This window comes from Aeromonas simiae (genome assembly GCF_000820125.1).
In the GTDB taxonomy this organism is placed as follows: Bacteria; Pseudomonadota; Gammaproteobacteria; order Enterobacterales; family Aeromonadaceae; genus Aeromonas; species Aeromonas simiae.
In genome coordinates this window covers 2833-59764 of record NZ_CDBY01000085.1, presented here as the reverse complement: position 1 = coordinate 59764, position 56932 = coordinate 2833, and the positions used below count along the sequence as shown (strand labels likewise).

Sequence of the window (56932 nt, the reverse complement as noted above, 5' to 3'; positions counted from 1 at the left end):
TCAACCGGGTGGAGACGACCGAGCCCACCAGAGCCCCGAGCAGGCCGGTCAGCGCCGCCTTGACGGTTGAGCCCCCATCGCCAAGCTGCAAGGTCGCCATAAAGGTGACCACGATGAGCCCCATGCCAAACGCGGTACCGAAGTTGGTGAGCGATACCAGTTGCCAGGGAGTGAAGCCGCGACGAAAGCGGTGGTCTTTGGCCAGGCTGATGACGGCCGGATTGTCGGAGAAGAAGGTCATGAGAGCGGCCAGCGCGGTGCGGCCCGGCAGACGAAACACCGGCCTCATCAGCGGCGCCAGCAGCACCTCCAGCAGGCGGATGACGCCAAACTCGCTGAGCAGCTGGCTGAGCGCCCCGGAGAGCACGGTGATCCCCATGATGAAGAGCACGGTGTTGAGCAGCAGCTGATGGGCGGTATTGAACAGGGTATTGACCATGGCCGACAACCCCATGTGACTGCCCAGGTACCCGAACAGGGAACCCAGAACCAGCAACATCAGCAAGGGTTCACACCAGAGCAATACAGTGGCCAATGAGGGACGGCGCGAAAGGGTTTGATGATCCATGTTATTCCTGTCATCTGAGGAGTACGACCGGATATAACAGATAATGCGGTATTAAATACGACCTGGGGCCGCCATCACCACAACTTATTCCGCCCGCTCGCACGTAGCAAAGGGGGCGGATTATAACAGGCTGGCGACAGCCATAGAATTGTGGTCAGCCTAGATCCCACCGCGAAGAGCGTCTCAGGGATAGGTGATCGTCACCCGCTTCACATTAGCCTGTGCCAGCGTCTCGGTCTTAATCTGAGCCTGCCACAGGGTGTTATCACCGCGCTCCAGCTGACGCCACGCTATGCTGCGCGGCTGTAGCTCATGATCGCGCCAGCAAAGCATGGAGAGCGACGTTTCATCATGCTGCACCGCACAGGGCGCCTCGATGATGGCGCCACGAAAGTGGATCTCCCCCCCATCCGCCGCCACAACAGAACCACATAATCCACTCAGTCCGACGAGAAATACAACGACACGTTTCATATAACCACCTCCATCTTGACACACCAAAATGGTTGCCATGACTTCCTTTCACTGGCGAACCGGCGCGGTATGCCACTCCTGTGTGTCATTCCTTTCCTCTGCGCTTCAGAGGGGCCGGGTCTACTGCTCACTACTTGATTCCAGCTTAAGTGAGAGTCACTGAACCCAAGCCTTATATCGACGGTAAGTGGTTAAAATGAAGGCTAATTTCTATTTTTCAGACAAAAAAATAAGCCCGGTCTTACGACCGGGCTTATTGAAGATGGCTCCTCCGACTGGACTCGAACCAGTGACATACGGATTAACAGTCCGCCGTTCTACCGACTGAACTACGGAGGAATTGTAAGTGGTGCCCAGAGACGGAATCGAACCGCCGACACGGGGATTTTCAATCCCCTGCTCTACCGACTGAGCTATCTGGGCAAATGGTGCCGGCTACCGGAATCGAACTGGTGACCTACTGATTACAAGTCAGTTGCTCTACCTACTGAGCTAAGCCGGCACACTTCAAACCATTGTGCATGAACAAATTTTTATTTCATGGCACCAAAATGTGGTGCCCAGAGACGGAATCGAACCGCCGACACGGGGATTTTCAATCCCCTGCTCTACCGACTGAGCTATCTGGGCGTGGGCGCTATTAAACGGATTTTGACTCGGCGGGTCAACGGGAAAATTCAGTTTTCATCTCGTTCGTCTTTTTTTTATCCACCGGGCAGCGTTTTGCTAACTCAAGCTTTACTCTTCCGGCTCTGTCTCACGCTTACAGCGCCACACCTTGGGCTCTTCACCGCGCATCAGGCGCGCCATGTTCTCATGGTGACGGATCAGGATGAGGCAGGAGAGCAGCGACACCGGCAGGGTATATTCGGGCTTGAGCAGGTAGGTAAAAACAGGGGTCAGCAGCACGGTGATGATAGAGGCCAGCGAGGAGTAGCCGCTCACCAGCAGCACCACAAACCAGGTGACCATCACCAGCCCGCCCATGGTGAAGCCGATGGGGAGCATGGTGCCAAGAGCGGTGGCCACCCCCTTGCCCCCCCGGAAACGGAAGAAAACCGGGTACATGTGGCCCAGGCAGGCAGCGACGCCGATAAAACCGAGAAACACCGGCTTGATGTCAAAAAACCAGGCCAGGTAGACCGGGATCAAGCCTTTGAGGATATCGAGGATCAACACGGCGGCGGCGGCACCTTTGCCACCCAGGCGCATCACATTGGTGGCCCCCGGATTGTGGGAGCCGAACTCGCGCGGATCCGGCAACCCCGCCGCCCTGGAGATCAGTACGGCGCTGGAGAGGGAACCTCCCAGATAAGCCAGAACAATCATCAAAAAGGTGAGGGCGGTCATCTTGGTCGTTCTTACCGTGCCATGAATGGAGTATGATGCGGGCGTTTGCGGTGCGGCTCACGCCGTTATCGCCTCCGGCAGAAGGTCTGCCAGTGCCTGCATCCCGTTGCTCGCAACAATACGTCAAGATTAAAGAAGAAGTAGTGCTATGGACAAGGTGTTTATTCGCGGTTTGGAGGTTTTGTCCACCATTGGGGTGTACGAGTGGGAAAAGGGGATCCGCCGCAAGCTGCTGCTGGATCTGGAACTCGGTTTCGACAACCGCCCCGCGGCCGCTACCGATGACATTCATCTGGCACTGGATTATGCCACCCTCTCCGAGAAGATCGCCCAGCACGTGAGCAACACGGTCGTCGAGCTGGTCGAGACTATGGCCGAACAGGTCGCCACCCTGGCCCTGAGCGATACGCGGGTACAGTGGGTCAAGGTGACCCTGACCAAACCGGGCGCCGTGCCCAACTCGGCCGGCGTCGGCGTCGAGATCCTGCGCCACCGCACACCGAACCCGGCCCAGCAGTAATGGCCCGCATCTACATCAGCCTCGGCTCCAATGTCGAGCGCGACCACCATATCCGTGCCGGGCTGGACAGCCTCTATCGCCTGTTTGGCAACCTCACCGTCTCCCGGGTGTTTGAAAGCGAGGCGGTCGGCTTCATCGGCCGCCCCTTCTACAACCTGGTCGCGGCTGCCGAAACCGAGCTCCCCCTCGGCCAACTGGCCCAGGCCCTGCGCGAGCTGGAATTTGCCCACGGCCGCGCACTGGATGCCAAGAAGTTCGCCCCGCGCACCCTGGATCTCGACCTGCTGCTCTATGACGACACCGTCTGCGAGCAGCCGGTCAGCCTGCCACGCGGCGAGATCCTCACCAACGCCTTCGTGCTCTGGCCCCTGGCCGAGCTGGCCCCCGATCTGCGCCACCCCCTCGATGGCCGCACCTATGCCGAGCTGTGGGCCGCCTACGACAAAGGGGCGCAGCAGCTCTGCCCCATTGTGTTCAACTGGCAACCCTGATCGGCAAAACGGGAGGCTAAGCCTCCCGTTTTTATTGCTGAGCGCGCGTGCCGCAACGCCGCCACTACGGCGCTGACGCATCGCGACGCGGGGTCGGCTCACACTCCTCCTGACCCAGCTGGGCGAAGATCAGGGCGGCCAGCATCGACATCACCCCCACCGCCACATAGGTGATGTGGAAGGTCGGCAACCAGGTCTCCTGCTCGCCATGGAACAGATTGAGCAGGCTGGCTGCGATGGCGATCCCCATGCTCATGGCCAGTTGCATCACCACCGAGAGCAGGCTGTTGCCGCCACTGGCCTGCTCCGGCCCCAGATCCTTGAGGGTCAGGGTGTTCATCGCCGAGAACTGCAACGAGTTGAACGCGCCGAACAGCCCCAACCAGCAGAGCAGAGCCCAATAGGGCAGCCCAGCATCGATGAAGGCAAAACCGCTCATCATCCCCCCCAACAGCAGGGTATTGCCGATCAGGATGCGACGATAACCGAGCATGGGGATCAACCGGTTGACCAGCGTCTTGGTCAACATGGCTCCGAGCACGGTGGGGATCATGGTCATGCCCGCCACGCTCGGTGAAAACCCCAGCCCCAGTTGCAGAAACAGGGGGGTGAGAAACGGCATGGCCCCGCTGCCGAGGCGGGCAAACAGGTTGCCGAGGATGCCGATGGCAAAGGTGGAGGAGTGAAACAGCGAGAGGGAGAAGAGCGGCCGGGTGGCGCGCGCCGCATAGAGCCAGTAGCCGGCCATGGCCGCCAGCCCCGCCAGCAACATCAGCAGCGAGATACCGACCGAGAAGCTGCGCTCCCCCATCCCTTGCAAACCGAGGGAGGCCAGCACCAACCCCAGGCTGAACAGGGCAAATCCCTTCCAGTCAAAACCGCTGGTCGGCTGGTAGAGATCCGGCATGAAGCGCCCGCACACCAGCAGCCCCAGCAGTCCCACCGGCAGGTTGATGAGAAACACCCAGTGCCAGGAGGCCACTTCCACCAGCCAACCACCGAGGGCCGGGCCGATGAGCGGCCCCACCAGCCCCGGTATGGTGACAAATGACATGGCGCGCAGCAGCTCGCGCCCCTGAAAGATGCGCAGCACGGCGAGCCGGCCAACCGGCACCAGCAAGGCACCGCCGATCCCTTGCAGCACCCGGGCCGTCACCAGCAGCGGCAGGCTCGGTGCTGCGGCACACGCCAGCGAGCCCAGGGTGAACAACAGGATCGCCAGCAGATAGATGCGGCGGGTGCCAAAGCGATCGGCCAGCCAGCCCGACGCCGGAATGAGCAGCGCCACCGTCAGCACGTAGGCGATGATCACCGACTGCATGCGCAGCGGGCTCTCGCCGAGCGAGGCCGCCATCGCCGGCAGGGCGGTGTTGAGAATGGTGGCGTCCAGTGCCTGCATGAAAAAACCCACGGCAGCCAGCCAGGGCAAAAGCTTGCGCTCGAAAGGAGTCAGCATGGACACCTCCTGAATTTACATGTCGGGATGACCCAGCGTAGCCCGCAGCCGCTCTTCCAACGTGGGCTCGGGGGATGAAAGGGTCTGCAAGAACAGGGTTTCAATGGCCGCGCGATCGCTGCCACGCACGATAAACACCAGCCGCGACTGGGCCCGCCCTTCCGGCCAATCCCCCAGCGTCTGCAACGGATAGAGCTGGCCGTGTACCCCGTGGATCACCACAGGCTGGCTCTCCCCCTCCAGCTGCAAGATCCCCTTGAGGCGCAGCATGGCGTCGCCGAAGCGCGCCTGCACCGCGTCGATGGCGGCCAGCAACCGGCCCGCCTTGAGCGGCTCACCGAGACGCAGGGAGAAGCTCTCGACATCGGCGTGTTGGAAGGCCGGAACGCCGGCCGCCCCCACCGGCGTCTTGTGCGGCTGTGGACGCAGCGGCGAGGCCAGCCCCTGCCGGGGGGCCTCGCTGCGCAGCCAGGCGAGCAGCTGGCGCACATCGCGCCCGGCCTCGGCATTGTAGGCGCCGAGGCTCTCCAGCTCGCTGGCCGGCAGCGCCCCGTTGACCACCCGACGGATCGGGGCCGCCGGATTGAGGCCTTGCAACCGCGCCTCGACCGCCTGCAAGGTCGGCTCGTCGACCAGATCCCCCTTGCTCACCACCAGCAGATCGGCCAGCACCACCTGTTTTACCGCCTCATACTGGGCCGCCAGCTGCGCCTCGATATGGCCGGCATCGACCACGGTGACGGTGCCATCGAAGCGGTAGCGCTGGGCGATGAACCCCTCCTCGCGCAGGGTGAACAGCACAGGCGCCGGGTCGGCCAGCCCTGTGGTCTCGATGATGAGGCGCTTGAAGGGTTTGATCTTCTTTTGCACCGCCTTCATGAAGAGCCCTTGCAGGGCATCGACCAGCGAGCCCTGCACCGAGCAGCAGATGCAGCCCGAGTCGAGCAGCACCACCTGCTCGTCGATCTGCTGCACCAGGTGGTGATCCAGCCCCACCGAGCCGAACTCGTTGATGAGCACGGCGCACTCGCCCAGCTCCGGCTGCTTCACCCAGTGGTTGAGCAGGGTGGTCTTGCCGCTGCCGAGAAAACCGGTCAGCAGGGTCACGGGAATACGCGGGTCGTTCTGATCGGTCAGCATCAGGGGGTCTCCTCGCCCAGTTGGAACAGGTCGCGGGTCCAGCGATTTAGGAAGCGCCCATGGGGATCAAGCGCGCGGCGCAAGGCCAGGAAGTCGTGCCAGCGCGGCAGCTGACGCGGGAAGTCATACAGATCGGTCGCCAGGTGCTTGCCAAAATGGGGCAGGCCGCCGAGCGGGGCGAGCAGGCGCTGCAACTCGCGCATCTGCTCGAGGGAGCCGCCGACAAACGAGCCGTCCGCCGCCAGATAGACCAAAAAGCCGATCCAGCAGACGGCGCGGCCATGGGCCGGGCTCAGCCAGGCCGTGGAGGGGCCGCAGCAGCGCAGAATGAAGGGATAGTGCAGCACACCGGGGTTGGCCTGCTGCCACTGCTCGAGCAGGGCCAGCGCCTCGTTCATCCGCTCCAGCGGCACCGCCACCTCGCAGTTGATCTGGGGGGCGGGGATCCCCTTGCAGAGGATCTGGTAGACATTGCCCACCAGATCCGAGGCGTCCTTGAAGCGGCGCACCGTCTCGAAGTGCTCGCCGGCCTGCTGCTCGTCCTTGGTGTCGCGGGCCATCTTGCTGAGGGTGTGCTCTATGGTGGCGTTCATCCGCTCGTCGCGCTCGGCCGAGAGCTCGAGCACGGCGTCACCGTTGGCATGATAGCGCGCTGTCTCCTCCTGAGAGGCAGGGTCGACCACCCACAGGTGACACTCGCCGGTCCAGGCGAACCACCAGCTCTTGACGAAGGCGTGCTCGCGGTTGACCCGCTCGTTGTGCTCGCGCAGCCAGGCGTAGTCGGTAGTGAACTTGGTGCAGCGCATGATGCGGTTGGGCACGGTGGCAAGGCGCACCTCGAGCAGGATGCCAAGGCAGCCCAGCCCCATCACGAAGGCGCCGAAGCGGGGATCGTCGCGCTCCAGCCCGATCACCTCGCCGCTGGCCAGCATCACCCGCAGCCCCAGCACCGCCTCGCACAGGGAGGATTGCCCCAGTCCCTGGCCATGGGTGCCGGTGCTGAGCGCCCCGCCCAGGGTCTGAATGCCGATGACGCCGGGCGACGCCGGCAGCATCCGCCCCATGGCGACCAGATCGGCATAGAGGGTGTCGACCTGGGTGCCGGCGCGGTAGGTCACGCTCTGCCCGTCGCAGGCGACCCGGCCGGTGAGGTGGCACAAGTCCACCAGCAAGGCGGCGGGGTCTTGGTAGACGCTGTGAATGGGTTCGTAGGAGAGGGAAGAGCCGATGAGGCGCAGCCGACGTCCGGGCTCTTGCTGCAACAGCTGCTGCAATTCATGCTCGCTGCGGGGCCGGAACACCTGTTCGAGGCGGGCCAGCGGATTGGTGCCGGACCAGTTGAGCAGCACCTGGCTCTCGCCCAGCGCCTTGATACTGTGAAATGCCTGGAAGTGGACCGTCATCCCCTCTCCTCGCCAGAGTCAAAACCGGAGGTCGATTCTACCGGAAAGCCCCCACTGCGGCATGTAAAACCACCTTATCAGAGCATACTTATCCGCATCCTGTGCAAGCGGGCCTGGGCCCCTGCCGCACGAACGAGGTCGTGACGGGCGCAGGCCGCGCCCCCACGGCGTGGCACCGCGTCATCGGCAGGGTTAACCCAAAAGAGCCCTGCATAGGCCCCCTCGCCACCTCGGTGTGCGCTGACGCGTCACTTGGCCTTTACAAATCAATGTGTTAATAACTCTATGCCCCATATTAAGGAGAAGCTTATGCTCGAATGGCTGGATATCGCCCAATGGAAACAGGCCATGCTGCACGGCGTGGAGCTGCTGCAATTTGTCCTCGAACTCATCTCGGTTGCCTGCGTCGCCGTCGGGGTGATCCAGACCGCCCGGCTGGTGCTGCGCGAGCGGGACACCTCGCCCGGTTTTTCCCGCATCCGCCTCTGCTTTGGCAGCTGGCTCATCCTGGCGCTCGAGTTCCAGCTGGCCGCCGACATCCTGGCCACCACCATAGCGCCCAGCCAGGAGGAGCTGATCCGGCTGGCGGTGATCGCCATCATCCGCACCTTCCTCAACTACTTTCTGGCCAAGGAGCTGGAAGGGCAGCGCGAGCAGCCGCTCCCAGGGTCCTGATCACTCGCCAGGGCCTGACAGGGTTGCTAGAGTGGGCCCTCCTCCCTCCTGCTGGAGTCCTTCATGAGCATCCCTTACTCCCTGCTCGATCTGGTTCCCGTCGCCCAAGGCTCGAGTCCGGCCGAGGCGTTTCGCCACTCGCTGGATCTGGCGCAGCATGCCGAAGCGCTCGGCTACACCCGCTACTGGCTGGCCGAACACCACAACATGCCCGGCATAGCCAGCGCCGCCACCGCGGTGCTGCTGTGCCACCTCGGTCACGCCACCTCGCGCATCCGGCTCGGCGCCGGCGGTGTCATGCTGCCCAACCACGCGCCACTGGTGGTGGCCGAGCAGTTTGGTACCCTCGCCTCTCTGTTTGGCGATCGCATCGATCTCGGCCTTGGCCGTGCCCCTGGCACCGATCAGACCACCATGCGCGCCCTGCGTCGCCACAAGGAGCAGGGGGTCGACAGCTTTCCACAGGACGTGGCCGAGCTCATCGGTTACTTCGGCACGCAGCCCGGCCCGGTGCAGGCGGTGCCGGGACGCGGCCTCGAGGTGCCGGTCTGGCTGCTCGGCTCCAGCCTCTATGGCGCCCAGCTGGCCGCCGCCATGGGGTTGCCGTTCGGCTTTGCCTCCCACTTCGCGCCGGCCATGCTGCTGCAAGCGCTGGAGCTATACCGCAGCCAGTACCGCCCCTCGGCGCGCTGGCCAAAACCCCATGCCCTGGTGTGCATCAACCTGATCGCGGCCGACGACAGCAGCACGGCGCACCACCTCTTCACCACGTTGCAACAGCAATTCCTGCGTCTGCTACGCGGCGAGGCCGGGGAGCTACCTCATCCGGTCGCCGAGCTGGAAGGCTATGGTGCCCATGAGCTGCTGGCGATGGAGCGCACCCTCTCCCGCTCCCTGGTCGGCAATCCTGAGCAGATCCGCCACGGCATCCAGGCGCTGCTGGCCGAGACCCAGGCCGACGAGCTGATGTTCAACGGCCCCATCACCGATCACTGCGCTCGCAAACGCTCGTTTTCCATCGCCGCCGAGGTGATGCAGAGCCTGTAACGGGAGCAGACTCACGTCAGGGTCGGTCCATGACCGGCTTTTTTATTTCGATTAAAAAATACTTTCCACCCAAAACAACAACCCACTCCTTACTCCCTTCTATAAAATAAAAAAACCAGCAAAAACAACGCAAACAGGCAAAACAAAACCCCTTCGCCGTGCAATTAATTTTGAAAACCACACAAAAAATAGTTAGAGTAGAAAGCAATGTCCGTCAGGGCATCCCTCTTCATTACCCAAAAGGAACCGAATGACAGCAAAATTGGAAACCCGACATCTCTACAAAATTTTCGGTAAGGAGGACCCCTCCGCCGCCTTTGCCCTGCTTGAACAGGGCGCCGATCGCCAGACCATCCAGGCCCGTACCGGGCTCACTCTCGGAGTACAAGAGGTCAACCTCAGCATCGAGGAGGGGGAGATCTTCGTCATCATGGGCCTCTCCGGCTCCGGGAAATCCACCCTGGTGCGCCTGCTCAACCGCTTAATTGAGCCGACCCGTGGCGAGGTGCTGATCGATGGCAAGAACATCACGGCAATGTCAGATGCGGCATTGAGACAGGTGCGCAGAAGCAAGATCAGCATGGTCTTTCAGTCTTTCGCCCTGATGCCGCATCTGACAGTGCTGGACAACGCGGCCTTCGGCCTCGCGCTGGCCGGCGTTTCTGCACAGGAGCGTCACGCCGCCGCCCGCCGGGCTCTGGCCCAGGTCGGGCTGGCCAACTGGGTCGATAGCTACCCCGACGCCCTCTCCGGCGGCATGAAGCAGCGGGTCGGCCTGGCCCGCGCCCTGGCCAGCGATCCCGATATCCTGCTGATGGACGAGGCCTTTTCGGCGCTCGATCCCCTGATCCGCACCGAGATGCAGGATGAGCTGATCCGCCTGCAAGGGGAGCAGCGCCGCACCATCGTCTTCATCTCTCACGATCTGGACGAGGCGATGCGCATCGGCGATCGCATCGCCATCATGCAAGATGGCAAGGTGCTGCAAGTGGGCACGCCGGACGAGATCCTGAGCCAGCCTGCCAACGACTATGTGCGCACCTTCTTTCGCGGGGTCGATCCGGCCCACGTCTTCTGTGCCCGCGATATCGCCAGCCGGCGCCAGTTGCCGCTGCTGCGCAAGGGCAACGACGGCCCGGCCAACGCATTGCGCCAGTTGCGCGAGCAGGAGCGGGAGTTTGGTTACGTGGTCGAGCGCAATCGCCGCTTCGTCGGGGTCGTCTCGGTCGATTCACTGTGTGATGCGGTACGTGAGAAACGGGGGCTGGAGCAGGCACTGCTCGGCGATGTGCAGCCGATCCCGGCTGACACCCCGCTCGGGGAGCTGATAGGCCAGGTGGCCCAATCCCCGTGCCAGATGCCGGTGGTGGAGCAAGATGGCACCTATGTGGGCCTCATCTCCAAATCCACCCTGCTCAACACCCTCGACAGGAGTAGCCCATCATGCTGAGAACACTGACCCTGCTGACCCTGATCGTGGGGCTGGCACTGACCCTCTTTCCCCCTTATGTCACGGCGGCGGATGCGCCTTTGGCTGCCACTCAGCACAGCGAGGACCCGTGGGGCAGCGCCCCCGAGGCGACCCCTGCCGCCGAGTGGACCCAGCAGATCGCCGCGCCGGAGCCTGCGAAACCGCTGGATCTGCTGCACCCCTTCGAGCAGGCCCGCCTGCCGCTGGATCGCTGGGCCGAGCAGAGCATCGCCGCCCTGGTCGAGCATGGTCGCCCGCTGTTCATGCTGGTCAGAGCGCCGGTTGAGGCGATCCTCGGCGGCATGATCAAGGGATTACAGGCCATCCCCGCCACCCTGATGATTGCAGCGCTCGGCCTGCTGGCCTGGCAGTGGGTGAGTGGCCCCATGGCCATCGGCACCCTGGCCGCCCTGACCGGGATCGGCCTCATCGGTGCCTGGTCCGACGCCATGGTGACCCTGGCCCTGGTGCTCACCTCGCTCTTTTTCTGCCTGCTCATCGGGCTGCCGCTCGGCATCCTGCTGGCCAGAAGCGAGCGCGCCGGCCGCTGGGTACAGCCCCTGCTCGACGCGATGCAGACCACGCCGGCCTTCGTCTACCTGATCCCTATCGTGATGCTGTTTGGCATCGGCAACGTGCCGGGTGTGGTGGTGACCATCATCTTCGCCCTGCCGCCCCTGGTGCGCCTGACCATGCTCGGCATCCGCCAGGTGCCGGCCGACCTGGTCGAAGCGGCCCACTCGTTTGGCGCCAACCCGCGCCAACTGCTGTTCAAGGTGCAACTGCCGCTCGCCATGCCCACCCTCATGGCCGGGGTCAATCAGTGCCTGATGCTGTCGCTCTCCATGGTGGTGATCGCCTCGATGATCGCCGTCGGCGGACTGGGTCAGCAGGTGCTGCGCGGCATAGGCCGGCTGGATATGGGGATGGCCGCCATCGGCGGGGTCGGCATCGTGCTGCTGGCCATCGTGCTCGATCGCCTCACCCAGGCGCTGGGGCGCAACCCGCGCCAGCAAGGGAGCTGGCGCAGCCGTGGCCCGGCCGCCCTGCTGCGCCGACTGAGCCAGACAGCCCACCCCGCCCGACACCAAGGAGTAGAAGCATGAAGAAGATAACCGCGAGCCTGCTGCTGGGCTCCCTGCTGCTGGCCGGCCACGCACTGGCCGACGAGACCTTGCCTGGAGCCGGCGTTAAGGTACAACCCATTCAAAGCTCGCTGCCGGAGGAGAGCTTTCAGACCCAGCTGGTGAGCAAACTGCTGACGCGACTCGGCTATGAGGTCGCCGAGGCCAAGGAGGTGGATTACAACGTGGGCTACACCACGGTCGCCGCCGGTGATGGCAGCTTCCTCGCCTACAACTGGTCACCGCTGCACGACGACAAGTATGAGAAAGCCGGCGGCGATCGGCGCTTCTACCGTCAGGGTACCTATGTGAGCGGGGCCGCCCAGGGCTATCTCATCGACAAGCGCACCGCCGAGCGCTACGGCATTCACAACCTGGCACAGCTCAAGGACCCCAAGATCGCCGCCCTGTTTGACAGCGACGGGGATGGGCTGGCGGATCTGGCCGGCTGCAACCCCGGCTGGGGCTGTGAGCGCATGATCAACCACCAGCTAGATGCCTTTGGCCTGACCCAGACGGTGCACCACAACCAGGGCAACTACGCGGCCATTATCGCCGATACCCTGACCCGTTATCGCAGTGGCAAACCGGTGCTCTACTACACCTGGACCCCCTACTGGGTCAGCGCCGAGATGGTGCCAGGCCGTGACGTGGTGTGGCTGGAGGTGCCCTTCTCGGCACAACCGGACGACGCCGCCATCGATACCCGCCTGCCCAATGGCAAGAACTACGGTTTCCAGGTCAACCAGATGCACATTGTCGCCAACAAAGCCTTTGCCAAGGCCAACCCGGCCGCGGCCGCCCTGTTCGCCCAGATGCAGTTACCTCTGGCCGACATCAACGCTCAGAACGCCCTGATGCGGCAAGGTCAGAGCGCACCGGCTGACGTGGCGCGCCACGCCGATGCCTGGCTGGCTGCCCACCAGGCCTTAGTCGAGCAGTGGCTGAGCCGGGCACGCGACGCAGCGCGCCCATGACGCAAGCAGAATAACAAGAGGAGGCGATAAGCCTCCTCTTGTTATTCTGCAAAGTGCCAGCAATCCCGACCCGCCGCCTTACTACGATAAAGCGCCTCATCGGCCCGCTCGAACTGCTGGCTATCTCCCAGACCATTCATGGCCACCCCCATGCTCAAGGAGACCCGGCACTCCCCCTCTCGCCAGCGCTGGGCCTGGATCTCCTGTTGCAACTTGGCAAGTTGCTCCTCTATTTGCTGGCGGCCTGACAACAGCAAGGCGGCAAACTCATCGCCACCGATACGGTAAACATGGGGAAAGCCCAGCTTTCGCTCCAGCGCATCGCCGATCCGGCGCAGCACCATATCGCCAAACTGATGGCCGAAGCTGTCGTTGATCTGTTTGAAATGATCCACATCGATGAGCACCATGGTGAACGGCTCATTGCGCTTGGCTAGCTTGAACCTGTCCTCATCGAAAGCGCGCCGGTTGAAGATGCCGGTCAGCGCGTCGATCCGCAGTGCCCGCTTGTGCTCCTGATAGCTGATCTCCAGCTGCTCCAAGGTGCCTAGACTCTTGCTGACGAACCAATTCTCGCGATGGGCATGCTCACCACGTCGCTCTCCCAAGCTGCACAACCGCTCCTGCACCAAACCGATCTCCATCTTGAAGATCCGCAGCAAGGAGCGCAGCCGCAATCCCACCACTAAGAGCAGCAGCAATGCCGGCAATAGCACCAGGGCGAGCACTTCAATCAAGACTTGGCGAAACAGGTGGGGGGGTAAATAGATGCCGAGTTCCCAGTCGACATAGGGGAGCCGGTGTGTCAGCGCCACACCGTGATAAAGCCAGCTCAGGGTCTCTTCACAGTCAATTTCCTGGCCGGTCAGGTTTTGTAACCACTCGGGATGCACGGCGGCAATCATGCGGTTACGCCGCGTGTCCGTCAGGTAGAGACTCCCCACCTGACTCCCCAGCGCCCGCTCCAGCGACTGCTGCACCCCGTCCAGCGGCAGATCCGCCATCAACAAGCCAATCGGGTGGCCATCCGGGGCATCGATCCTTCTCACCAGGGTCAGCACCCTGCGGTCAGTACCATATTGGGTGTATGGCCCGACCCATCCTTGCTGTTTTCCCTCATCCTCCAACAACCCGAACCAAGGACGCTGCTCCGGCTCAAAACCCAGGGGAGGCACCCATTGGGGATAACTCTCTAAACGACCGGAACCGAGGTGGTAGAAATAGAGGAAGTGCTCGTCCATCTTGATGCGATGGGCGGCCCTCCAGCTTGAAGTGATGGCCGATCCGCCGCTGGCCAGGAGCTCCTTGTCTAAGGAGTTACCCAGCACTTCCAGTTGGCGCTCGTTTTCATGGACCAGCTTATACAGGTACGTTGCATCCAGTGTCTGCAACATCTGCCTGAAACCGTCCAGTTTGACCTGCACATTATTGCGATAGTTAATCAGGGTCATGCCGAGACTGACCAAGGGGATCACCACGGCCAAGACCATGAATATTTTTGTCAATAAATAGTGCAAACTAGGACGTTTTTTTTCATGCATCCCCAAGCCTCCTTCCCTAAGGAGGGCTACATTAATCACAAAAACCTTAATAAGGCATTAATGCGCATACATTTGCTAAAAAAAAACCAAGATGCGACAAAACCTGTCGCAAATTAGTGCGGCAGTGAAATATTCTCATTCCCCACTCAATTCGCCTTCAATTGCAGACGAGATCGGTAAGCTTCTGTTTTCAAAGAGGTGTCGGCATACTGTCGTGAACCTGTCGTCACCCTTTCCCCACGCTGGTGATTACTCTTGCCCCTGTCATCTGACCCAAGGAGCCTCGAATGATTGTCAGGAAATTGAGATTGCAGCGCGGCTGGTCGCAAGATCAGCTCGCGACCCTGAGCGGCCTGAGCGTACGCACAGTGCAACGCATCGAGCGAGGCCAGGCGCCAGGGCTCGAGTCCCTCAAAGCCCTGGCGGCCGTCTTCGAGATTGAACTCAGCCAACTGCAGGGGAACACCATGCTATCGACATCGGAACAGGGGAACACGACAGGCGTCAGCCGTGAAGAGCGGGAGGCGATGGAGTATGTCCAGGCGCTGCGGGGTTTCTATGGCCATCTCATCACCTATGTGGTGGTGATTGCCGCCCTCTTTGTCATCAATCTGCTCAGCAGCCCGCACTATATCTGGGCCGTCTGGCCCATGTTGGGCTGGGGGATCGGGGTGGCGGTGCACGCCTTCAACCTGTTCCGGTTGCCACGCCTGTTTGGCCCCCAATGGGAGCGCAACCAGATTGAAAAGCGGCTCGGCCGCAAGCTGTGATGAAAAAAGGGGCCTCATGGCCCCTTTTGTGACTCAGCGTCCCGCGCCATCCGGCTCCCCACCCTCTTCGTGTAGGCCACACTCGCGCTTGAGGCCGAAGAAGCGGGTCTGCTCCTCACTCATGCCCGGCTCCCACTTGGCGGTGGTGTGCACGTCGCCGACCGAGAGATAGCCCTGCTCCCACAGCGGGTGGTAGGGCAGATCGAACTCCTTGAGGTAGTAGTGCACCTCCTTGTTGCTCCAGTCGATCACCGGCAGGAACTTGAAGCGGCCACGCTGAATGGCCAGCACCGGTAGCCCCTGACGGCTGCCCGACTGCTCCCGGCGCAGGCCGGAGAACCAGGTGCGGGTACCGAGATCATCCAAGGCTCGCGCCATCGGCTCGACCTTATTGAGCTGGTTGTAGCGGGTGATCCCCTCCACCCCCTGCTCCCACAGCTTGCCAAAGCGCGCCTCCTGCCAGGCGGGGCTGAGCTCGGCACGGTAGATCTTCAAATTGAGGGCGAGGCGCTCGGTCAGCTCGTCGATGAAGCGATAGGTTTCCGGGAACAGGTAACCGGTATCGGTGAGCACCACAGGAATATCGGGGCGCTCGCGACTCACCAGGTGCAGCATCAGGGCGGCCTGGATGCCAAAGCTCGACGACAGGAGATGGCCCCCCGGCAGGTTGGCCAGCGCCCAGCGCACCCGCTCGGGGGCGCTCATCTGCTCCAGCTCCCGGTTGTGGGGAGCCAGGGCCTCAATCTGCTCATCCCGAGTCAGGGTGAGCAGGTGGTCGAGATCGAGTGTCATGTATCTCTCCTGCCTCAAGCGGCGTAGAAATCGACGGCCGAGTTGACGACCGGGGCGACGATGCCGGCGCGGATCACGAAATCCCCGAAGCCTTCACCCGGCGCCCGCTCACCGGCCCAGCGGCCGATGAGGCCATCGAGTTCGGCCAGGATCTGCGCCTCGGTGATGTTCTCCCGGAACATGCGCGGGATGCGCGTCCCCTCGAGATTCCCCCCCAGATGCAGGTTGTAGCGACCCGGCGCCTTGCCCACCAGCCCCACTTCCGCCAGCATGGCGCGGCCGCAGCCGTTGGGGCAGCCGGTCACCCGGAAGATGATGGCGTCCTCGGCCAGAGCATGCTTGGCCAGCAACCCCTCGATCTCGCTGACAAAGGCCGGCAGCATGCGCTCGGCCTCAGCCATCGCCAGCGGGCAGGTGGGCAGGGAAACACACGCCATCGACTGCTTGCGCTGCTCGCTCACCCCATCGTCGATGAGGCCATACTGGCGCGCCAGCGCCTCGATGCGGGCCTTCTCGCTGGCCGGAACGCCGGCAATGATCAGGTTCTGGTTGGCGGTGAGGCGAAAATCCCCCTGATGAACCTTGGCGATCTCGCGCATCCCGCTCTTGAGCGGCTTGCCCGGGAAGTCGAGCAGGCGGCCGTTCTCGATAAACAGGGTGAGGTGGTGCTTGCCATCCACCCCTTCCACCCAGCCGAAGCGATCGCCGCGGCTGGTGAACGCATAGGGGCGCACCTCGCCAAATTGAATTCCGGCGCGGCGCTCCACCTCGGCCTTGAAGGCCTCGACGCCAACACGCTCGAGCGTGTACTTGGTCTTGGCATTCTTGCGATTGACCCGGTTGCCCCAGTCGCGCTGGGTGGTCACCACGGCCGCCGCCACCTCCAGCACGTGGGAGAGCGGGATGAAACCAAAGTCGCTCGCCTTGCGCGGGTAGGTGCTGGTGTCGCCGTGGGTCATGGCGAGCCCGCCGCCCACCAGCACGTTGAAGCCGACCAGCTTGCCGTGATCGCTAATCGCCACGAAGTTCAGATCGTTGGCGTGAATGTCCACGTCGTTGTGGGGCGGGATCACGACCGTGGTCTTGAATTTACGCGGCAGGTAGGTCGAGCCCAGGATCGGCTCCTCATCCTGCCCCTGCTTCTCGCCATCGAGCCAGATCTCCACGTAGGCGCGGGTCTTGGGCAGCAGGTGCTCGGAGATTTTCTTGGCCCACTCGTAGGCCTCCTGATGCAGCTCTGACTCCACCGGGTTGCTGGTGCACAGCACGTTGCGGTTCACGTCGCCGGCGGTGGCGATGCTGTCGATGCCGGTGCTGTTGAGCAACTGATGCATCCCTTTAATGTCGCGCTTGAGCACCCCGTGAAACTGGAAGGTCTGCCGGGTGGTGAGGCGGATGCTGCCATAGAGGGAGCTCTGCTCGGCGAACTGATCGATCACCAGCCACTGGGCCGGGGTGATGATCCCCCCCGGCAGACGGGCGCGCAGCATGACGTTGTGCAGCGGCTCCAGTTTCTGGGCGGCGCGCTCGGGACGGATGTCGCGGTCATCCTGCTGGTACATGCCGTGAAAGCGGATCAGCTGGAAGTTGTCGCCGTTGAAGCCGCCAGTCAGGGGATCTTGCAGATCCTGCGCTATGGTGCCGCGCAGGAAGTGGCTCTCGCGCTTGAGGCGCTCGTTGTCGGAGAGCGGCCCTTCCACCGGGCCGGGAACGGTTTGCTTGCTCATCAGTAGACATCCCTTTGATAACGTTTGGCACGACGCAGTTCGCTCAAATACTCTTCTGCTTCCTCACGGCTCTTGTGACCGTGCTTGGCAATCACTTCCAGCAGGGCCTCCTGCACATCCTTGGCCATCTTGTTGGCATCGCCGCAGACGTAGAAGTGAGCGCCTGCTTCCAGCCACTGATAGAGCTCCTGGCCCGCCTCGCGCAGCCGATCCTGCACGTAGATCTTCTCGGCCTGATCGCGGCTGAAGGCCAGTGAGATCTGGCTGAGCAGCCCGCTCTTCACATAACGCTGCCACTCCACCTGATAGAGGAAGTCCTGCGTGAAGTGGGGATTACCGAAAAAGAGCCAATTCTTGCCCTGTGCCCCTTGGGCCTCCCGCTCCTGCATAAAGGCGCGAAACGGAGCGATGCCGGTGCCCGGCCCCACCATGATGATCGGGGTGTCGGGGTTGGCCGGCAGGCGGAAGTTGTCATTGTGCTCGACGAACACCCGCACCTCGGCCCCCTCCTCCAATCGGTCGGCTAGGTAGGAGGAGGCCGCGCCAGAGCGCAGCGTGCCATCTTCCTGCGGGTAGCGCACCACGCCGACGGTGAGGTGTACCTCGTCCTCCACCTCGCTCTGGGCGGAGGCGATGGAGTAGAGGCGTGGAGTAAGCGGGCGCAGCAGCCCCAGCAGCTGCTCGGCGCTAAGCGGTGTCGGGAAGCGTTTGAGCACATCCACCACCTGGGCGCTGGCCACCAGGGCGTTGACCTGGGCCTTGTCGCCCGCCAGATCCTTGAGCGCCGCGTTGCCCGATATGTCAGCAAGCCCTGTGATAAAGCCGCCGTGCAGCCGGGTCAGCTCGACGTGGCGGGTCAGTGCGGCGCGCAAGGTGCCGTGGGCCGTGGTTTCGTCACCGGAAAGCGCGGCCAGGGCCAGCACTTCATCCACCAGCGCCGGATCGTTGTCAAACCAGACCCCGAGGGCGTCGCCCGGCTGATAGCGAAGGCCAGACGCTTCCAGGCTGATCTCGATGTGGCGGATATCCTTGGTGGAATCCCGGCCGGTGACCTTCTGATTCACCGACAGCCGTGCCGGGAAGGGGTTCTCCTTACTGTACTGGCTGTGGCCGACCGCCTGGGCGACACTGCCCGCCACGCTGGCAGGGGCCGTACCCCCCAGGGTTGCCGCCAGTGAAGTGAGCGCCTGCTCGCCCCAGCTTGCGGCTGCCGCCTGATAATCCACGTCGAGCAGGGCACTCTCCACCACTCGCTCCCCGCCGGCCTTGGCGAGGAAGGTGTCGAAGTCTTTGGCCGTCTGGCAGAAGAATTCATAGGAGCTATCCCCCAGCCCGAGCACGGCGAACTTGAGGCCGTCGAGCTTACCGAGCTTGCCCTTTTTCAGCTGCTCGTGCAGATCCACCGCGCTCTCGGGCGGCTCGCCCTCGCCATAGGTGCTCACCACCACCAGCAGGTGGCTCTCCTTCTTGAGCTGCTTGGGCTTGTAGTCGGACATGGCGGTCACGCTGACCGGGAGCCCCTTGTCGGCCGCCAGCTTGCGCAAGCTGTCGGCGACGCCTTTCGCGTTACCGGTCTGGGAGCCGTAGAGGATGGTCAGGGAGCCTGACACGGCCGCCGGGGCCACCGCAGCGGGGGCGACGCCGCCCTGAGAGAGGCCGTAGAGGTAGCCACTGACCCAGGCCAGCTGCTGGACGTTGAGGCCGGAGAGCACCTGGGAGAGCTGCTGCTGCTGCTCATCCGACAGGGGAGAGATACCCTTCAAAGACATAGCTCACTTCTTCCATGGACAGGTTTTTGGGCAGCCTACCCCTGGCTATGAATAACAACAAAGAATAAAAAAGCATTCTTTAGATCTGAAAATGGATATCGGCGGGCCCGCCGCAGGGCAGCCGAGCCAGCGGCTTTCTGCTATGGTAGGGCCCTCAATCACCCCAGTGAGGATTTGCCGTGTTGGAGCAGTACGACGCCCTGATTTTCGATCTCGATGGCACCCTGGTGGACTCCATGCCCCTGCATCTGAATGCCTGGGAGCAGACCGCCGCCGAATTTGGTCTCCCCTTCGATCGCGCCCGCCTCAATGCCATGGGCGGCATTCCGACCCGCAAAATCGTCGCCCTGCTGGCCGCCGAGCACGGCCTCGACATTGATCTGGACGCCTTTACCCGCCGCAAGGTGGCGCTCTATGTGGCCAATATCGATCAGGTGCAGGTCTATCCCCAGATGTGGGAGCTGGTCAAGAGCCAGCACGGCAAGCGCCCCATGGGGGTTGGCACCGGCTCGTCACGCCAGCACGCCGAGCAGATCCTGCGCCAGACGGGTCTGGCCGACTACATGGGGGCCCTGGTGAGCGCCGATGACGTGGAGCACCACAAGCCCAATCCCGACACCTTTCTCCAGGTGGCCGAGCAGCTTGGCGCCAACCCGGCGCGCTGCCTGGTGTTCGAAGATACCGAGATAGGTCTGCAAGCCGGCCGCGCCGCCGGCATGGCCACCGTGCTGGCCTGCCAGGGTGAGCTGCAATTTCCGGCTTAAGCCGCCTTATCGACAAAAAAAAAGAGCGGCCGCGCCGCTCCTTTTCACTCCACCGACTCGCCGGCCCCTGCCCGGTTCTCGTCGGCCGGCGGCTCGCCCCGCCCCTCTGGCTTGGCAAACCCCTTGCTCGCCATGCAGCTGTCAAAGTCCTCACCGCCCGGTCTGCCGCTCTCCTTGCAGGCGTTGAAGGCCGCCTTCATCTCGGCCGAGATTTGGGGCAGCTCGTCCGGTGGCGTGGGGCGCGCCGCCTCAGCGGCAACCGCCCCAAAGGCGCAGAGGGAGATGAGCAGGGGCAATGCAATCTTCATGATGCGACTCCTCGCAAAGAGTGAATGGTTCTGAATCCTGGTGCACTTTGTCTGGGCCATCTGGGTGGCGTCGCCATGGTAGCGAAAGGCGCGCAGCGGCACCGTCAAGGAGGCGTAAAGATTGTGGCGTGAACGAGCAAAGAGGGGCGCCCCGCGACGGGGCACCCGGCATTACATGGCGTTGGTGGATTCGAAAATCTTGTCGGCCGAGGCTTCGACAAAGCCCGGATAGAGGGTGCCGTCGGCCTGTGGGTAGCGCAGGGCGAACTCGTAGAAACAGCTCGGGATGCGCTTCACCCCGTCGCTAAAGGCCACCTCGGCCTTGTCGGCCATGGTAGAGGACTGCTCCAGCATCACCTGGGGGTCCCCCTTCACCTCGCCACCGACCGTGTTAAGCACGAAGTCCGCCTGCTTCAGGGCGGCATTGACCGCCTGGATGGTGTCAAAACCGTGCAGCCGATTGATGCTGACGGTGAAGTGGTTAGCACGGTAGCCCCAGGCCGCCAGCCAGGCGGCATACTCGCTCTCGGCAAGCAGGGTCTGGTAGTCGCCATGGGAGATAAGCCAGGGGGCGCCGGTGTAGAGAAACACCGGGGAGTCGGTCAGGTGATCCGGCATCTGCGCCACCAGGGAGTGAATGATGGCCTGCGCCTGGGGCGACAGCTCCTCCACCTTCAGCTCGCTGATAAATACCTTGGGGGCGTCCGGATCGCGGTGTTCGAAGTGCTTGGCATAGAGCTTCTTGGCCTTGAACACATACTGCCCCTTCTCCTCATAGCCCAGCGCCCGGAAGTGGGCGGCCAGCTTCTCCAGCCCCACCTTGGGTAGGTTGAAGGTGCGAAACGCCACGTGATCATTGACGATGGGCTCACCGCCACCGAGCAGGGCGTGTACCTGGTGGGCGCTCGGTGTCACCTTGATGTAGCTCTCCCACAGATGGCCGAACAGGCTCTCGATATCCTTTTGCATCTCTCTCTTCCTTTGCTTGCGGGGTACCAACCGGGGCGCCGGCTTGGGGCGCCCCTGATCATCTTCAGAAATGCAGGCCGGGGGACAGCTGATCCGGCAAGGTGGCCCTGCCGTCCTCGACCGAGGCGACCGGATAGGCGCAGTAATCCGCCGCATAGTAGGCGCTGGCGCGGTGGTTGCCCGACGCGCCGATGCCGCCAAACGGGGCGGCGCTGGAGGCCCCGGTGATCGGCTTGTTCCAGTTGACGATGCCAGCCCGGATGCGCTTGAAAAAGTGCTGCCAGTCCGCCTCGCTATCCCCCAGCAACCCGGCCGAGAGGCCAAAGCTGGTGGCGTTGCCCATATCGATGGCGGCATCGAAATCGGAGTAACGGATCACTTGAAGCAGCGGGCCGAAATACTCCTCATCCGGCAGGGCCGCCACCGCGGTTACGTCGATGAGGCCGGGGGAGACGAAGCCGGTGCCCGCTTCCAGGTGCTTGAGTTCGAGCAGGGGCACGCCACCCAGGTGCTTGAGATGCTGCTGGGCCGCCACCATGCCAAGCGCCGCCTTCTCGCTGATCATGGCGCCCATGAAGGGCTGCGCCTCATCATCGTAATGACCGACCTTGATCTGGGCGACCACCTCCAGCAGCCGCTTGAGCAGGGCATCGCCCCGCGCCCCCTCCTCGATGAACAGACGGCGCGAGCAGGTGCAGCGCTGGCCCGAGGTGACAAAGGCTGACTGCACGATGGCGTGCACGGCGCCGTCGATGTCGCTCACCCCCTTGACGATGAGCGGGTTGTTGCCGCCCATCTCGAGAGCCAGGATCTTGCCCGGCTGGCCGGCATACTGCTGGTGCAGCAGGTGGCCGGTGCGCGACGAGCCGGTGAAGAACAGCCCGTCGATGCCGGGGTGGCCGGCCAGCGCCTTGACGGTGTCGACCTCCCCCTGCACCAGGTTGATGACGCCGGCCGGCAGGCCGGCCTCCTGCCAGATCTTGAGGGTCGCCTCGGCCACCAGCGGGGTCAGCTCGGAGGGCTTGAACACGACCGTGTTGCCGGCGATCAAGGCCGGCACTATGTGGCCGTTGGGCAGATGGCCGGGGAAGTTGTAGGGGCCGAACACCGCCACCACCCCGTGGGGCTTGTGGCGGACAAAGGCCCTGGCGCCCGGCATGGGGTTTTCGACGGTGCCGGTGCGCTCGTCGTGAGCGCGGATGGAGATGGCCACCTTGCCCTGCATGGCCGCCACCTCGGTGCGGGTCTCCCACAGGGGCTTGCCGGTCTCGCTGGCGATGGTCATGGCCAGCGCCTCCTTGTGCTCACCGAGCAGCTCGGCGAAACGGGTGGCAATCGCCACCCGCTCCGCGATCGGACGATCGGCCCAGTGGTAGAAGGCGGCGCGCGCCGCCTTGACCGCAGCGTCCACCTGGGCGGCACTGGCGGCCTGACCGCGCCAGATCACCCGATTCTTGGCCGGATCGACCGAGACGAATTCTGTTCCTTCACCGGCCAGCCACTGGCCATCGATCAACTGTACGTTCATTCCATGTCTCCTGAGGGAAGGCAGGGCCTGCGGCCCCGCCCATCGCGGTCACTCGAGCTCAACGGCCCGCACCGTGTCACCATCTTGCACCTTGAGGGCGGCGGCCATCTTGGCCGGTAGGATCGCCTCATGGGTCTCAGGGTTGACGCCGATGGTGCCGTAACAGGCGCGGTACTGGCCGAAACGGGTATTGCAGATGAGGAAGGGATGCCCACCGATGGGATCGCCCACCTGAACCGTCAGCCGCCGGCTGCGGCGCACGCTGCGGATATTGTGCAGCTCGCACTCGACGGCGGGGCCGGCGTCAAAGATGTCGACGTAGCCGCGATTCACGAATCCCTCGTCGTGCAGCATCTTGATGGCGGGCCGGGTCTTCTCGTGGGTCTTGCCGATGACGGCGCGCGCCGCGTCGGAGAGCAGGTTCACGTAGATGGGGTACTTGGGCATCAGCTCGGCGATGAAGCGCTTCTTGCCGATCCCGGTCAAATAATCCACGGTCGGAAAGTCGAGGGAGAAGAAGTGGGTCTGCAACCACTCGTAGAAAGGGCTGTGGCCGTTCTGATCCGAGACGCCGCGCATCTCGGCAAAAATGGTGTTATCAAACAGCTCGGGGTGCTCGGCCAGGAACAGGAAACGGTGCTTGGAGAGCAGCCGACCGTTGAGCCCCTCGCGGGCGCACTCGCGTAGAAACAGGGTGCAGATCTCGGTGCTCCCCGTGTAGTCGTTGGAGAGGGTCAGGGTCTCGACCACGTTATAGATGCCGAGCTTGGGCGAGGAGTGCACCACCTTGCCGATGTGATAGTTGTAAAAGGGTTGAGAGAGGCCGACCGCCGCGTCGATGGCGCTGGTGCCCACCATCTCTCCGGTCTCGAGATCCTCGGCGACGAAGAAGTAGAGGCAATCGCCCTTGCCGGCGGGCTTATCGGAAAAAGTCTGGGTGGAGGCGTCTATCTTGCGCTGTAGCAGCTCGTCGTTGACCGGTAACGAGGTCATGCCGGTGCCGGATTCAATGGCGCAGGTTTTGAGTCCTGCGAAGTCGCGCTGCTCGATGGGACGAATAACCAACATGAATGACAACTCCCTTGATTGACGACAGGCGGGGCTCCCGGCTCCTGCCAGGAGTGGCTCCCCGCCTCAATTCAGGATCAGGCGCCGACGACCTGGGCTACCGCTTTCTCGAAACGGGCCAACCCTTCACGGATATCCTCTTCGGGCACGATCAGCGAAGGCGCAAAGCGCACCACGCTGGCCCCCGCCACCAGAACCAGCAAGCCTTGATCGATGGAGGCCAGCAGGAAGTCGCGGGAGCGGCCCTTGAAGTCTTCGTTGAGCACGGCGCCGAGCAACAACCCCTTGCCACGCACCTCGCTAAAGCAGTGATACTTGGCGTTGATCGCCTCCAGCCCCTGCCGTATCAGTTGCTCACGCTGCTTGACGCCAGCCAGCACCTGGGGGGTGTTGATGATGTCGAGCACCGCCTCGGCCACGGCGCAGGCGAGCGGGTTGCCGCCATAGGTGGAGCCATGGGTTCCCACCTTGAAGTGGGCGGCGATGGCGGTGGTGGTCAGCATGGCACCGATCGGGAAGCCGCCCCCGAGCGCCTTGGCGCTGGTGAGGATGTCAGGGGTGACCCCGAGCCCCATGTAGGCAAACAACTCACCGGTACGCCCCATGCCGGACTGCACCTCGTCAAACACCAGCAGCGCCTTGTGTTTGTCACACAGGGCACGAACCCCCTTGGCGAACTCGTCGGTCGGGCTGATGATGCCCCCCTCCCCTTGCAGCGGCTCCATCACCACGGCACAGGTGTTGTCGGAGATCACCGCCTCAAGCGCGGCCAGATCGTTATAGGGCACATGGGTAATGTCGCCCGGCTTGGGGCCGAAACCGTCGGAGTAACACGCCTGCCCCCCCACGCTGACGGTGAAGAAGGTGCGACCGTGGAACGCCTGGGTGAAGGCAATGATCTGGGTCTTGTGGGCACCGTAGGTGTCGATGGCGTAGCGACGGGCCAGTTTGAGGGCCGCCTCGTTGGCTTCGGCGCCGGAGTTGCAGAAGTAGATCTTCTCGGCGAAGGTGGCGGCCACCAGCTTCTTGGCCAGGCGCAGCGCCGGCTCGTTGGTCATCACGTTGGAGAGGTGCCACAGCTGCTCGCCCTGAGTCTTGAGGGCTTCCACCAGCTTGGGATGGCAATGGCCGAGGCCGCTGACGGCGATACCGGCGGCGAAATCCACATATTCGCGGCCTTCCTGATCCCAGACACGTGAGCCTGCGCCACGCACCGGGATGATCTTGGCCGGTGCATAGTTGGGAACCATCACTTCATCAAACACTTCACGTGTCACCTGCACTGACATAGCGTTCTCCTTGACGTTGGCAAACAGAATAATTGTTCGCCAAAAAGTTAAATCCGTGTAAACACGACGGAATTATCACAAAAAAAAAGTAAAATGTCTGCAACCTAACGGGTTAGGGCACACAATGTTCGATACGCCCTGACAAAATAGGCACCCCCATTGCATAACGGAGCATGCCATCTTGGCAAGGGTCAATTTGGCTGGTGTGATGAGTGAATAAAACGTCAGGAGAAGAAATTTCGTTTTGGTGCCGGATTTGCGGCATAGATCACGGAAATGACCTATCTGGACAGGAAATTTGCCAACAATTCATGCCCCTGCTGGCTGAGTATACTTTCCGGATGGAACTGAACCCCTTCGACATCGAGCTCTCGGTGACGCAGCCCCATGATCTCGTCAAAACGGCCCTGCTCGTCGACGCTCCAGGCCGTGACCTCCAGGCAGTCGGGCAGTGAATCCCGCTCCACCACCAGCGAGTGATAGCGGGTGACCGTCAGCGGATCGGCCAGGCCACGGAAGACACCGCCACCGTTGTGGCGAATCGCCGAGGTTTTGCCATGCATTACCTGACGCGCCCGCACCACCTTGGCACCAAATACCTGGGCCAGCGACTGGTGACCCAGGCATACCCCGAGGATCGGCAACCGCCCGGCCAAGTGCGCGATGGCGGCGAGCGAGATGCCGGCCTCATTAGGAGTACATGGGCCAGGGGAGATCACCAGATGATCCGGCCCCATGGCCTCGATCTCAGCCAGGGTGATGGCATCATTGCGGCGCACCACCACCTCGGCACCGAGGGCACCGAAGTACTGCACCAGATTCCAGGTAAAGGAGTCGTAGTTATCGATGAGCAACAACATGAAAGGAAATCACCTGATGACAATATGACGAGGAAGCGCAAGCGCCATTGTGGTCAGACCATATAAACCGAGACTGGCGCAACGAGGCGGGAATTCTCGCCTAATCGCTTTCTGCTGCGCCATCGTGTGTCGACTTGAGGTGTATATTCGATTCGTGAACAACGGCTGAATGCCATCATTCCTATACCCAGACCTCACAGTGAGCGGACACAAGGAATACGCATTAATCCATTCGAATAATCACAGTTATGATGTTAATCAATAGGGTTGTCTAACGACTAGCCACCATTAAAAAATAATTCCTCATATGAGAGTTTCATATTTATTATGACTCAAAAGCGACGCTCTCATATTAGGTAAAGACCCCCAGCGCCCCATACCAAGGCAGTAGGGCGTGGATAAAGTAACCGGTAACGATTCAGCGATCCAGCAGACGCCCTTGCTCTAATTCGCGCTCACGCTGACATTCAGCCAAGTAGATAGCTGCGGCTACACTGGCTGTGTTGTGGTGGCGATCGATAGCATTGGATACCATCAGTTGCAACGTATTGAGATTCTTGGCTCTGCGAAACTTACGCAACCAGTGTCCCTTATCTTCCAGCTCTTGGACTGGCACATCAATTTGAACTGTCATATTACTCAGTCAGTGAATAAAAATAATTAAATATGTAATGAAAGTACTCAGGACAGTGCACTTAAATACTGGGGGAGATATAAAAACATAAAAAGAAAGCCGGCTATCTACCCGGCTATCTTCGACTACACCTTCCCGGTATGTCAGGCTCGAGGAACGAAGCCGATCACATCATATACCTTGGTCAGGGTTTTTTCAGCCCTTTCACGCGCCTTTTGTGCCCCGTTGGCGAGGATGGAGAGCAGCAGCGGCTCGTCCTGACGCAATTCATGGAAACGTGCCTGCATCGGCTCGAGCAGGGCCACCACCGCATCGGCACACTCGCCTTTGAGATGGCCATACATCTTGCCGTCAAAGTGCTCGACCAGCTCAGGGATGGAGCGACCGGTGGCACCGGACATCAAGGTCAGCAGGTTCGACACCCCTGGCTTGTTCTCCACATCGAAGCGCACCACGGGTGGGTTATCGGAGTCGGTCACCGCACGCTTGATCTTCTTGGCAATCTGCTTGGGATCTTCCAGCAGGCCGATGAAGTTGGCCTCGTTGTCATCAGACTTGGACATCTTCTTGGTCGGCTCTTGCAGGCTCATCACCCGCGCCCCTTCGGTCGGGATGAAGGGCTCGGGCATGGTGAAGACATCGCCATACAGGTTGTTGAACCGGTACGCCACATCGCGGGTCAGCTCCAGATGCTGTTTCTGGTCATTGCCGACCGGCACCTGATTGGCCTGATAGAGCAGGATGTCGGCCGCCATCAGCACCGGATAGCCAAACAGGCCGACGTTGACGTTGTTCTCGTAGCGGGCCGACTTGTCCTTGAACTGGGTCATGCGCGACAGCTCGCCCATCTGGGTGTAGCAGTTGAGGATCCAGCCCAGCTCGGCATGCTGCGGCACATGGGACTGAATGAAAACCGTGCTCTTCTCGGGATCGACGCCGACCGCCAGATAGAGGGCGGCGGCATCCAGGCAGGCCTTGCGCAGCGCCTGCGGATCCTGGCGCACAGTGACGGCGTGCAGATCGACGATGCAGTAGAGGCAGTCATAGTCATCCTGCATGTTGACCCACTGGCGCAGGGCGCCCATGTAGTTGCCGATGGTCAGCTGGCCCGAGGGCTGGGCGCCGCTCAGTACGATTGGTTTAGCCATAGTGAATGCGTTCCTGTATCAGCCCGGCAGAAGGGTATCCAGCCCGGCGAAGTGTTCAAAGACCCAGTCAGGGTCAGAGTCCGCGATGGGACGTCCGTAGTTATAGCCATAGGTGAGCCCCACCACCTTCATGCCGGCCGCCTTGGCTGCCAGCACGTCATTCTCGGAGTCCCCCACCATCAAGGTGCGCTCGGTCGCCCCCTGCAACTCATGGCAGGCATGCAGCAGCGGGGCCGGGTGGGGCTTTTTCTCGGGCAGGCAGTTGCCACCGAGCCAGAGGGAAAAGTGGCGGGCGATACCGAGGGCTTCCAGAATCGGTGCCACGAAGGCACTCGGCTTGTTGGTCACCACGGCGAGGCGGTAACCGGCAGCGTCGAGGCGGGCCAGCGTCGAGGCAACGCCATCATACATACCCAACCCTTCCAGCAGACAAGCCTGGTAGTGGCGACCAAACGCGGCGCGGGCGGTGGCAAATTGCTCCTCTGTTGCCCCCGCATTGGCCAGGGCACGCTGCACCAGCTTGTCGGCTCCGTTGCCAACCCAGGTGCGCACCAAGCCTTCCGGCACCTCGGCAAAGCCACATTCGACCAGCATACGGTTGACGGCCAGCGCCAGCTGCGGGGCGCTGTCGATCAAGGTGCCGTCCAGATCGAACAGCACCAGATCAAACGGGCGCTCAGCGGCGGACATGAGCCAGCTCCGCGCGCATCTGATCGATCACCGCCTTGTAGTCCGGCTTGCCGAAGATGGCGGAGCCCGCCACAAACATGTCGGCGCCGGCCTCGGCGATCTCGCGGATGTTGTCGACCTTGACGCCGCCATCGATCTCGAGACGGATGTCACGGCCACTCTCGTCGATCAGACGGCGCACTTGGCGCAGCTTGTCGAGGGTGCCGGGAATGAAGCTCTGACCGCCAAAGCCCGGGTTGACCGACATCAGCAGGATCACGTCCAGCTTGTCCATCACGTACTCGAGGCAATGGAGCGGGGTCGCCGGATTCAGCACCAGGCCGGCCTGGCAGCCCTGCTCCTTGATGAGACCGAGAGTACGGTCAACGTGCTCGGAGGCTTCCGGGTGGAAGGTGATGAGGGAGGCTCCGGCCTTGGCAAAGTCGGGGACGATGCGATCGACCGGCTTGACCATGAGGTGGACATCGATGGGCGCCTCAATGCCGTAGCTGCGCAGTGCCTGGCACACCATGGGGCCAATGGTCAGGTTGGGGACGTAGTGGTTATCCATCACGTCGAAATGGACCACGTCGGCACCGGCAGAGAGCACCTTGGCCACATCCTCACCCAGACGGGCGAAGTCGGCAGAGAGGATTGAGGGGGCAATCAGAAAATCGTTCATCGGCGTCATCCATTGGCAGCTAGGCAAAAAAGCGGCGCAATTTTACCGCAAACCCGCTGGCGAAACGAGGCCGAATCACAAGACCGGGATCACGTCCGCCTGTGGTTCTTCAGGGTACCAGCCCTGCTCTGGCGAAATGCCGGGAGGATAGAGCGCCAGTAGCTCGGCCACCTTGTTGCGTCCGTTGCCGTTGCGGCTGATGGTGCGCTTGACCTGCACCTCATCGAGACGGGCCCCACGATAGAGCTCACGGGTCAGCTCAATGTCATGGTTGCTGATGAGCACGGGAACCCCCTTCTCGGCCGCCGTGTGACGAGCCAGACGAGCCAGCACCGCCTGATCATCCAGGGTGAAGCCACCGGCCGCGTAGCTGGTGAAGCTGGCCGTGGTGGAGAGCGGCGCATAGGGAGGATCGCAGTAGATGACCCAGTCCGACTCGGCACGCCCCATGGCATCGGCATAGCTCTCGCAGATGAAGGTGGCTTTCTGGGATTTCTCGGCAAACAGCCACAGCTCTTTCTCGGGAAAGTAGGGCTTTTTGTAAGAGCCGAAGGGCACGTTGAAGCCCCCCTTCTTGTTGTAACGGCACAGGCCGTTGAAGCCATGCCGGTTCAGATAGAGAAACAACTGGGCACGCTCGAAACTGTCGCGCGTGGCATTGAACTGGGTTCGCAACCGGTAGTAGGCCGCCTTGTTGTTGAACTCAGGATCAAACCAGCGGCGCGCCTCCGCGATCAGGTGATCTGGCGTCAGCTTGAGGTGGTTGTAGAAACCGATGAGATCCGGGTTGATGTCGTTGAGAACGTACTCGTCGAAGTCGGTGTTGAGAAACACCGAGCCGGCGCCGACAAACGGCTCGAGTAACACGCGCCCCTCGGGCAGACGTTCGGCGATCGCTTCGACCAAGGAGAACTTGCCTCCGGCCCATTTCAGGAAGGCGCGTGTTTTTTTCATGGAGATCCGATGCGTGGAGTGAGGCCAGAAAGGGGGCGAAGTTTACCCCCTTTTCCGGGCTATTTCTTCAATTCTTTCTTCACCTGGGCGAATGACTTCGGCCACGGTTGCTCCTTGAGCAGTGCCGGCGGCAACGTGCGGATGGCCGCTCGCGCCTGCTCCAGCGAGGCGTGATCCCCTTGCAGCACCACATACCATGGGCTGCCGCGGAACTGGGTCTGGTAAACCCAGACCTTGCCGCCCAGCTGATGGGCAGAAACAAACGCCTCTACCGCCTTCATGTTGCTGGCCCCCATCAGCTGCACACTGAAATGGCGGCTGCTTTTCTGGTTGAGGGTGCTCGCCGGCGTCAGCGCAACCCGAGTGGTCGCAGTCGGCGCGGCAACCGCAGTGGCCGCCGGCTTGTTGGCCTTCACCACCGGCTTGGGGGCCTCTTGGACAGCAGGCTTGCTCTCGCTGTGAACTGCGGGCGGCGTCACCGTCTGCTTGCTCGGCACCACCGCCTGCTCGACCTCGGCCGGCAGCGCGCCACTGACCGGACGCGTTTTCATCAGCTGTTGCACCACCTCGTCACCGATGACGACGCGGCGCCCTTCATAGTTCTGGCTCTGCGCCGTGATGGTGTCACCTTCGACCTGGTTCGGCAGCGCCGGCTGCTCACTCTTCCACTCACCGGCAGGAGCGGCGGCAGAGCCTCCCTCAGGAGTCGCCTGACCTTCAGCTTGCGCCGGAGTCTCGGGAACAGGAGGTGGCAGAGTGCCGGCAGGCTGCTCTACTTTGGGCTCAACCGGCTCGTCGGTGCTCATGATGCCGGGGACCAGGTAGGTGAGCGCCAGTAAACCAAGGGCAACAGCGGCCAGTACGATGGCGGCCTTGCGAATAGGAAAGGGTTCTGGGCGTTTACGCGGGCGTCTGTCAGTCATCAGATCCTCCAAAGACGTCATGATGGTTCCGGGATGACCGCCGGCGCGGGCTAGGATCTCCGTCACCTTCTCCTTGGTCAGCAGCAGGGAAGGTACCTTGAGCTGATTACCCTTTTCGTAGAGAAATATTTTCTGTTCGGGGGCGCTCAGAGGCGCCACTTCCAGTTCCAGGGCCGGTATGGTGCGCCCCTTGAGCCGGGTGATCTGCTGCCGGCACCAAGTGTCTCGCCCCGTCACCACAATGGCAAGGCGATGCGGTACCGCCAACGCATCATTGGTCAGCATCAATGCCCACAGCTCCCCCAGCAACTCTTGCGGCAGGAGGTCGATGTTATCGAGCAGGATCACGCAGTGCTGCGTCGTTCCCTGCATCATGCGCAGGAAGCTGTCGGCAAGGGCATCGGCCGGATTGAAAAGCGGGGTGGGCACAACCTGCCGTAGCAAGACCTCACGAACCTGCTCCATCTTCATGGAGGGGTTCGCAACGAGGGTGATGAGGCGCAGCGACTCAGGCAACTGCTCATGCAGTCGCTCGAGCAAGGTGGAGCGGCCGGAACCTGCGCGCCCACAGAGGAGAACAAAGGGATTATTAAATTCAATCAGATGCTGCAACCGCTCCACCAGCTGACGCTGGCTCGGCAGCTGTAGCTGCTTATGGTCAGCCACGGGCACCTTCGATCACTTGCATCAACTGCTCCTCTGTTACGCTAGAGACGACCTCGGCACGGCCAAGACCTGCGGGCAGTACCAGCCGCAAACGCCCCTCCAGCACCTTTTTGTCACGACGCATGTGATGGATGAACTCATTAAACCCCATCTCCTGCGGCGCATGTACCGGCAGGTGTGCGGCCAGCAACAGACGGCGCACCTGTTCACGCTCGGGCGCCGTCATCATGCCACACAGCACAGCGGTATCCGCGGCCAGCATGGTGCCGGCAGCCACGGCTTCACCGTGCAACCAGTTGCCATACCCCATCTCGGCTTCAATGGCATGGCCAAAGGTATGGCCCAGATTGAGCAGGGCGCGAACCCCGGACTCGGTCTCATCTTCGGCCACGACTTCGGCCTTGATAGCACAGCAACGCAGGATAGCCTGGGTCAGGGCTGCGCCATCCAGACTCTGCAACCGGGCCATATTCTGCTCCAGCCAAGAGAAGAAATCGCGATCCCAGATGATGCCATATTTGATCACCTCGGCCATGCCTGCGGCAAATTCACGCTCAGGCAAGGTGGCGAGGCAGTGAGTATCGATAATGACAGCCTTGGGCTGATAGAAGGCGCCAATCATGTTCTTGCCAAGCGGATGATTGACGGCCGTTTTGCCTCCCACGGAGGAGTCGACCTGGGAGAGCAGAGTGGTTGGCACCTGGATGAAGGGCACACCGCGCTGATAACAGGCAGCCGCAAACCCCACCAGATCACCGATGACCCCGCCCCCTAACGCGATCAACGTGGTATCGCGACCATGATTGCCCTCCAGCAGGGCCGCCATGACACGTTCAAAGGTGGCGAGGCTCTTGTGAGCCTCGCCATCGGGCAGAATCAGGGTATCCACACGGTAGTCGCCAAGCTGGGCCAGCACCGTCTCCAGATAGAGAGGGGCCACGGTCTCGTTAGTCACGACCATGACTCGCTTACCCTTGATGACCTGACGATAGAGTTCCGGCTGCGTCAGCAGGCCGGCACCTATTGATATGGGGTAGGAACGCTCACCCAGTTCAACGACCAACCTTTCCATGGTATATCCCCGATTACATGCCTATCAGTTTGACGATTTGGTTAGCAACGATCTTGGCGCTTTGTTCGTCGGTTTGCACCACAAAGTCAGCCACCTCTTCATAGAGAGGGTTACGTTCCTCGGCCAGACGCTCGAGCACCTCACGCGGGGGCTCTTCGGTTTGCAGCAGAGGCCGCCGCTTATCGCGCTGGGTTCGTGCCAGTTGCTTCTCGATGGGGGTCTCGAGATAGACAACGATACCGCGCGCAGAGAGACGATTACGCGTCTCACGGCTCTTGATGGCACCGCCACCCGTCGCCATCACTATGCCCTGTAACTCGGAGAGCTCGCCAATCACGCGCTCTTCGCGTACTCGAAAACCCTCTTCGCCTTCTACATCAAACACCCAGCTGATATCGGCACCACTGCGGCGCTCGATCTCCTGATCAGAGTCGTAAAACTCCATGTGCAGCTGTTCAGCCAGATGTCTGCCGATGGTGCTCTTGCCCGCACCCATGGGCCCTACCAGGAAGATATTGCGTTTCTCAGCCATGTTTTTTCGTTAGTTATTACACACTGTAAGACCCCGGAAAACAGTGCTCCGGGATACCGATGAACCTCATCTTGCGATGGATCAGACGCGGGATTATCTCAGGTGAGCGGGGGACTGGCAACCGGACAACCTAACGCCCCGTCTGCGTTGGGGCGTTAGGTTATAAGTCATTCGTATTCAGGTAGCAAAGGAATTAAAGATTATCGGCCACGATTCTCGGGGTCACGAAGATGAGCAGCTCGCGCTTTTTGTTTTCGCTGACGGTCTTCTTGAACAGAATACCGAGCCCAGGAATATCCCCCAACAGGGGCACTTTGCTGATGTCATTTTTGATAGTCTGCTGATAGATCCCCCCCAGCACCAATGTCTCGCCGTTGTCCACCAGCACCTGGGTCGTGATCGACTGGGCATTGATGGATACCGCGTCCCCCGTTCCCGTCGGCACCGTTTCCCCCTTGGTATCCTGTGTCACGGTCAGATCGAGGATCACCCGGTTATCGGGGGTGATTTGCGGCGTGACCTTGAGGCTCAGCACGGCTTTCTTGAACGTCACCGACGTTGCCCCGCTGGAGGAGGACTCCACGTAAGGGATCTCGGTTCCCTGCTCAATCAGGGCCGGTTTCTGGTTGGCGGTGGTGACCCGCGGGCTGGCGATGATCTCAGCCTTGCTCTCCTTTTCCAGTGCGGAGAGTTCCAGATCGAGCAGGGTACCATCGGCAAGCCTGGCCACCTGGAAGGCAATCGTGCCCGCCGCGTTGGCCACGGGCAGGTTTACGTTGAGGCGGTCATCTGCACCGGGTCGGGTAATAGTGCTGCCGCCATCGTTGTTGCCGGAACCATCGTTACCTTCAATCGAGCCAGAGGTGCTGTTGCCATGACCGTCGTTCTTGGTGACCCCCCAACGAACCCCAAGCTGCTCATCAAAACCGTCATCAATGGTCACCATCCGAGCCTCTATCACAACTTGCTTAACCGGAATGTCGAGCATGTCGAGCATGCGCCGCACATTGGCCAGCACTTCAGCCGTATCCTTGATGACCATGATATTGGTGCGTTCATCCACGCTCACCGCCCCCCGATTCGACAGCAACTTGGTCTTCTCGGACGAGAGTAGTGCCGCCACCTCGCTGGCCTTGGCGTAGTTCACCTGTAAGTATTCAGTTTCAAGCGGAGCCAGATCAGCCACCTGAGTACGATTTTCCAATTGCTGCTTCTCACGAGCCGCGATCTCTTCAGCCGGAGCAACCAGCAGGATATTGTTGTCGAGCCGCTTATCGAGCCCCTTAACCTTGAGGATCACATCCAGTGCCTGCTCCCATGGCACCCCATCCAGGCGTAGTGTGATATTGCCGTTAACGGTATCCGTGGTCACCAGATTGAAATTATTGAAATCGGCGATCAGTTGCAGCACTGTCCTCACAGGGATATTTTGAAAATTCAATGAGATAGGCTTACCACCATACTTCGTGGCCACTTGCGTGGTAGGAAGCTTCTTGTCGACCTGAATAATGAAGAGGTTCTCGGCCTGATCGTAGCGATAGTCAAAAGCCCCGTTAATGCTCAGCTCAAAGCGCGTATCCTTCCCCTGACGAAATGCCTCTATCCGAGTCACCGGTGTCGCAAAATCGGCGACCTCCATAATATTCAGCCACTCGTCCGGTAACTGGGTACCAAAAAACTTCGCGATCACCTTCTGCCCCTGGGCACTGATGTCCATGGCCGAGGCGCTATTTTCAAGCCGCACCAGAAACTCACCCCGGCCATCCTTGCCGCGACGAAAATCCAAATTACGTACCGCATTGAAAAATCCCTGAGCCTCGCTAGCCGCCGTCGTACGCGAGGGATGGCTGGACATGGCGTCAACAGATGGCATGGCCGCGCGCGCAGGCAGTGGCTTAGCCAAAGGGGCCGTAGCCACACGTGGGGAAGCCGCGGGCACGGGCTGCACAGGGTCCGCGCTCCCCATGGAGATACGCACCAGTGACCCCTGCTGGCTCACCTGATAGGGCATTAATTCGTCCATTCCTATCTCTATATCCAGCCCTGCGCCTTGGTTTTCCACCCGAACGTCGCTGATCCCTTGCTGCCGTATTGGCAAGGGATTGTCTTTTAATGTGCCAACAGCACCGGGAATATGCAGCCGCAGCCTATCCGGCTGGTAGCTCAGTCGATCAGTGATACCGGAAACCGGCTCGCTGAAGGAGAGTTCTAATTCAATACGCCCCGAGATCTGCGGATTGACGCGCACCTCCTGCAAGGAGGCCTGCGCCCATACACCTTGACTGGACAGGGCCAGCCATACCATCCCCATCCGGAATAACCCCACTGTCCATTTCATATCGGTCCCTGCTTATGGTTCTATTTGGTGTTAGTCATTGCCAATCGGGTATCACGCGTTACCCAACATCCCTTTCCATCCGGGATGGTTTCGAGTAATTCGATGGCATCCTTGCCAATGCGTACGACTTTCCCATGGTTAAGCCCCATGAAGCGGTTCAGGCCAACCTTGATGACTTGGCCATCCGGCGTGCCCACCAATGCCCACAATTGCCCCTGTTTGGCGAGGGTGCCGGCCATGGTGAGGTGTTCCAGACCATACAGCTCCAGCTTTTCTTTCTCCCTTGGGGGCAAGGGCCGACACTCAGGCTTGAGCACCACCAGAGCGCTTCCCTGCTCGGGTTTGGGTTGAATGAAGGGGCTTCTCTGCTGGGTGGCTTGGTAGGCAAGGGGGATGAAGGGGCTGACTTCGGGCAATGGCGCAATCGGCTGGGCAGGGCGAGCTCTAACCTCGGTAATGTAATCGTCAATATCACTATGCGGGTTGCAGCCGGCAAGGCCTAGCGACATGGCGATAAACAAGCTGGCACCTCTCATGATTTTTTCCCTACCGGTGCTTTCGTCCCGGCATCACCGTTGTAGCGATACGTCTTGGCTCGCATGCTCATGGCAATTTGCTCCCCACCCGGCTCCCCTTTCAATTGAAAGGTATCGAGAATGACAATGCGGGGTAGACCCGCCAGGCCCGCCGCAAACTGACCCAGTTGGTGATAACTGCCCTCAACTTCAATACGCATGGGTAATTCGGTAGAGAACTCATGAGCCACCTCGGGCTCCCAATTAATACGATTGAGCTGCAACCCGTTATCGGTCGCAATGAAGCTGATGTCATCCAACATGCCCGCCACTTCGTTGGTGTTGGGCAGCTGCTTCAGTTGCGCCTCCACCAGTTTCTCCAGTTCAGCCATCTGCACCCGGTAAGCCGGAAGGCTGGCCGCCAGCATCGCTTTTCCTTCAAACTGAGCCCTGAGCGTCTCCTCTTCCCGCTGCACCGTGCGCAGCATCTCTATGGATGACGCGATGACGTAGTAATAAAAAGCCCCCCCCAACAACGCACACAACACGCCGACCAAGAGCATCTTCGCCAAGCGCGGCCAACTTCCGATTGACCCCAGATCAAGTTCATTGAGCTCCTGCCATGTCATGACTTCTTCTCTCCTTTATCAGGGCCATGCTTGCCAAGCACCTGAAACATAAGCGAAAATTGACTGAGTGCTATCGGGGTCTGCTCTGCGGAAAAAATGGTGCTAATCCGTGATAATCCCAACCATCCCGACCCATCGATGCTGCGCATCATGCTGGCCACCCGGCCATACGCTTCGGTCTTGCCGGTCACATCGACCGTGGCGCCTTGCAGCTGCAAGCTACTGAGATAAACCCCGTTCGGCACGATATCCGGCAGGGCATTGAAGAAACGCACCGGCAAGTTGCGCCGTTCCTGCAGATCCGCAATCAGTTGCATGCGAGCAAGCAGGGCTTGGCGACGCGCCTTTAACTTGGCGACTTCGCCCAATTGAACATCCAGCAGCGCGATCTCAGTCTGCAACCGCTGGTTTCGTGCCTTTTGACTATCCACTATCTCCATCACCAGCCAATTAGCGGCCAAGCCCAATAGCACCGTCGCCACCAAACACCCCGCCAACAGCACCCCAAACTGCTTTTTCTGCCTCTGGTTACGCGCTTCCCGCCAGGGCAGCAGATTTATATTTGACATGGTGTAAAGCTCCGCAGAGCCAACCCCAATGCCGTCATGTAACGAGCTCCATGCTCATCAATCGCAAGCTTGGGATGTCGAAACAGGGCAATGGGATCAGGATGGATGACCTCCAGGTTCAGTTCATCGGCTAACTGCATTGGCAACCCAGAGAGCACGCTGCCTCCGCCGGTCAGCACAAGACCGGAGAGTTCTCTGAAGTTGGAGGCGCTGCAAAACAATTGGATGTTGCGTTTAACCTGTTGGATGAGACTCACCACATAGCCGGGAACCACCTCTTCGGCAAAGGTGTGTGGCAAGGAGTGGGAGCACTTGGCCAGCTCAGCCTCCTCCTGGCTCATGGTGTAGAAGCTAGCAACCGCCTGGGTCAGCTGATCACCACCAAAATTTTGCCAGCGAGAGTGGATCACCTCTCCACGAACCAGCACGGCAAATGTCAAAGAGCCTGAACCGATATCGACAATCCCCGTGGCGTGAGTGCTATCGGCCAGCTCCGGGCAGCAGGCCAGAACCCCTCGCCCCAAGGCATGAACACCGACATCCATCACTTTGGCTGTCCAGCCGGCTTCCGCCAATGCACTCACCCGACCCGAGATGCTTTCCGTGCGTGCCGCGCTGAGCAAGACATCCTGCCGCTCCGGATCACTTGGATTAGGTCCTAACGACTCATAGTCGAGACTGATTTCATCGAGTGGGAAGGGGATCAACTGCTCCGCCTCAAGCATGACCTGTTCGTGCAGGTCAGCCTCGGAAAGGGAAGCATCCAGAGAGAGCACCTTGGTGATGACATGAGAGCCGGTGACAGAGACCGACGCATAGTCACTGGAGGGGAGCGAACGTTTGAGCGCCTTTAGCGCATGAACCACCCGCTCAATATCCTGTAACTGATAATCGACAAACACCCCCTTTGGGGTTGCCACATTGGCTAACGCATCGATAAAAAATTTGCCTTCCCGCCCCGTCAGGCTGACCGCTTTGATGGTATGGGAGCCGAAATCGACCCCCACCAGCGGCAGCAGGGCTCCTTCCCTGAAGAGTCCCAGCATAAAGATCCACATCCATATGATTGAGTTATGTGTTTATTGATTCTTCAATCGATTTGCTGACTTAAGAATTAGCACAGCGTTTGGAGGGCAGTACAAAAATCTCCATCCGTCCTCTCTTCTCACGCTCGTTGTGCCAAACCGGGTAACAGGGAAAAGCTCGAACTCAACTAGGCAAAACGGCTATACTCTGCGCCCGTTGGCCAAATTTAAGACGATCGGTAGTAACTCCATGTTGAAATGGCTTGTGCGCCTGATGTTTGTCGGGTTGATCTGTGCTGCGCTGGGCGCCGCCGGACTGCTCGGTATCTACTTCTATATCAAACCCCAGTTGCCTGACGTCAGCTCCCTCAAAGACGTCAAGCTGGCAACCCCGATGCGGGTTTACAGCCGCGATGGTGAACTGATCTCCCAGTACGGTGAAGTGCGCCGTATCCCCCTGAAGATGGCCGAAATTCCCCATCAGATGGTAGATGCCGTGCTGGCCACCGAAGATGCCCGGTTCTATGAACATCCCGGGATCGACCCCATCGGCATTTTGCGGGCGGCACTGGCCGTGGCCGCGTCGGGACACGCCAGCCAGGGGGCGAGTACCATCACCCAGCAGGTGGCTCGTAACTTCTTCCTCTCCAACGAGAAAACCATTGTCCGCAAGGTCAAGGAGATCTTCCTGGCTTGGCGCATCGAGCAGAACCTGACCAAGGATGAGATCCTCGAGCTCTACCTCAATAAGATCCCGCTCGGCTATCGCGCCTACGGCGTCGGTGCCGCCGCTCAGGTCTACTTCGGCAAGAATGTCAGCGAGCTGACCCTCGACGAGATCGCCATCATCGCCGGCCTGCCCAAGGCCCCCTCCATGCTCAACCCGATCCGCTCCCCCCAGCGCGCCTTCGACCGTCGTAATGTGGTGCTCGGCCGCATGCTGGAGACCGGCAAGATCACGCAAGCTCAGTTTGACGAGTTTTCCAAGAAGCCGGTGGTGGCCCGCTACCACGGTGCCGAGCTGACCCTCTACGCCCCTTACCTGGGGGAGATGGTGCGCCAGAAGATGGTGGATCTCTACGGAGAAGACGCCTATACCATGGGGCTGCACGTCTACACCACGGTTGACTCAAAGCGCCAGAAGGCTGCCCGTGATGCGCTGCTCAAGGGGCTCATCGACTACGACATGCGCCACGGCTATCGCGGTACCGAGAAGCAGCTCTGGCAACGCGGCGAGAAGGCGTGGGAATACCCGCAAATTGTCGAATACCTGGCCAAGCAGCCGAGCTACAACCCCCTCATCCCGGCCGTGGTGACCGAAGTGGCCGACCGCTCCGCCCAAGTCATTCTCAAAGATGGCAAGCAGGGGGAGCTGGACTGGAATGCCATCAAGTGGGCCCGCCCCTTCATCACCGACTCACGCATGGGCCCCGCCCCGCGTGGCGCTCGTGACGTGCTGAAAGTCGGCACCCAAGTCTGGGTTCGCCCGGAAGGGGAACGCCTGATGCTAGGCCAAATTCCCGATGCCAACGCGGCCCTGGTGGCGCTCAACCCATTCGATGGCGCCGTCGAGGGGCTGGTCGGCGGCTTTAGCTTCGAGCTGTCTAAATTCAACCGGGTAGAACAGGCTCGCCGCCAGATCGGCTCCAACATCAAGCCGTTCCTCTATGCCACGGCACTGGAGCAGGGCTATACCCTGGCCTCGCTCATCAACGATGCGCCGATCAACCAGTGGGATCCCTCATCCGGCAAGGCATGGCAGCCGAAGAACTCACCCGCCGTCTACGAAGGCCCCCTCCCGCTGCGGCTGGGGCTCGCCAAGTCCAAAAACGTCATGTCGGTACGTCTGCTGCGTGCCATCGGGATTGGCACCTTCGTCAATGGCCTGGAACGTTTCGGCTTTCCGCGCAACCAGATTGCTCCCTATGAGCCGCTGGCGCTGGGCGCCGCCGAATTCACGCCTATCGAAGTCGTCAGAGGCTATGCCGCCTTTGCCAATGGGGGCCGTCTGGTGACGCCCTATTTCATCGGCAAGGTCGTGGATAACACGGGCAATGTCTTGTTCGAAAATACACCGATGGTCGCCTGCGCCCTGGAGTGCGGCCCATCCTCCGCCACCTATGCGGCCAGCGCCTCGGATGCCACGCAAAGCGATGAAGCGCCCGCAGCCACTCAATGTGCGTCGACGCAGAGCACGACCTGTGCACCTCAGGCCATCAGCCCGGAGAGTGCCTTCCTGATCGCCGATACCCTCAAGACCGCGATCTGGGGGGGCAATGGCTGGCGTGGCACCGGCTGGCGAGCCGCTGCCGAGCTCAAACGCCATGACATCGCGGGCAAGACAGGTACCACCAACGAGGCTCGTGACCTCTGGTTCTCTGGCTTTACCCCGGATCTGGTGGCCACCGCCTGGATTGGCTTTGATAACCACCAGCGCTCCCTCGGGGCCGGTGCGTTCGGCGCCAACACGGCGCAGCCTATCTGGATCGACTTCATGAAGGTGGCATTGCAAGGATTGCCCGAGCGGGCAACCCCGAAGCCGAGCAGCATCATCTCGGCTCAGGTCGACAATAACACCGGCCTGCTCAGCTATGGTGGCGGTGGCAGCAGCCACAGCGAGTACTTCAAGCAGGGCACCGAGCCGACCCGCTATGCGGCGCCGGTGGGGGGCAACGATCCCTTCAGCGGAGGAAGCGACGGAGGCGGAGAGAGCATCTCCACCGACGATCTGTTCTAAAAAAACTGGCGGGTTATCCCGCCAGTTTTTTTTCCATCAGCGCCCGGATCCGCTCGGCCAGCTCGTTGAAGCAGGGGCGCCGCACCGAGTGACGGCGATAGAGCAGCGAGATGGTTCGGCCCGGTGCCGGCTCCACCACAGGGCGATAACTGACCCCCCCCTCCTCCGGCCCCGGCACCGCCAGCTGCGGGATCAGGGTCATGCCGTTACCGGCCGCCACCATGTTGCGCAGGGTCTCGAGACTGGTGCCCTTAAAGCGCTGATCCTCCCCCACCCCGGCCGCGAAGCAAAAGCCCAGCGCCTGCTCACGCAAACAGTGACCATCCGCCAGCATCAGCAGCCGCTTGCCCTTGAGATGATGAAACGGTACCTGGGCCACATTCGCCTCTGGGTGCCAAGAGGGCACCGCCAGCCACATGGGCTCCTGATAGAGCGGCAACGAGCCGAACCCCTCCATCCCCTCCAGCTCGGCCAGGATCAGGCAGTCCAGTTCCCCCTCATCGAGCTTCTTGAGTAGCACCTGTGTCTGCTCCTCGTAGAGGTAAAACTCGAGCTTAGGAAAGTGAGCACGCAGATCCTGGATGATGTGGGGCAACAGATAGGGGCCAACAGTCGGGATGAGGCCGATGTGGATCTCCCCCGACATGGGCTCGGCAAAACTCTGGCCAATGACCTTGAGCTCGCGCACCTCCTTGAGTACCCGGCGCGCCTGCTGGGCCATGGCCTCTCCGGCCGGTGTGAAGAGCACCTTACGCGAGGTGCGCTCGATGAGGATCACCCCCAGCTCGTCCTCCAGCTTGCGCAACTGGCCACTCAGGGTCGGCTGGCTGACAAAGCAGCGCTCGGCCGCCTTGCGAAAGTGTTTCTCCTCCTCCAGCGCCACCAGATATTCGAGATCGCGCAGATTCATGGGCTCGGCTCCTCTTTACTGCGGGAATGGCAGGATGCCGGATCGACACGATCGGCTCAAGCCACTGAATGAGAACAAAAAAGCCCCGGCGAACCGGGGCTTTGGCTGATCTCCCTAGACGGGAAGAGCAGAGATTACTTCTGCGGACGCAGGGCCGGGAACAGGATCACGTCGCGAATGGTGTGGCTGTTGGTAAACAGCATCACCAGACGGTCGATACCGATCCCCTGACCGGCGGTCGGCGGCAGACCATGTTCCAGCGCGGTCACGAAGTCGGCGTCATAGAACATGGCTTCGTCATCGCCTGCGGCCTTCTGGTCAACCTGGGCCTGGAAGCGCTCGGCCTGATCTTCGGCATCGTTGAGCTCAGAGAAGCCGTTGGCCAGCTCGCGGCCGCCGATGAAGAACTCGAAGCGGTCGGTCACATCCGGGTTCTGGTCGTTGCGACGGGCCAGCGGAGAGACGGCCGCCGGGTACTCGGTGATGAAGGTCGGTTGCAGCAGCATGTGCTCCACGGTCTCTTCGAAGATCGCGGTGATCACGTGGCCCAGCTCCCAGCTCTTCATCAGCTCGATCTTCAGGCCCTTGGCAACGGCGGTGGCCTTCTCCAGGGTCGCCAGATCGTCACGGGTCACATCCGGGTTGTACTTGAGGATGGAGTCCACCATGGAGAGGCGCTGGAACGGCTGACCGAAATCGATGGTCAGACCCTCTTCGCCCTCTTTGGCGTAACGGATCTTGGTGTCGCCCAGGATGTCCTGCGCCAAGGTGCGCAGCATCTCTTCGGTGAGATCCATCAGATCGATGTAGTCGGCGTAGGCCATGTAGAACTCGAGCATGGTGAACTCGGGGTTATGGCGAACGGAGATGCCTTCGTTACGGAAGTTACGGTTGATCTCATAGACACGCTCAAAACCACCGACCACCAGACGCTTCAGATAGAGCTCAGGGGCGATACGCAGGTACATGTCGATGTCCAGCGCATTGTGGTGGGTGATGAAGGGGCGAGCAGAGGCGCCACCCGGGATGACCTGCATCATGGGGGTTTCCACTTCCATGAAGCGCTTGTCGTTCAGGAACTTACGGATACCAGCCACCACCTTAGTGCGGGTCACGAAGGTCTTGCGGGACTCTTCGTTGGCGATCAGATCCAGGTAACGCTGACGGCAGCGGGCTTCCTGGTCAGTCAGCCCCTTGTGCTTCTCGGGCAGCGGACGCAGGGCCTTGGTCAGCAGGCGGATGGTGGAGACATGCACCGAGAGTTCACCGGTCTTGGTCTTGAACACGGTCCCTTCAACACCGACGATGTCACCCAGATCCCACTTCTTGAACTGCTCGTTGTAGAAGCCTTCCGGCAGGTCGTCACGGGTCACGTAGACCTGGATCTTGCCAGCCATGTCCTGCAGGGTGGCAAACGCCGCCTTGCCCATGATACGGCGAGTCATGATACGACCAGCGATGCTCACCCGTTTACCCAGGGCAGCCAGCTCCTCCTCCGATTTATCGCCAAACTCGGCGTGCAGGTCGCCGGAGAGGCTGTCACGACGGAAGTCGTTGGGGAAGGGATTGCCCTGCGCACGCAGGGCGGCCAGCTTGGAGCGACGCTCTGCCATCTCGTTATTGAGTTCTTGGCCGAGTTCTACTTCCGGAGTCATGGTTTGTTCAGACATGGTGATTCCTGCTTACTTCGTTTTACAGGCCTGATTTCAGGCTGGCTTCGATAAACTTGTCCAGATCCCCGTCGAGCACCGATTGAGTGTTGCGGGTTTCGATACCGGTGCGCAGATCCTTGATACGCGCATCATCGAGCACGTAGGAGCGGATCTGGCTGCCCCAGCCGATGTCAGACTTGGAGTCTTCCAGGGCTTGCTTCTCGGCATTCTGCTTTTGAAGCTCAAACTCATAGAGCTTGGCCTTCAGCTGCTTCATGCACTGATCCTTGTTCTTATGCTGGGAACGGTCGTTCTGGCACTGTACCACGATGTTGGTCGGGATGTGGGTAATACGCACCGCAGATTCGGTCCGGTTAACGTGCTGACCACCGGCGCCGGAGGCGCGGTAAACGTCGATACGCAGATCGGCCGGGTTGATCTCGATATCGATATCGTCGTCGACTTCTGGGTAGACGAACACAGAGCAGAACGAGGTGTGGCGGCGACCGCCTGAGTCGAACGGCGACTTACGTACCAGACGGTGCACACCGGTCTCGGTACGCAGCCAGCCATAGGCATACTCACCGCTGAACTTGATGGTGGCAGACTTGATACCGGCCACTTCCCCCTCGGAGCACTCGATAAGCTCAGGCTTAAAGCCGTGATCCTCACCCCAGCGCAGGTACATGCGCAGCACCATGTTGGCCCAGTCCTGGGCTTCGGTACCACCGGAGCCGGACTGAATGTCCAGATAGCTGTCGGAGGCATCGTTGGGGCCGGAGAACATGCGACGAAACTCCAGCTCGGCCAGCTTGGTCTCAAGCTGGTCGGCCTCCGCCACCGCCTCGTTGAAGGTCTCTTCGTCCTCACCCTCGACGGCCAGCTCGACCAGCATGGAGACATCGTCCGCCCCCTGGGTCAGGGCATCGATGGTCTCGACCACGGTCTCTAAGCTGACGCGCTCTTTACCCAGCGCCTGTGCACGCTCGGGCTCATTCCAAACATCCGGCTGCTCCAGCTCGGCATTAACCTCTTCTAGACGCTCTTTCTTGGCATCATAGTCAAAGGTACCCCCTAAGGAGCGCTGTCCGCTCAGACAGCTCCTTAAGCTTGTTCAATACGGGATTGACTTCAAACATCGTAAATTTCTCGGGTTCGAGGTGCGTAGAAAGCTGGATATTCTAGCGAAATGCGGAAGGAATAAACAGGGCTGAGGCGCGCCCGGCCAGCCTAAAAACCATTTTTATCCGTAAACCCCTGTGACCCCCTCACGTGATGAATCGACTCACTTTTTAGTTCAGCTTTTCCATTTGTAGCCGTTATATTCCCGTGGGCGGTAATCCGCCCCCTGCCCCCATTCTGGATGGAAAACTAGAAGACGCCCGCTATGAACAATCTCTCACTCAAGCAGAAGATACTGTTATCCGTGGTTCTGGCCCTCTCGCTGGTCATCACCCTGCTCTCCTGGCGCAGCTACTCGGGCCAGAAGGCCATGTTGCAACAGGACGGTCAGGAGCAGGCACAGCGCCTCGGGGCCCAACAAGCCGAACGCATCAGCGACTGGCTGGCCGATCGTCAAGACGTGATCAAGGCGCTGGCCAGCAAGGCGTCTTCCGAGCCGCTCAACGCCCTGCAGCAGGCTCAGCTCTCCGGCCGTTTCCAGCTCACCTACTTCGGTGAGGCGAGCGGCAAGATGAACGACTCCGACCCCTCCATCGATCGCAGCGGATACGATCCGCGCACCCGTGGCTAGTATCAGGAGGCCATGACCAAGGGCACCCAGATCCTGACCAAGCCTTACCTCGACGTGGCCTACAACGTTCTGGTCGTCACCTTGGCGCAGCCGGCACAAGGTGGCGTGGTGGGGGGCGATCTCTCCATCACCTCCCTGGTGGAGGATGTCAACAAGATGACCCTGCCTGCCGACGGTTTCGCCATCCTGATGCACAAGGACGGCACCGTCATCGCCTACAAGGACGCCAGCAAGGCGATGAAGCCGGTCAGCGAGATCGACAACGATCTGAACCGAGCCTTCATCGAGCGCACCAAGCAGGGCCAAACCCTGCAACAGGTCTACTTCGACGGCGAAGGGCGTGACAAGCTGATGTGGGCGGTCGATGTCCCCGATACCGACTGGGAACTGGTGCTGGTGCTGGACAAGGCGACCCTGGAGGCGCCCCTCTCTACCCTGCTGATGAGCCAGCTCGGCCTGGCACTGGTGGTGCTGGTCGGCAGCATCCTCGCCATCTCCTGGCTGGTCGGCGTGCTACTCGGCCCGCTGAGCAAGGTCTCCCAGGCCCTGGCCCGCATCGCCGACGGTAACGGCGATCTGACTCAGCGCATTCAGATCGATGCCCGCGACGAGGTCGGCCAACTGGCACAGAACTTCAACCGCTTCGTCGGCAGCCAGCACCAACTCATCTCCCACATCCGCAACCTGGCCAATGAGTTGGGCAACGATGCCGAGCGCAGTCTGATCACCACCCAGGAGTCCGTCAGCGAGCTGCAACGTCAGCAACAGGAGGTGACCATGGTCGCCACCGCGGTCACCGAGATGGCGAGCGCCACGCAGGAGATCGCGGGTAACGCCGAAAACACCGCCGCCGCGGCCCAGCAATCGGCCCAGAGCAGCGAGCAGGGCCGGCATCTGGTGCACCAGACCCGCCAGTCGATCAACAACCTGGCCAACGAGGTCGGCCAGGCCACCGAGGTGATCGGCGAGCTGAGTCGCCACGCCCAGGCCATCTCGGGCATCCTCTCCACCATCCAGGGGATCGCCGAGCAGACCAACCTGCTGGCCCTCAACGCCGCCATTGAGGCGGCCCGCGCCGGCGAGCAGGGCCGCGGCTTTGCCGTGGTGGCCGACGAGGTCAGGGTGCTCTCCAAGCGCACCCAGGACTCCACGCTGGAGATCCACGCCACCATCGAGACCCTGCAACAGACCACCAACCGCGCCGTCAGCCTGATGCAGACCAGTCAGGCACTGGCCGACAACAGCGTGCAGGATGCCGATGCCGCCGCCAAGGCGCTGGAGGAGATCACCCAGGCGGTCAGCCTCATCTCCGACATGGCGGGCCAGATCGCCACCGCCGCCGAGGAGCAGACCCAGGTGACCGGTGAGATCACCCAGAACACCACCGCCATCAAGGATGTGACCGACGACATCACCGCCTCGGCGATGCGCGATCTGGATCAGGCGCAGGCCCTCAAGCAGCGGGCCGGCGACCTCAACCAGCAGGTGGCCACCTTCATCCTTTAACCTGCCCTCTGGCAGCAAAAAGCCCGGCATCATGCCGGGCTTTTTTTATCCTGCGTCGGCACTCACAGCGCCTCGAGGTGCTCTACCAGCAATTGCAGGTTACGACTGCCGCGCCACTCATTGATGTCGAGGCGATAGACCAGCCGCACCCTTTTCACCGAGGCATCGGGCCAGCGCCGCAGATCCACCCCGAAGGCGATGGCATCCAGAGCAAGACCCGCCTCGGTGGTGAGCATCAGCTTGAGGTGCTTCTCCCCCACCAGACGCTGTTGCACCAGCGCGAATTCACCGTCAAACAGGGGCTCGGGGAAGGCCTGCCCCCAGGGGCCAGCGGCGCGGATCAGCTCAGCCATCTCCAGGCTCAACTCCTCGTCCAGCAGCGACCCATCGGTGAGCAGTTCGCCGGTGAGCAGCTCAGGGGTCACCAGCTCGGCGATGACCGCCTCGAAGGCGCTGCGAAACGCCTCGATACGATCCTTGGGCAGGGTCAGCCCCGCCGCCATGGCATGACCACCGAACTTGCTGATGATGCCGGGGTGACGGGTATCGAGCAGCTCGAGGGCATCACGCAGGTGTACCCCGGGAATGGAGCGCCCAGAGCCCTTGAGTTCATGCTCACCGCTCTCGGCAAAGGCGATCACCGGACGGTAGTACTTCTCCTTAACCTTGGAGGCCACCAGCCCCACCACCCCCTGATGCCAGTCGTTGCGGTGCAGGACGATGCCCGAGGGCACCTCCCCTTCCCGAAAACGCAGCTGCTCCAAGGTGGCGAGCGCCTCCTGCTGCATCCCCTGCTCAATCTCCTTGCGCTCCTGATTGAGGCCATCCATCTCGGCGGCCAGTTGCCGTGCTAGGTTGATGTCGTCGCACAGGAGGCAGGCCACCCCGAGCGACATGTCATCAAGCCGGCCCACCGCATTGAGGCGCGGGCCGAGGGCGAAACCGAGATCGGCCGCAGTGAGGCGACGCGCTTCACGGCGCGATACATCGATGAGGGCCTGAATACCGGGACGGCAGCGGCCAGCACGAATGCGCTGCAACCCCTGATGCACCAGGATGCGGTTGTTGCCATCCAGCGCCACCACATCGGCCACGGTACCGAGCGCCACCAGATCCAGATAGTCGGCCACGTTGGGAGCACGCACTCCGCGCGCCTCGAACCAGCCGCTCTGTTTGAGACGGGTGTTGAGCGCCGCCATCAGGTAGAACGCGACGCCGACCCCGGCCAGGGATTTCGAACCAAAACCACAACCATGCTGGTTCGGGTTGACGATGGCGTCGGCCGCCGGCAGCTCATGACCCGGCAGGTGGTGATCCGTCACCAGCACCTGCATGCCAGCCGCCTTGGCCGCCGCCACACCGGCCAGGCTCGAGATGCCGTTATCCACGGTGACAAGCAGTTCGGCACCACGCGCCTCGGCCAGCTCGACAATCTCGGGGGTGAGACCATAGCCATATTCGAAGCGGTTCGGCACCAGGAAGTCCACATGCAGGGCTCCCATGGCGCGCAATGCCAGCACACACAGGGCCGAGCTGGTCGCCCCATCACAATCAAAGTCACCGACGATGAGGATGCGCCGCTCGGCGCGCAGCGCCTCCTCAAGCAGCGCCACCGCCGGCGCCATCCCCATCAGCTCGTGCGGGGGCAGCAAGGAGGCGGCGGAGCGTTCCAGCAAAACAGGGTCATCCACGCCACGGCTGGCGAGGATCTGGCGAAGCAGGGGGGGCAGGGTTGCAGGCAGATGCGAGTCATCTACCTTAGGTCGGCGACGGATAAGCAGAGTCATGGGGCGTTTAGAGATGTTCCAACAGTTTGAGCAGCTGCTTCGGTGACTGATAGCCGCTCACCATGTCCCCATTGGGCAGGATCCAGGTAGGAGAGCGGTGCACGCCGAGCTGGCTGGCAAGAATGGTCTGTTGCTCGAGGATCGCATCACAGCCCTCTTCTGGCAAATCTAAATCGAGATGCTCCGGCATCTCGTGGCACCAGTGATGACGCAGTCGATCGGCACTGAGTTGCGGCCGCGGCACGGGCAACAGGTTGATGCTGACCCCAGCATTTTGCAACGCCTTGAGATCTCGCCGGAACGTGATGCACTCCTGGCAGGAGAGATCGGTAAACAGCTGCAACTCATGGCGCGCCGAAGGGGCTCGCACATAAAGACTGTGCGTGGGCGTTTGGGAAAGCTGCTTCAAGCGAAACGTCTGTTGCTGTTGCAAGGTCAAATTAACGATGCCACTGCGCAAATCAAACAAGGTGCCCAGCAAGGCATAGTCGCCTCGCTCGTCGCTGTAGAAAACGCCTCCCGACGTATCAAGCCGGTAAAGACCAGGCACGGATGAAGGCTCGATGGCCACGATCTCAATCCCAAGGCGCTCACTAATACGTTGCAGCATCTGTTGTTCGTTCGGATGGGATGAGCTGGCCTGCGCCACCAGCGCCATGGTCAAAGAAACAACAAAGAGAAAAAGTCGCACCACCATCGATTCCGCACTCCAACACCAAACCGGCAAACTATGAACAAGACCGTCATTATCAATACCGTTGCTGACTGAATCCTGTTCCATCGCACAAAGTGCCACACCCGTATGACAAAGACTGTCGAGCGAAGAGAAGGGCTCCCCCTAGGCAAGCTCACCCTTTCATGTGAGACTGTCACCGTTTCCATCACCATACCCGGAGGGATCCCTCAATGAGCCTGTTACAAGAGTTCAAAGCGTTTGCCGCGCGTGGCAATGTCATCGACATGGCCGTCGGTATCATCATCGGCGCCGCCTTCGGCAAGATCGTCTCCTCCTTCGTGGGTGACGTCATCATGCCGCCGATCGGCCTCATCCTGGGCGGCGTGGATTTCAGCGATCTCGCGGTGACCCTGAAGGCGGCAGAGGGCAGCACCCCGGCCGTCGTCATCGCCTATGGCAAGTTCATCCAGACCATCATCGACTTCCTCATCATCGCTTTCGCCATCTTCATGGGGCTCAAGGCCATCAACAGCCTGAAGCGCAAGGAAGAAGAGGCGGCCGCCGCCGCACCGGCTCCCACCAAGGAGCAAGAGCTGCTCGGTGAAATTCGCGACCTGCTCAAGTCCCAGCAGCAAAAATAAGTCGGAGTTCCGACATAAAAAAACCGCCGTGAGGCGGTTTTTTTATGTCAGGCGCGCGGATGGTGCTCCCCATGCAGCGCCTTGAGCCGCTCGCCGGCCACGTGGGTATAGATCTGGGTGGTGGAGAGATCCGAGTGGCCGAGCAGCATCTGCACCACCCGCAGATCCGCCCCATGATTGAGCAGATGGGTGGCAAAAGCATGGCGCAGGGTATGCGGAGAGAGCTCCCCCGCAATTCCGGCCCGGATGGCGTAGAGCTTGATGCGGTGCCAGAAGGTCTGGCGCGTCATCATCCGCCCGCGCTTGGAAGGAAACACCACATCGCAGCTCCCCTCAGGGATAAGCAGTGGCCGCGCCTCCCGGTAGTAACGGGTGAGCCAGTGCATCGCCTCTTCCCCCATCGGCACCAGCCGCTCCTTGTTCCCCTTGCCCACTACCCGCACCAGCCCTTGGCGCAGGCTGACATGCTCGGCGCACAGCCCCACCAGCTCGGAGACCCGCAGCCCGGTGGCATAGAGCAGCTCCAGCATCGCCTTGTCGCGCAACTCCACCGGATCGTCGTGACCGGGCGCGGCCAGCAGGGCGCTCACCTCGGCCTCGGAGAGATCACCCGGCAGGGGTTTGGGCAGTTTCGGGCCCTCCAGCAGCACGGTCGGGTCGTCGGCACGCAGCTTCTCCCGGTTAAGGTACTGATAAAAGCGGCGCAAGGCGCTTAAGAAACGGGCGGTAGAGGTGGCGGCAAACCCTTGGTCGATGCGCCAGGCCAAGTAGTGCTGCAGGGTATCGAGATCGGCCAGCAGCACCGAGCTCCCCTGCCCGTCGAGCCAGGCAGAAAACTTCTCGAGATCGGTGCGATACGAGGCGATGGTGTTGTCGGAAAGGCCGCGCTCCAACCAGAGCGCGTCGAGAAATTGCTGGATCAGGGGCTGACTCATGGGCACTCCACGCTTTGCTTGTGGCCATTGTAACCGAGCCTGCATGGCACGGCGCGTTTTGTTAAGATGAGGCCATGTTCACCACGCTGACACCACGATGAAGATAGGTCTGTTTTACGGCTCCACCACCTGCTACACCGAAATGGTCGCCGAGAAGATCCGCGAGCTGATCGGCCCTGAGCTGGTTGATATTCACAACATCAAGGACGTCCCACTGGCCCGGATGCAGGAGTACGAGGTGCTGATCCTCGGCATCTCCACCTGGGATTTTGGCGAGCTGCAAGAAGACTGGGAGTCGAGCTGGGACGAGGTCAGCCACCTGCCGCTTGAGGGCCAGATCATCGCCCTGTTCGGTCTTGGCGATCAGCTCGGTTACGGCGAGTGGTTCCAAGATGCCCTCGGCATGTTGCACGACGCCCTCATCGGCAAGCCGGTCACCCTGGTCGGTTACTGGCCCAATCAAGGCTATGAGTTCGACGCCTCCAAGGCCCTCATCGACGATGGTCGTCACTTTGTCGGGCTGGCGCTCGACGAGGCCAACCAGTACGACCAGACCGACGATCGCATCAGCCAGTGGGTCGAGCAGATCCTGAGCGAAATCCACAGCCTGATCTAATCCTGCCGGGCGCAATTTATGGCGCCAAATATCCCAATGGGCATCACATAGTGATGCCCATTGCTGACAGCGCGATGTAACTCTGCCACTCTTTTCCTTGGCCTTCTCACTCGTTTTCATCACAGGAGGGCCGAAAGCCAATGGACGAGACATCCAACAAGGAGTTTTCATGAATCACCCCCTACTGCTCGACAGTGAGGTGGCCGGAGCCGTGCTCGATCACGCTCTCGCCCTCGGTGCCGACTTTGCCGAGCTGTTTATTGAACGGCGCCGGCGCAGCCAGATCAGCCTGCTTTCGAGCCAGATCGAGAGCATCAGCGGTGGCCTCGATTTCGGCATCGGCATCCGCCTCTGCTACGGCCACAAGGTGCTCTACGGCTACACCAACAGCCGAGAACGCGCAGAACTGCTGCGGATCGTGACCCTGCTGGCCGCCAAGGATCGCCGCGATCCGCTCACCACCCGCACCGCATTTAACTTCCTCACTCACGCCGATCACCACCCGGTGCGCCAGCCCCTCGAGCGCGACCGCATGCTGGAGGCCAAGATCGCCTACCTGCACACCCTGGATCGGGTTGCCCGCGCCGAGAGCCCGCTGATCAGCCAGTTCAGCGGCAGCGCCCTCGGCTGGGAGCAGGAGGTGAGCCTCTTCAACAGCGAGGGGCTGCAAATGAGCGATCGCCGCCACTACAACCGCCTCAGCGCTCAGGCCATCGCCAGCAAGGGGGGCGAACAGAGCACCGGCAGCGACTCACCGGGCGCCCTGATGGGCTGGGAGCACAGCGCACTCATCGACCCGCAGCAGTTGGCCCAGGGCGCCGCCCGCCAGGCGCTGATCAAGCTCGGCGCCAGCCCTTGCCCCTCCGGCAAGCTGCCGGTCATCATGGACAACGGCTTTGGTGGCGTCATCTTCCATGAAGCGTGCGGCCACCTGCTCGAAACCACCTCGGTGGCCAAGCAGGCGTCGGTGTTCCACGACAAGATGGGCGAGCTTATCGCCAACCCTGTGGTCAGCGCCGTCGATGAAGGGGTGACACCCCATGCCTGGGGCTCGCTCAACGTCGATGACGAGGGCATGGCCACCCAGCGCACCCAGCTCATCAAGGAGGGCGTGCTGACCGGTTTCCTGGCCGACCGCATGGGGGCGCTCAAGACCGGCTATCCCCGCACCGGCTCGGGGCGGCGCGAATCCTACAAGTTCGCCCCCGCCTCGCGCATGCGCAACACCTATATCGAGGCCGGCCCGCACAGTCTGGACGACATGCTGGCCACGGTGGAGTACGGCATCTACGCCAAGAAGATGGGGGGCGGCTCGGTGCAGCCGGGCACGGGCGAGTTCAACTTCAACGTGCAAGAGGCCTACCTCATCGAGCAGGGCAAGGTCACCCGGCCGCTCAAGTCAGCCACCCTGATCGGCACAGGGCCGCAGGTGCTCAAGGAGATCTCCATGGTCGGCAACAACCTGGCGCTGGCCGCCGGCATGTGTGGCTCGGTGTCGGGCTCGGTTCCCGCCTCGGTGGGGCAACCGGCCATCAAGGTCGATAGCATTCTGGTCGGAGGGAACGGCTGATGAGCGAGATGAAACAACGACTCGGGCGCCTGCTCGAACAGGTAACGGCGCTCGGTGCCGAAGCGGATCTCATCGCCAGCCGGGAGCAGAGCTTCTCGCTCAAGGCGGATCAGGGCGAGCTGTCGGAGTACAAGGTGACCGGCAGCCAGCAGATCGGTATCCGCCTCATCAAGGAGGGGCGGGTCGGCATCGCCTACTCGGAGGCCCTCGATGAACCAGCGCTGGCCGCCATGCTGCAAGACGCCCTCGATGCCAGCCGCTTCGCCAAGGAGGACCCGGATCAGCGCATCAGCGTCGCCGACAGCCACCTTGAGACGCAGGACTCGGCCATCGTTCAACCGGATGAGACCCCTGTGGACGAGAAGATCGCCCTTGCCCTGCGCCTCGAGGGAGAGATGCTCAAACGCGAAGGCGTGAAGGGGGCCCCCTACAACGCCTACTACGAGTCGCGCAGCGAACTGTGGCTGGCCAACAGCCAGGGCACCCTGTGCCACCACAGTGAAGCGAGCGTCGGCGGCTACACCACCGCCCTCATCGAGCGCGATGGTCGCCAGTCGATGTTCTATCAGGGCGTAAACGAGCGCCGCTTTAGCGATCTGGCCATCGCGCCGCTGCTCGATGAGGTGTATGGCACCGCCCTGGCGCTGCTGGACGGCGCACCGGTGACCACCGGTCACTACGATGCGCTGCTCTCGCCTAACGCCCTGAGCGCTCTGTTCGGCTGCTTTGCCGCCGCCCTTTCGGGCAAGTGGGCGCAACAGGGGATCAACCCCTGGCGCGATAAACTCGGCCAGAGCGTGGCCAGCCCGCTGCTCACCCTGGAGAGCCGCGCCCATATGCCCGGCGGCATGAGGATCCGCGCCTTCGACGGCGAAGGGGCGGCCACCACCGATCTGCCATTGATCGAGACCGGTAACCTCAACACCCTGCTGCACAACAGCGCCACCGCCCGCCATTTCGGTGTGGCGGCCAACGGCTGCGCCGCCCGTGGAGCCCGCTCCAGCCTGGATGTGGCCCCGCGCCATCTGGTGCTGGGATGCGGCCCGCACACCGATAGCGACGTCAAGAGCGGCCGCTACCTTGAGCTGGTCAAACTCGACGGTCTGCACTCGGGGGCTGACGCGGTGAGCGGCGACTTCTCGTTCGGCGCCTCGGGGTTCCTGTGCCAGGATGGTGAACGCATCCAGCCAGTGCGCGGCATCACGGTGGCCGGCAACTTCTATCGCCTGCTCAAGGAGGTGCTCGCGGTCGGCCAGCACCTTCGCCACGACGACGGCAAGGGCTTCTATGCCCCCCTGATCCGCTTTGCCGGTCTCAGCGTTGCTGGCAACTAGATGGCACTCATACCAATGCAAAAGGCGACCCTCTGGGTCGCCTTTTTTATGCCGGTTCCCTTACGGGTTGAGGCGGGTCGGCAGGCCGGTGCGCTGCTCCAGCGCCTGCTTCACCAGCTGGGAGTCGTTCTCCGCGTTGGCAATGAAGCGGGTCAGGGTCTGGCTCATCGGCAACGGCGCCTGAACACTGGAGTTGAACTCGGCTTCAGTGCGCGACAGCGGTTGATGCACCTCGATGTAACGCGCGCCATCGGGCTCCACGCTGAACTTGACCGGGCGGTTGACGAACTCGACCCGGGTGCCCACCGGCACTTGATCGAAGAGATACTCGATATCTTCATTACGCAGGCGCACACAGCCGCTGCTCACCCGCAGGCCGATGCCGAAGCTGGCATTGGTGCCGTGAATGGCATAGAGCTTGCCGATGTAGAGAGCAAACAGGCCCATGGGGTTGTCCGGGCCGGCCGGCCAGACCGCAGGCAGGGTCTTGCCCTGAGCGGCATAACGGCGGCGGATATTCTCAGTCGGTGTCCAGGTCGGGTTGGCGCGCTTGCGCTGCACCGAGGTGACCCAGTTCTCCGGGGTGTCTGCACCAAGCTGGCCGATGCCGATCGGCAATACGTGCACCACCTTCTTCCCCTTGGGGAAGTAGTAGAGGCGCATCTCGGCCACGTTGATGACGATCCCCTGGTGCACCGTATCCGGCAGGATCAGCTGGTGCGGGATAATAAGGGTGCTGCCGGCCTTGGGCAGGAAGGGGTCGACGCCAGGGTTGGCCTCGATGAGGTTGGTCAGGCCTAGCTGGAATTCAGCGGCGATCTGCTCGAGGGAGCGACCGTCATCGGGCACCACATACTCGAGATTTTTACCGATCACGCGGCTGCCGGCGGCAGGCATGGCATATTCGACGGCGGTGGCCGGCATGCTGGTCAGCGCCAGCGCGCACAGCAGACCCGTTGCAAGCGAACGAAGGGTATTCATCACTATCCTGTTGACTCCATGACAAGGGGATCCTCCTGTTGTCACCATCCGGGCGACAGTTAAGAGGCTTCAGGCTGCGCATTCTTCCGTGTGTCGGATAAAAATTCAACGTTGGCGGAATCTTTGGGGCCATTTTTCCCCATTCCGGCTGCATGTGAGATGAATATCTGCCGGCGAAACACGCCACGGGCTGGTGCAGTCAGCCACCCCGGTGTTTTTTCATCGATTTCAGTGATCACCCGTTGAAATTTTGTCCGCTACAGGAAAGAATGCCGGGCCCGGTCTGACCGCATCCAATCCCGCGGGGAGAAGGCAGCGACCGAGTCTTAAGCCCTTTCACATTGCTACAGGTTCACGTATGAAGATCCACCGCCTCGCCACCGCCTCGCTGCTGGGTGGCCTTGCGCTTGCCTCTCTCTCGGCTCAGGCCATCGAATATCCACTGCCCCCCACCGGCAGCCGTCTCATCGGCGACAACCAGGAATATGTGGTGCCCGATGATGGCCGCGCCCTGGAGGCCATCGCGGCCGAAAATCAGTTGGGGCTCACCAACCTGATGGAAGCCAATCCCGGCGTCGATCCCTTCCTGCCCAAGGCCGGCAGCAAACTGGTGATCCCGCACCAGTTGATCCTGCCCGATGCCCCCCGTGACGGTATCGTCATCAACGTGGCCGAGATGCGCCTCTACTACTACCCGAAAGGGAATAAGGTGGTCGAGGTGCTGCCGATTGGTATCGGCCAGCTCGGTACCGATACCCCGGAGAACTGGGTCACCAAGATAGAGCGCAAGAAGGAGGGGCCGACCTGGACCCCGACCGCCAAGATGCACGCCGAGTACGCTGCCCGTGGCGAGCCGCTGCCCGCCGTCTGGCCGGCCGGCCCGGACAACCCCATGGGCCTATTTGCCCTCTATATCGGCCGCATGTATGCCATCCACGGCACCAACGCCAAGTTCGGTATCGGTCTGCGCGTCAGCCATGGCTGCGTACGCCTGCGCAACGAAGATATCGAATACCTGTTCAAGAAGGTACCGGTGGGCACCCGTGTTCAGTTCGTCAACCAGCCGGTCAAGAGTTCGGTCGAGCCGGGCGGCGCCCGCTACCTGGAAGTGCACCAACCCCTTTCACGCAGCGAAGCCGAATTCAACTCCAGTGCCCAAGCCCCGCTGCCGATGACCCCGGCCCTGACCCGCTTCATCGCGCACAAGGAGAGCGACTCCCGCCTGATCAAGCAGGCACTGGAGCAGCGCACCGGCATCCCGACTCAGATCAACCCGGTCTGATAGCAAGACTGCTTTACAGCATGACGGCGCCTTTGGGCGCCGTTTTTTATTGTGGCGATCCAGTAAGGCAGAATGACCATAGGCGGGAATGGAAAGCAGAGCGCAGAGCGCAGAG

51 protein-coding genes, 4 tRNA genes and 1 pseudogene (1 of these 56 cut by a window edge) are annotated in these 56932 nt (G+C 61.4%); 16 read left to right on the top strand and 40 right to left on the bottom strand.

Annotated elements, in window-relative coordinates:
• The 7 genes from BN1134_RS17375 to plsY form a co-directional block, all read right to left on the bottom strand.
• A protein-coding gene (locus BN1134_RS17375; RefSeq protein WP_042048735.1) for a CD0519/CD1768 family membrane protein crosses the window boundary here: on the bottom strand, positions 1-568 show its start. Its footprint begins 602 nt before the window's first position; 568 of the gene's 1170 nt are visible here — the first part of the coding sequence; it begins with the start codon at positions 566-568; the stop codon falls past the left edge of the window.
• Positions 569-751: 183 nt separating this feature from the next.
• Positions 752-1042 (bottom strand): fimbrial protein, encoded by a 291-nt coding sequence (locus tag BN1134_RS17370; RefSeq protein WP_156991855.1) that lies wholly within the window; start codon positions 1040-1042, stop codon positions 752-754.
• A gap of 263 nt (positions 1043-1305) precedes the next feature.
• Positions 1306-1381: transfer RNA gene (locus BN1134_RS17365), tRNA-Asn, on the bottom strand.
• An 8-nt stretch (positions 1382-1389) separates the two neighbouring features.
• Positions 1390-1465: transfer RNA gene (locus BN1134_RS17360), tRNA-Phe, on the bottom strand.
• A 3-nt stretch (positions 1466-1468) separates the two neighbouring features.
• Positions 1469-1544 (bottom strand) — tRNA-Thr (locus BN1134_RS17355).
• Between the two features lie 52 nt (positions 1545-1596).
• Positions 1597-1672 (bottom strand) — tRNA-Phe (locus tag BN1134_RS17350).
• A 108-nt stretch (positions 1673-1780) separates the two neighbouring features.
• Complete coding sequence (gene plsY / locus BN1134_RS17345) at positions 1781-2392, bottom strand: glycerol-3-phosphate 1-O-acyltransferase PlsY (RefSeq protein ID WP_084214860.1); 612 nt, start codon at positions 2390-2392, stop codon at positions 1781-1783.
• Between the two features lie 148 nt (positions 2393-2540).
• Between plsY and folB the strand changes: the two genes are divergently transcribed.
• Both folB and folK read left to right on the top strand, forming a co-directional pair.
• Positions 2541-2912 (top strand): dihydroneopterin aldolase, encoded by a 372-nt coding sequence (gene folB, locus BN1134_RS17340; protein ID WP_042048733.1) that lies wholly within the window; start codon positions 2541-2543, stop codon positions 2910-2912.
• Entirely contained in the window at positions 2912-3403 is a 492-nt protein-coding gene (gene folK / locus BN1134_RS17335; RefSeq protein ID WP_042048732.1) for a 2-amino-4-hydroxy-6-hydroxymethyldihydropteridine diphosphokinase, read from the top strand. Before folB ends, folK begins: the two co-directional genes overlap by 1 nt.
• A gap of 64 nt (positions 3404-3467) precedes the next feature.
• On the opposite strand, the gene mdtD is transcribed toward folK, so the two are convergent.
• The 3 genes from mdtD to BN1134_RS17320 are packed head-to-tail and all read right to left on the bottom strand — an operon-like array spanning position 3468 to position 7402.
• On the bottom strand, positions 3468-4859 hold the full coding sequence (mdtD, locus tag BN1134_RS17330) for a multidrug transporter subunit MdtD (protein WP_042048730.1): 1392 nt from the start codon (positions 4857-4859) through the stop codon (positions 3468-3470).
• A gap of 15 nt (positions 4860-4874) precedes the next feature.
• The gene (locus tag BN1134_RS17325; protein ID WP_042048755.1) at positions 4875-5996 is read right to left on the bottom strand and encodes a CobW family GTP-binding protein; all 1122 of its coding nucleotides are present in this window, start codon (positions 5994-5996) and stop codon (positions 4875-4877) included.
• Positions 5997-5998: 2 nt separating this feature from the next.
• Entirely contained in the window at positions 5999-7402 is a 1404-nt protein-coding gene (locus tag BN1134_RS17320) for a D-arabinono-1,4-lactone oxidase (RefSeq protein WP_042048729.1), read from the bottom strand.
• A gap of 309 nt (positions 7403-7711) precedes the next feature.
• On the opposite strand from BN1134_RS17320, the gene BN1134_RS17315 reads away from it, so the two are divergent.
• From BN1134_RS17315 to proX, 5 genes are all read left to right on the top strand, one after another.
• Entirely contained in the window at positions 7712-8077 is a 366-nt protein-coding gene (locus BN1134_RS17315; RefSeq protein ID WP_042048728.1) for a DUF1622 domain-containing protein, read from the top strand.
• Positions 8078-8140: 63 nt separating this feature from the next.
• Positions 8141-9124: an LLM class flavin-dependent oxidoreductase gene (locus tag BN1134_RS17310; RefSeq protein WP_042048727.1), complete on the top strand. Its 984-nt coding sequence runs from the start codon at positions 8141-8143 to the stop codon at positions 9122-9124.
• A 250-nt stretch (positions 9125-9374) separates the two neighbouring features.
• Entirely contained in the window at positions 9375-10574 is a 1200-nt protein-coding gene (proV, locus tag BN1134_RS17305; RefSeq protein ID WP_042048726.1) for a glycine betaine/L-proline ABC transporter ATP-binding protein ProV, read from the top strand.
• A complete protein-coding gene (proW, locus tag BN1134_RS17300) occupies positions 10568-11701 on the top strand; it encodes a glycine betaine/L-proline ABC transporter permease ProW (protein ID WP_084214859.1) in 1134 nt (377 codons plus the stop codon). The genes proV and proW overlap by 7 nt, the downstream gene beginning before the upstream one ends.
• Positions 11698-12696 carry a glycine betaine/L-proline ABC transporter substrate-binding protein ProX gene (gene proX / locus BN1134_RS17295; protein ID WP_042048725.1) on the top strand — a complete coding sequence of 333 codons (999 nt, stop codon included), beginning with the start codon at positions 11698-11700 and terminating at the stop codon, positions 12694-12696. Before proW ends, proX begins: the two co-directional genes overlap by 4 nt.
• A gap of 41 nt (positions 12697-12737) precedes the next feature.
• Here proX and BN1134_RS17290 read toward each other — a convergent pair whose 3' ends face one another.
• Positions 12738-14186, bottom strand: coding sequence for a sensor domain-containing diguanylate cyclase (locus BN1134_RS17290; RefSeq protein WP_198133211.1), 1449 nt, complete (start codon positions 14184-14186; stop codon positions 12738-12740).
• 338 nt (positions 14187-14524) lie between these two features.
• Between BN1134_RS17290 and BN1134_RS17285 the strand changes: the two genes are divergently transcribed.
• On the top strand, positions 14525-15007 hold the full coding sequence (locus tag BN1134_RS17285) for a 2TM domain-containing protein (protein ID WP_042048724.1): 483 nt from the start codon (positions 14525-14527) through the stop codon (positions 15005-15007).
• A gap of 33 nt (positions 15008-15040) precedes the next feature.
• On the opposite strand, the gene BN1134_RS17280 is transcribed toward BN1134_RS17285, so the two are convergent.
• From BN1134_RS17280 to BN1134_RS17270, 3 genes are read right to left on the bottom strand one after another with little or no spacing between them, the layout of a single operon-like run.
• A complete protein-coding gene (locus tag BN1134_RS17280; RefSeq protein WP_042048722.1) occupies positions 15041-15799 on the bottom strand; it encodes a phosphoadenylyl-sulfate reductase in 759 nt (252 codons plus the stop codon).
• 14 nt (positions 15800-15813) lie between these two features.
• Positions 15814-17526, bottom strand: a complete 1713-nt coding sequence (gene cysI / locus BN1134_RS17275; RefSeq protein ID WP_042048721.1) for an assimilatory sulfite reductase (NADPH) hemoprotein subunit — start codon at positions 17524-17526, stop codon at positions 15814-15816.
• Complete coding sequence (locus tag BN1134_RS17270) at positions 17526-19295, bottom strand: assimilatory sulfite reductase (NADPH) flavoprotein subunit (RefSeq protein WP_042048720.1); 1770 nt, start codon at positions 19293-19295, stop codon at positions 17526-17528. Before BN1134_RS17270 ends, cysI begins: the two co-directional genes overlap by 1 nt.
• A gap of 179 nt (positions 19296-19474) precedes the next feature.
• Between BN1134_RS17270 and BN1134_RS17265 the strand changes: the two genes are divergently transcribed.
• Positions 19475-20059 (top strand): HAD family hydrolase, encoded by a 585-nt coding sequence (locus tag BN1134_RS17265; protein ID WP_042048718.1) that lies wholly within the window; start codon positions 19475-19477, stop codon positions 20057-20059.
• A gap of 44 nt (positions 20060-20103) precedes the next feature.
• Here BN1134_RS17265 and BN1134_RS17260 read toward each other — a convergent pair whose 3' ends face one another.
• The 19 genes from BN1134_RS17260 to pilM form a co-directional block, all read right to left on the bottom strand.
• Complete coding sequence (locus BN1134_RS17260) at positions 20104-20367, bottom strand: hypothetical protein (RefSeq protein WP_042048717.1); 264 nt, start codon at positions 20365-20367, stop codon at positions 20104-20106.
• Positions 20368-20538: 171 nt separating this feature from the next.
• Positions 20539-21336 (bottom strand): DUF1338 domain-containing protein, encoded by a 798-nt coding sequence (locus BN1134_RS17255; protein WP_042048716.1) that lies wholly within the window; start codon positions 21334-21336, stop codon positions 20539-20541.
• A 64-nt stretch (positions 21337-21400) separates the two neighbouring features.
• Complete coding sequence (astD, locus tag BN1134_RS17250; protein ID WP_042048714.1) at positions 21401-22864, bottom strand: succinylglutamate-semialdehyde dehydrogenase; 1464 nt, start codon at positions 22862-22864, stop codon at positions 21401-21403.
• 48 nt (positions 22865-22912) lie between these two features.
• Positions 22913-23932, bottom strand: coding sequence for an arginine N-succinyltransferase (gene astA / locus BN1134_RS17245; protein WP_042048713.1), 1020 nt, complete (start codon positions 23930-23932; stop codon positions 22913-22915).
• 77 nt (positions 23933-24009) lie between these two features.
• Entirely contained in the window at positions 24010-25221 is a 1212-nt protein-coding gene (locus BN1134_RS17240; RefSeq protein WP_042048712.1) for an aspartate aminotransferase family protein, read from the bottom strand.
• A 281-nt stretch (positions 25222-25502) separates the two neighbouring features.
• Complete coding sequence (locus BN1134_RS17235; protein ID WP_042048711.1) at positions 25503-26081, bottom strand: aminodeoxychorismate synthase component II; 579 nt, start codon at positions 26079-26081, stop codon at positions 25503-25505.
• A 418-nt stretch (positions 26082-26499) separates the two neighbouring features.
• Complete coding sequence (locus tag BN1134_RS17230; RefSeq protein ID WP_042048710.1) at positions 26500-26715, bottom strand: hypothetical protein; 216 nt, start codon at positions 26713-26715, stop codon at positions 26500-26502.
• A gap of 143 nt (positions 26716-26858) precedes the next feature.
• On the bottom strand, positions 26859-27863 hold the full coding sequence (gene trpS / locus BN1134_RS17225) for a tryptophan--tRNA ligase (protein ID WP_042048709.1): 1005 nt from the start codon (positions 27861-27863) through the stop codon (positions 26859-26861).
• Positions 27864-27881: 18 nt separating this feature from the next.
• Positions 27882-28553: a phosphoglycolate phosphatase gene (locus tag BN1134_RS17220; protein ID WP_042048708.1), complete on the bottom strand. Its 672-nt coding sequence runs from the start codon at positions 28551-28553 to the stop codon at positions 27882-27884.
• Positions 28540-29214: a ribulose-phosphate 3-epimerase gene (rpe, locus tag BN1134_RS17215; RefSeq protein WP_042048707.1), complete on the bottom strand. Its 675-nt coding sequence runs from the start codon at positions 29212-29214 to the stop codon at positions 28540-28542. Before rpe ends, BN1134_RS17220 begins: the two co-directional genes overlap by 14 nt.
• A gap of 75 nt (positions 29215-29289) precedes the next feature.
• The gene (locus tag BN1134_RS17210) at positions 29290-30168 is read right to left on the bottom strand and encodes a Dam family site-specific DNA-(adenine-N6)-methyltransferase (protein WP_042048706.1); all 879 of its coding nucleotides are present in this window, start codon (positions 30166-30168) and stop codon (positions 29290-29292) included.
• 59 nt (positions 30169-30227) lie between these two features.
• Positions 30228-31757 carry an SPOR domain-containing protein gene (locus BN1134_RS17205; protein WP_042048752.1) on the bottom strand — a complete coding sequence of 510 codons (1530 nt, stop codon included), beginning with the start codon at positions 31755-31757 and terminating at the stop codon, positions 30228-30230.
• The gene (aroB, locus tag BN1134_RS17200; RefSeq protein WP_042048705.1) at positions 31750-32829 is read right to left on the bottom strand and encodes a 3-dehydroquinate synthase; all 1080 of its coding nucleotides are present in this window, start codon (positions 32827-32829) and stop codon (positions 31750-31752) included. Before aroB ends, BN1134_RS17205 begins: the two co-directional genes overlap by 8 nt.
• Before the next feature lie 13 nt (positions 32830-32842).
• Entirely contained in the window at positions 32843-33361 is a 519-nt protein-coding gene (aroK, locus tag BN1134_RS17195) for a shikimate kinase AroK (protein WP_042048704.1), read from the bottom strand.
• Positions 33362-33554: 193 nt separating this feature from the next.
• Positions 33555-35672, bottom strand: coding sequence for a type IV pilus secretin PilQ (locus tag BN1134_RS17190; protein ID WP_408862819.1), 2118 nt, complete (start codon positions 35670-35672; stop codon positions 33555-33557).
• Between the two features lie 47 nt (positions 35673-35719).
• The gene (locus tag BN1134_RS17185; RefSeq protein ID WP_042048702.1) at positions 35720-36235 is read right to left on the bottom strand and encodes a pilus assembly protein PilP; all 516 of its coding nucleotides are present in this window, start codon (positions 36233-36235) and stop codon (positions 35720-35722) included.
• Entirely contained in the window at positions 36232-36843 is a 612-nt protein-coding gene (locus BN1134_RS17180; protein WP_042048701.1) for a type IV pilus inner membrane component PilO, read from the bottom strand. Before BN1134_RS17180 ends, BN1134_RS17185 begins: the two co-directional genes overlap by 4 nt.
• Positions 36840-37412, bottom strand: coding sequence for a PilN domain-containing protein (locus BN1134_RS17175; protein ID WP_042048700.1), 573 nt, complete (start codon positions 37410-37412; stop codon positions 36840-36842). Before BN1134_RS17175 ends, BN1134_RS17180 begins: the two co-directional genes overlap by 4 nt.
• Positions 37400-38458: a type IV pilus assembly protein PilM gene (pilM, locus tag BN1134_RS17170; RefSeq protein WP_042048751.1), complete on the bottom strand. Its 1059-nt coding sequence runs from the start codon at positions 38456-38458 to the stop codon at positions 37400-37402. Before pilM ends, BN1134_RS17175 begins: the two co-directional genes overlap by 13 nt.
• Positions 38459-38687: 229 nt before the next feature.
• Between pilM and BN1134_RS17165 the strand changes: the two genes are divergently transcribed.
• Positions 38688-41174, top strand: coding sequence for a penicillin-binding protein 1A (locus tag BN1134_RS17165; protein ID WP_042048699.1), 2487 nt, complete (start codon positions 38688-38690; stop codon positions 41172-41174).
• A 13-nt stretch (positions 41175-41187) separates the two neighbouring features.
• On the opposite strand, the gene oxyR is transcribed toward BN1134_RS17165, so the two are convergent.
• The 3 genes from oxyR to prfB all read right to left on the bottom strand — a co-directional run bounded on the left by oxyR (position 41188) and on the right by prfB (position 44875).
• Entirely contained in the window at positions 41188-42084 is an 897-nt protein-coding gene (gene oxyR / locus BN1134_RS17160; protein ID WP_042048698.1) for a DNA-binding transcriptional regulator OxyR, read from the bottom strand.
• Between the two features lie 134 nt (positions 42085-42218).
• On the bottom strand, positions 42219-43754 hold the full coding sequence (lysS, locus tag BN1134_RS17155) for a lysine--tRNA ligase (RefSeq protein WP_042048697.1): 1536 nt from the start codon (positions 43752-43754) through the stop codon (positions 42219-42221).
• 22 nt (positions 43755-43776) lie between these two features.
• Positions 43777-44875, bottom strand: a protein-coding gene (prfB, locus tag BN1134_RS17150; RefSeq protein ID WP_156991853.1) for a peptide chain release factor 2 whose coding sequence is annotated in 2 segments (ribosomal slippage) — positions 43777-44799 and positions 44801-44875 — 1098 coding nt in all. Because the reading frame shifts where the segments join, the coding sequence is not laid out codon by codon here.
• A gap of 248 nt (positions 44876-45123) precedes the next feature.
• Between prfB and BN1134_RS17145 the strand changes: the two are divergent.
• Positions 45124-46995: pseudogene (locus BN1134_RS17145) on the top strand (methyl-accepting chemotaxis protein).
• A gap of 62 nt (positions 46996-47057) precedes the next feature.
• Here BN1134_RS17145 and recJ read toward each other — a convergent pair.
• Both recJ and BN1134_RS17135 read right to left on the bottom strand, forming a co-directional pair.
• Positions 47058-48782 (bottom strand): single-stranded-DNA-specific exonuclease RecJ, encoded by a 1725-nt coding sequence (gene recJ / locus BN1134_RS17140; protein WP_042048695.1) that lies wholly within the window; start codon positions 48780-48782, stop codon positions 47058-47060.
• Between the two features lie 7 nt (positions 48783-48789).
• Positions 48790-49563 (bottom strand): DsbC family protein, encoded by a 774-nt coding sequence (locus BN1134_RS17135; protein ID WP_084214858.1) that lies wholly within the window; start codon positions 49561-49563, stop codon positions 48790-48792.
• Between the two features lie 125 nt (positions 49564-49688).
• On the opposite strand from BN1134_RS17135, the gene mscL reads away from it, so the two are divergent.
• On the top strand, positions 49689-50099 hold the full coding sequence (gene mscL / locus BN1134_RS17130; RefSeq protein ID WP_042048693.1) for a large-conductance mechanosensitive channel protein MscL: 411 nt from the start codon (positions 49689-49691) through the stop codon (positions 50097-50099).
• A 47-nt stretch (positions 50100-50146) separates the two neighbouring features.
• Here the strand turns inward: mscL and xerD are convergent, their stop codons facing one another.
• Entirely contained in the window at positions 50147-51034 is an 888-nt protein-coding gene (xerD, locus tag BN1134_RS17125; protein WP_042048692.1) for a site-specific tyrosine recombinase XerD, read from the bottom strand.
• 97 nt (positions 51035-51131) lie between these two features.
• On the opposite strand from xerD, the gene fldB reads away from it, so the two are divergent.
• The 3 genes from fldB (at position 51132) to BN1134_RS17110 (ending at position 54554) form a co-directional block, all read left to right on the top strand.
• On the top strand, positions 51132-51650 hold the full coding sequence (gene fldB, locus BN1134_RS17120; RefSeq protein WP_042048691.1) for a flavodoxin FldB: 519 nt from the start codon (positions 51132-51134) through the stop codon (positions 51648-51650).
• Positions 51651-51819: 169 nt separating this feature from the next.
• Positions 51820-53220 carry a TldD/PmbA family protein gene (locus BN1134_RS17115; protein WP_084214857.1) on the top strand — a complete coding sequence of 467 codons (1401 nt, stop codon included), beginning with the start codon at positions 51820-51822 and terminating at the stop codon, positions 53218-53220.
• Positions 53220-54554: a TldD/PmbA family protein gene (locus BN1134_RS17110; protein ID WP_042048690.1), complete on the top strand. Its 1335-nt coding sequence runs from the start codon at positions 53220-53222 to the stop codon at positions 54552-54554. Before BN1134_RS17115 ends, BN1134_RS17110 begins: the two co-directional genes overlap by 1 nt.
• Positions 54555-54614: 60 nt before the next feature.
• Here BN1134_RS17110 and BN1134_RS17105 read toward each other — a convergent pair whose 3' ends face one another.
• Positions 54615-55535, bottom strand: a complete 921-nt coding sequence (locus tag BN1134_RS17105) for a L,D-transpeptidase family protein (protein ID WP_042048689.1) — start codon at positions 55533-55535, stop codon at positions 54615-54617.
• Positions 55536-55893: 358 nt separating this feature from the next.
• Here BN1134_RS17105 and BN1134_RS17100 point away from each other — a divergent pair, with 358 nt between their 5' ends.
• Entirely contained in the window at positions 55894-56817 is a 924-nt protein-coding gene (locus tag BN1134_RS17100; RefSeq protein ID WP_042048688.1) for a L,D-transpeptidase family protein, read from the top strand.
• Positions 56818-56932: the final 115 nt, after the last annotated feature.

Coding starts and splice junctions, on each gene's coding strand:
- BN1134_RS17370 (WP_156991855.1), bottom strand. CDS start 1,042: ATGAAACGTGTCGTTGTATTTCTCGTCGGACTGAGTGGATTATGTGGT.
- plsY (WP_084214860.1), bottom strand. CDS start 2,392: ATGACCGCCCTCACCTTTTTGATGATTGTTCTGGCTTATCTGGGAGGT.
- folB (WP_042048733.1), top strand. CDS start 2,541: ATGGACAAGGTGTTTATTCGCGGTTTGGAGGTTTTGTCCACCATTGGG.
- folK (WP_042048732.1), top strand. CDS start 2,912: ATGGCCCGCATCTACATCAGCCTCGGCTCCAATGTCGAGCGCGACCAC.
- mdtD (WP_042048730.1), bottom strand. CDS start 4,859: ATGCTGACTCCTTTCGAGCGCAAGCTTTTGCCCTGGCTGGCTGCCGTG.
- BN1134_RS17320 (WP_042048729.1), bottom strand. CDS start 7,402: ATGACGGTCCACTTCCAGGCATTTCACAGTATCAAGGCGCTGGGCGAG.
- BN1134_RS17315 (WP_042048728.1), top strand. CDS start 7,712: ATGCTCGAATGGCTGGATATCGCCCAATGGAAACAGGCCATGCTGCAC.
- BN1134_RS17310 (WP_042048727.1), top strand. CDS start 8,141: ATGAGCATCCCTTACTCCCTGCTCGATCTGGTTCCCGTCGCCCAAGGC.
- proV (WP_042048726.1), top strand. CDS start 9,375: ATGACAGCAAAATTGGAAACCCGACATCTCTACAAAATTTTCGGTAAG.
- proW (WP_084214859.1), top strand. CDS start 10,568: ATGCTGAGAACACTGACCCTGCTGACCCTGATCGTGGGGCTGGCACTG.
- proX (WP_042048725.1), top strand. CDS start 11,698: ATGAAGAAGATAACCGCGAGCCTGCTGCTGGGCTCCCTGCTGCTGGCC.
- BN1134_RS17290 (WP_198133211.1), bottom strand. CDS start 14,186: ATGGTCTTGGCCGTGGTGATCCCCTTGGTCAGTCTCGGCATGACCCTG.
- BN1134_RS17285 (WP_042048724.1), top strand. CDS start 14,525: ATGATTGTCAGGAAATTGAGATTGCAGCGCGGCTGGTCGCAAGATCAG.
- BN1134_RS17280 (WP_042048722.1), bottom strand. CDS start 15,799: ATGACACTCGATCTCGACCACCTGCTCACCCTGACTCGGGATGAGCAG.
- cysI (WP_042048721.1), bottom strand. CDS start 17,526: ATGAGCAAGCAAACCGTTCCCGGCCCGGTGGAAGGGCCGCTCTCCGAC.
- BN1134_RS17270 (WP_042048720.1), bottom strand. CDS start 19,295: ATGTCTTTGAAGGGTATCTCTCCCCTGTCGGATGAGCAGCAGCAGCAG.
- BN1134_RS17260 (WP_042048717.1), bottom strand. CDS start 20,367: ATGAAGATTGCATTGCCCCTGCTCATCTCCCTCTGCGCCTTTGGGGCG.
- BN1134_RS17255 (WP_042048716.1), bottom strand. CDS start 21,336: ATGCAAAAGGATATCGAGAGCCTGTTCGGCCATCTGTGGGAGAGCTAC.
- astD (WP_042048714.1), bottom strand. CDS start 22,864: ATGAACGTACAGTTGATCGATGGCCAGTGGCTGGCCGGTGAAGGAACA.
- astA (WP_042048713.1), bottom strand. CDS start 23,932: ATGTTGGTTATTCGTCCCATCGAGCAGCGCGACTTCGCAGGACTCAAA.
- BN1134_RS17240 (WP_042048712.1), bottom strand. CDS start 25,221: ATGTCAGTGCAGGTGACACGTGAAGTGTTTGATGAAGTGATGGTTCCC.
- BN1134_RS17235 (WP_042048711.1), bottom strand. CDS start 26,081: ATGTTGTTGCTCATCGATAACTACGACTCCTTTACCTGGAATCTGGTG.
- BN1134_RS17230 (WP_042048710.1), bottom strand. CDS start 26,715: ATGACAGTTCAAATTGATGTGCCAGTCCAAGAGCTGGAAGATAAGGGA.
- trpS (WP_042048709.1), bottom strand. CDS start 27,863: ATGGCTAAACCAATCGTACTGAGCGGCGCCCAGCCCTCGGGCCAGCTG.
- BN1134_RS17220 (WP_042048708.1), bottom strand. CDS start 28,553: ATGTCCGCCGCTGAGCGCCCGTTTGATCTGGTGCTGTTCGATCTGGAC.
- rpe (WP_042048707.1), bottom strand. CDS start 29,214: ATGAACGATTTTCTGATTGCCCCCTCAATCCTCTCTGCCGACTTCGCC.
- BN1134_RS17210 (WP_042048706.1), bottom strand. CDS start 30,168: ATGAAAAAAACACGCGCCTTCCTGAAATGGGCCGGAGGCAAGTTCTCC.
- aroB (WP_042048705.1), bottom strand. CDS start 32,829: ATGGAAAGGTTGGTCGTTGAACTGGGTGAGCGTTCCTACCCCATATCA.
- aroK (WP_042048704.1), bottom strand. CDS start 33,361: ATGGCTGAGAAACGCAATATCTTCCTGGTAGGGCCCATGGGTGCGGGC.
- BN1134_RS17190 (WP_408862819.1), bottom strand. CDS start 35,672: ATGGGGATGGTATGGCTGGCCCTGTCCAGTCAAGGTGTATGGGCGCAG.
- BN1134_RS17185 (WP_042048702.1), bottom strand. CDS start 36,235: ATGAGAGGTGCCAGCTTGTTTATCGCCATGTCGCTAGGCCTTGCCGGC.
- BN1134_RS17180 (WP_042048701.1), bottom strand. CDS start 36,843: ATGACATGGCAGGAGCTCAATGAACTTGATCTGGGGTCAATCGGAAGT.
- BN1134_RS17175 (WP_042048700.1), bottom strand. CDS start 37,412: ATGTCAAATATAAATCTGCTGCCCTGGCGGGAAGCGCGTAACCAGAGG.
- pilM (WP_042048751.1), bottom strand. CDS start 38,458: ATGCTGGGACTCTTCAGGGAAGGAGCCCTGCTGCCGCTGGTGGGGGTC.
- BN1134_RS17165 (WP_042048699.1), top strand. CDS start 38,688: ATGTTGAAATGGCTTGTGCGCCTGATGTTTGTCGGGTTGATCTGTGCT.
- oxyR (WP_042048698.1), bottom strand. CDS start 42,084: ATGAATCTGCGCGATCTCGAATATCTGGTGGCGCTGGAGGAGGAGAAA.
- lysS (WP_042048697.1), bottom strand. CDS start 43,754: ATGTCTGAACAAACCATGACTCCGGAAGTAGAACTCGGCCAAGAACTC.
- recJ (WP_042048695.1), bottom strand. CDS start 48,782: ATGACTCTGCTTATCCGTCGCCGACCTAAGGTAGATGACTCGCATCTG.
- BN1134_RS17135 (WP_084214858.1), bottom strand. CDS start 49,563: ATGGAACAGGATTCAGTCAGCAACGGTATTGATAATGACGGTCTTGTT.
- mscL (WP_042048693.1), top strand. CDS start 49,689: ATGAGCCTGTTACAAGAGTTCAAAGCGTTTGCCGCGCGTGGCAATGTC.
- xerD (WP_042048692.1), bottom strand. CDS start 51,034: ATGAGTCAGCCCCTGATCCAGCAATTTCTCGACGCGCTCTGGTTGGAG.
- fldB (WP_042048691.1), top strand. CDS start 51,132: ATGAAGATAGGTCTGTTTTACGGCTCCACCACCTGCTACACCGAAATG.
- BN1134_RS17115 (WP_084214857.1), top strand. CDS start 51,820: ATGAATCACCCCCTACTGCTCGACAGTGAGGTGGCCGGAGCCGTGCTC.
- BN1134_RS17110 (WP_042048690.1), top strand. CDS start 53,220: ATGAGCGAGATGAAACAACGACTCGGGCGCCTGCTCGAACAGGTAACG.
- BN1134_RS17105 (WP_042048689.1), bottom strand. CDS start 55,535: ATGAATACCCTTCGTTCGCTTGCAACGGGTCTGCTGTGCGCGCTGGCG.
- BN1134_RS17100 (WP_042048688.1), top strand. CDS start 55,894: ATGAAGATCCACCGCCTCGCCACCGCCTCGCTGCTGGGTGGCCTTGCG.